This is a genomic window from Desulfocastanea catecholica, from assembly GCF_054657295.1.
In genome coordinates this window covers 1-57671 of sequence record NZ_BAAHYZ010000023.1, presented here as the reverse complement: position 1 = coordinate 57671, position 57671 = coordinate 1, and the positions used below count along the sequence as shown (strand labels likewise).

Genomic DNA, 57671 nt, shown 5'->3' with positions numbered 1-57671 from the left:
TGACAAGTCTTTCGAAAAACTCTAAATTGTCATGCTTTCAAAAGCACCAGGGAACATCTTTTTCTCTACAGGATATGCATAATGATCTGGAACAGGTCACCAGCGGGCACTATCCGGAAATAGAAAAAATAAAGAGATCACTGCTGGCTTGCGGGGCATCACAGGTCTTGATGTCCGGCAGCGGGCCGACGGTTTTTGGAGTATTCCCAGACACGGCAAGGCCGTCTGGTTCTGATTTAAAGCGTATTGTTGGTCGATTGCGTCAGGAATACGGGGAAAAAGTTTTCTTAGCAAGAGCGTGTACTGGGGCGTCGCCAAGCGGTAAGGCACCGGGTTTTGATCCCGGCATCCGTAGGTTCGAATCCTGCCGCCCCAGCCATCACTAATAGGTTTTCACGTTATTCCGAATACATCGAAAAATGATGCGAGATATAAAGATTTTTTCAGGCAACGCGCACAAAAAGATGGCCGAAGAGATTGTCGGTTATCTGGAAATGCCCCTCAGTGAAGCCGAAGTAAGAAAATTCAGTGATGGGGAAATATTTGTCGAAATAAAAGAAAATGTGCGTGGCACTGATGTCTTCGTCGTTCAGCCGACCTGTACCCCGGTGAATGATAACCTGATGGAGCTGGTCATTATGGTCGATGCTCTCAGAAGAGCATCGGCGAGAAGAATCACCGCTGTACTGCCCTATTACGGCTACGCCCGGCAGGACAGAAAAAATGCCCCCCGGGTGCCGATTACCGCGAAGGTTGTCGCGGAAATGTTAATGGCGGTGGGGGTACGAAGAGTACTCTGTATGGATCTGCACGCCGGACAAATCGGTGGATTTTTCAACATTCCCGTTGATCATCTCTATGCTGCACCGGTACTCCTTAAGTACATCCAGGAATATTTTGACGATAACGTCATTATGGTTTCCCCCGATGCCGGTGGCGTTGAGCGAACTCGGGCCTTTGCGAAAAGGCTCAACTCCGGTCTGGCCATCATTGATAAGCGCCGGGACAAGCCGAATGAATGCGAAGCAATGCATGTCATTGGTGATGTGAAGGGGAAAACGGCGATTTTGATGGATGATATGGTCGATACGGCCGGTACCTTGTGCGCGGGCGCAAAAACACTCCTGGAAAATGGCGCGAAAGAGGTGCATGCCTGCTGTTCACATCCTGTTCTCTCCGGTCCGGCTATTGAGCGGCTGAAAAATTCCGAATTGAAATCCCTGGTTGTTACCAACTCTATCCCGTTGCGAAGCGAGGCGAAAGAGTGTGGCAAGATTACCGTGCTTTCCGTCTCGGAACTGCTTGCCGACGCGATAAGCAGAATCCATAATGAAGATTCCGTCAGTTCATTGTTTGTCTAGCTGATGATAGAATATAACCAGAAGACTGTCCGAGAATTGTATCCCCGATAACCGGGAATAATTGCAGCATCTCCTCGACAGCTAGCGTCTGTCTGACGAGGTGTAAATACCTGCTTGAAATGCTTTTTTTGAAAGAAAAGAATTTCTAAGACACTTTAAGTTTAAAATTTATCATATTCTGCCCGGTCGATGTACATTTTATCGTAGCGACTGTTTGGCAAAGGAGGAAAAATGCTTCAGGTTGAAATATCCGCTTCTGTTAGAAATACTTCCGGTAAGGGGCCCATGCGTCAGCTGCGTATGCAAGGAATGACTCCTGCTGTGGTATACGGTAGGGGCGCTGAGGCGCAGAACCTCCAGCTGGATACCAAAACACTTATGGCTCAGCTGCTCGAATTTTACCGTAAGAACACCATTGTTACCCTGAAAGTAGATGGTGCCGGGGACAAGAGCGTTATGGTTGGTGAAGTGCAGACCGACCCTGTTCGCGATACGCTTATCCATGTCGATTTTTGTGAAATTGACCTCGAGAAAGAACGTGCCTTTACCGTACCGATCATTTTACAAGGCAAAGCCAAAGGCGTTGACCTTGGCGGGCATATGATCGTTGGTTGCACCACGGTCGTTCTTCAGGGAAAACCTCTTGATATTCCAGATGAATGTATAGTTAATGTGGCCTCTATGTCCATAGGGGATCAAATTCAATGTGCATCCCTCGGTGTTCCTGAGAGTGTGAAAATGGTTACCGATCCAGAAACTGTGGTTGTATCTATAATCAAGCCAGGTGGTGAAAAAGTTGAAGAAACGGTGAGCAAAGTTGGCAAAGATGTGAAAAAGCCGAAAAAATAAGCTCCCCGTAAAAAGCAGCAGTCGGCCCCGGTCGATTCTTACTCGGGTCGTGTTTCATAGCGAAGTCTCTAAGAGGTCTGGAAAATATTTTTTTCCGGACCTCTCGCTATTTCATGCCTTGGAAATTTTTCTTAATTTTTGTGAAGAATTTCATCAAGGTGCTTATCTCCCAAGGGAGAATGAAAAGAGCAGCAGCTTATTTCCCGTTTGATCAGCTTACCGATGCACGACTCATGGAAAAGAAAGATTATATCATTGTAGGGTTAGGCAATCCCGGGGAACAATATTGTTCCACCCGGCATAATGTCGGCTTTTTCATAGTTGATGAACTGGCAAGAAGGTGGACTTCGGCAATTTTTCAGGAAAAATGGCATGCCCAGTACCTTTCTCTGACCGTCGGCGAAGAAAAGGTCCATCTTGTGAAGCCGGTAACTTTTATGAACCGCAGCGGGAAAGCTGTCATGCAATTTTTTCGTTTTTACAAGATTGCTCCTGAACAGTTACTGGTAGTCCATGATGACCTGGATATGGCGCCGGGACGGGTTAAACTTGTCAAAGGTGGCGGAGCGGGAGGCCACAATGGGATAAAATCCTTGGTAGAAATGCTGGGAACGAAGGAGTTTTACCGTTTGAAAATAGGTATCGGCAGGCCGGGGAGTGGTGTTGTCCATGCGGATTTTCCCGTTGATAAATACGTTTTAAGCAGCTTCACGGCGGGTGAGTTGGAGATTTTGCAGTCACGATATGAGAGTTTTGAAAACGGCATCCGTCTCTTCCTGCAGGGGAGCCCCGCCAAAGCCATGAATCTCCTCAATGGCTTGAAGTAGAAGTATCCCCAATAGCCCTTTTCTTGCATTTCTGCGGTCTCTGAGGCGATTATCGGTCCAAAATGAAAAAGGTACGGTAATTGCGTGAGAAATGTGTTATAGTAGTATCTTGAAGTCCAAATTTGGTCTATACAGTAACATCCGCTGCAGCAAAATATCAAAATTCCGGATAAAAAATAAGATACCTTTAACAAGATACCTTTAATAATCCGAAGCTTTCCTTGTATGGCAAATAACTGCGTTGTGTCTTGTACTTCTCTTGTCTATCTTTTGCGGCCTTGTGCAAGGCGTTGTTTTTAAAGGAGATACCTGTGTTTACTGAAGGTGATATGGCAGTTTATCCGGCCCATGGTGTTGGCGTTATCAAAGCTGTCGAAACTAAAACCATCGGAGGAATTGATCAATCATTCTATATCCTGGAGATTCTGGATAACAGCATGAGGATTATGATTCCTACCGCCAGTAGTAAAAATGTTGGTTTACGGGCGATTGTCGGGAAAAGTGAAGTGCGAAATGTTCTCGATATTCTTGCCGATCGTTCCGTAGAGTTAGGTTCTCAGACATGGAATCGGCGCTATCGTGATTATATGGAAAAAATTAAAACCGGCTCCGTTCATGAAGTGGCGATAGTGCTCCGTGATCTTTTTCTGCTCAGCGTAGACAAAGATCTGAGTTATGGTGAGAGAAAGATGCTGGACACCGCAAAAAACCTTATTGTCAAAGAATTGTCTCTTGCGCAGAATACCGAAGAAGCAAGTGTCAGCAAAACCATTGATGCCATTTTCTCCTAACGATAGAGCACACGCACTGTTTTTTCCACGACAGTCGTAGTCGAATCAATTGTATGGACTCTAAAGAAGCAGCTCCGGGCAGATCCAGAAGGTCGGACGACCATTTTCAGGTGACGATTGATGCTGGACTGACGGGGATGCGTCTTGACCAGTTCCTGTCTCATTATCTTCCTGCAGTATCCAGAAATCTGATCATTTCTTCAATCCGCAACGGCTTGGTTTTAGTTGATAATGTACAAAAAAAGAGCAGCTATCGCCTCAAAGAAGATGAGACGTTGACTGGTTCTATCGAAAGCAAACCAGCGATCGAGGTTCTTCCCGAACACATTGACTTCCCGATCCTCTATGAGGACGACGCACTGTTGCTTCTCTCAAAACCTCCCGGACTTGTCGTACATCCGGGCAGCGGCAATCACCATGGAACTCTTGTCAACGGACTGGTGCATCATTGTCAATCAATTGCCGAAGCGGGAGACACACTGCGACCGGGCATCGTCCACCGGCTTGACAAGGATACCTCCGGTATAATGGTCATTGCCAAAACCGACAGTGTCCATCAATTGCTGGTGGACAGCTTTAAAAACCGTCTGTTGCAGAAGGAATATCTGGCTTTGGTTCATGGCGTGCTCAAGGAGAAGACCGGGCGAATTGTCGCCTCAATCGGGCGTCATCCGGTGCAGCGCCAGAAAATGGCAGTGCGGGTTACCGGAGGAAAACATGCCGTAAGTTCCTGGCAGGTTGTTGGGGTACTGGCGAACAGATACAGTCTGGTGAAAGTAGGGATTGAGACCGGTCGAACGCATCAGATCAGGGTCCACATGGCCCATCTCGGTTGTCCTGTCGTTGGCGATAAAGTGTATGGTGCAGGAAAAGACAACAGCCTTTTTCCACGGCAGCTTCTGCATGCATCGAGGTTGATTTTTCATCACCCGATCACAGGGGTTCTTATTAATAAAAGTGCCGGGTTATGGCCGGATTTCAGTCAGATCCTCCGTGACCTCGGGTGGTCCGATGCCGTGGGGGAACAAGAGTGAATATTGCCGTAACCGGTAGTTTGGGAACCGGGAAATCGACTGTATCAAAAATTCTTGCTGCAACACTCGAAACCGAGCTGGTTGACACAGACCAACTGTGTCACCGGCAAATGTTGCCTGGGACCGAGGGATTTGAAGAATTTCGTCGTACTTTCGGTAAAAAGTTCCTCCAGAGCGATAACACTATCGATCGTCTGGCTCTGCGGCAGGCGGTTTTTGAGGATGAAGAGATCAGGATGCAACTAGAAAGGATTCTTCATCCGCTCGTCCAGAGGGAAGTATCCACCATTTGCAGAGAGTGTAAAAGGCGTGGAAAAATCCTCGTCGTGGAGGTTCCTTTACTCTACGAGGTCGGATGGCAAGATCAATTTGATGCCTCTGTCGTTGTCTATGTGCCTGAAAAAATTTGTATAGAAAGGGTGAGGGCGCGAAACGGAATGGCTGTCGAGGAAATCAAGCAGATCCTCAGAAGTCAGATGTCCATCGATAAAAAGCGGGACTGGGCCGATTTTATAATCGACAATTCCGGTACATTTGTCAGTACGGTGCAGCAGATCGCCTGGTTATCGAAAAAGCTTTCTAGAAAGTTAAAAGTCTAGTTATTCAATGATAATCGACCTACGCCGTTGTCAAAAAATAACATGGCCAAAGGGAAACCCCGAACGGCATAAGGAGCCGTAACGAAATGGGTGAAAAGGGTTGGGTTATTTCGTAACGGCTCCTAAATAGCTTGACAGTACAGAACTGAAAACGTATAAAAGAAACGATGATTTTGAAATTCAAATGCCTTTCATTGCTACATCGTTTCGTTGGATCCCGTTAAAATCACCCTGGAACAGATTGTTCCGACGATGGTGTCATGAAGATCTGCAGATTTCTCTTGTGTGGAGTCTCCACAGATCTGGCCATTTTTCCACTCTGTTTTTAAATCTAAGCGACGAAAAAGCTCAAAATAGTTTCTTGACAACCAGCCATGATTTCACTTGCTGTTGACTGGGCTTCGGTATTTTCCCAAGGCGCAGTCACGACAGACAAAATATAACCTACACCGGCAATATTGTATAACTCGTCCGCAGGATGAGCCTTACAATTGGTAACTCCCGAATATCCTGCCAATAATCCCACAAAGGAGAAGAAGATTAATGAATCTGGCGGAACTCAAACTGATGAAAATCGGTGAATTGGTACAGCTAGCACGTTCTTTAAAGATCGAGGGGTACAGTTCATTACGTAAACAGGAACTGATCTTTGCGATATTAAAAGCCCAGTCTGTCAAAGACGGAAAAATGCGTGGCAGTGGTGTCCTGGAAATCCTACCAGATGGTTTCGGTTTTCTCCGAGCGCCGGATTACAACTATCTGCCGGGGCCTGACGATATTTATGTTTCTCCTTCACAAATACGTCGACTGAATCTTCGAACCGGGGATACCATTGAAGGACTTGTCCGAGCGCCAAAAGAAGGGGAGAGGTATTTTGCTCTCTTGAAGGTTGACAGTGTCAATTTCGATCCACCGGATGCGGCTAAGCAGAAGACATTGTTTGGCAACCTGACGCCACTCCATCCAAATGAAGCCTTCAATCTTGAGTGGCAGCCGGATAACATGTCCATGAGAATCATGGATCTGTTTGCGCCGATAGGCAAGGGACAGCGAGGACTTATCGTTGCTCCCCCTCGAACCGGTAAGACCGTGCTGATGCAGAAAATAGCCAATTCCATAGTGAGAAACCACAAGGAGGTCTATCTCATCGTTCTGCTCATTGATGAACGTCCGGAAGAGGTGACGGAAATGACCCGGAGTGTCAAAACTGCCGAGGTGGTCAGTTCAACCTTTGATGAACCTCCGCAGCGTCATATTCAGGTTGCCGAAATGGTAATTGAAAAAGCGAAAAGGCTGGTTGAACACCAAAAGGATGTGGTTATTCTCCTTGATAGTATAACCCGACTGGCCAGAGCATATAATACAGTGACACCTGCCAGCGGCAAGATTCTTTCCGGTGGAGTCGAGGCAAATGCACTGCATAGACCAAAACGCTTCTTTGGTGCGGCAAGAAACATTGAAGAGGGTGGCAGTCTGACCATTCTTGCCACCGCTCTTATCGAAACAGGAAGCCGCATGGATGAAGTAATTTTTGAGGAATTCAAGGGAACTGGCAATATGGAGCTGGTTCTTGATCGAAAAATGGCCGACAAACGTATTTTTCCGGCGATTGATCTCAAACGTTCCGGGACCAGGAAGGAAGAGCTGTTGATGAAGCCAGACACCCTCAATCGGATCTGGATACTCAGAAAGCTTCTCAATACTATGAATCCTGCCGATTGTATGGATTTCCTGGTGGATAAATTGAAACATCAGAAATCGAATGCTGATTTCCTGGACTCGATGAATGCGTGATTTTTTGACGGTGCATCAGCAATGCACTATCAATTTATGTTGAAAAAATCCGCTGTTTGAGTAATATAACGGACTTGTTTCCTGAGAACATCGTAACAACATTATAAATTGAATATCGCTCATCATGATGAGTTGGAGGAATTATAGCTATGAAAGAAGGTATACATCCGGAATATCATAAAATTACTGCAACCTGTGCCTGTGGCAATGAAGTCGAGTTGGGGACGGTAATGCAAGAGATGAAGGTTGAGATCTGTTCTGCTTGTCATCCGTTTTTTACCGGTAAGCAGAAACTTGTCGATTCCGCAGGTCGTATTGAAAAATTCAAGCAGCGTTATGCAAATCATTATGCCAAGCTAGAGAAGGGCAAGGCTTAATTTCGACGTTTTTCCTTGTCGGAGCCCATCCCCGACTACCGAATTTTCTCATCTGTCCACAACGATGCAAGCCATGGTTGTGGACTTTTTTCTTTCTTCCTTCGAATAAACGCTATGTTTGAAAAATTTGCTGATCTTGAGGACAAAATTTCTCATCTGGAAGGCCGGTTGTCTGATCCTCAGCTGGTAAGTGATCAGAAGGAATATCAAAAAGTTGTTCGGGAACATTCTAATCTGACCAGACTGAACGAAAAGTATTTGGAATATATGAAAGTTCAGGGCGAGATCGAGGAAAATAGAAAAATCATTCACGATGAGGAGGAAGATCATGAGCTGAAAGAACTCGCTAAAGCGGAGCTTGAAGAACTTGCTGCCAAGGAGAAAAAACTGGACCAGGAGATGAAAATCATTCTCTTGCCAAAAGATCCCAACGACGATAGAAATACTTTTTTGGAAATTCGGGCTGGTACAGGAGGGAACGAAGCAGCTCTTTTTGCCGGCGATCTCTTTCGCATGTATTGCCGTTTCGCCGAAGAAATGGGCTGGAAGGTTGAGGTCATGAGTTCGAGTCCGCTCGGAATAGGCGGTTTTAAAGAGATTATTGCCCTGATAAGCGGCGATCAGGTCTATTCAAAACTGAAGTACGAGAGCGGTGTCCATCGGGTGCAAAGAGTCCCTGAGACGGAAACACAGGGACGGATACATACCTCGGCGGTAACCGTGGCGATTTTGCCCGAAGCTGACGAAGTGGATCTGAAAATCGACATGCATGAGTTGAAATTTGATGTGTTCCGCTCCTCCGGTCCGGGGGGGCAGTCGGTAAATACTACCGACTCGGCTGTGCGGGTAACCCATCTGCCCAGCGGACTGGTAGTTATTTGCCAGGATGAAAAATCACAGCATAAAAACAAGGCCAAAGCCTTGACTGTCCTTCGAGCCCGTCTGCTGGATAAACTGGAACAGGAACGTCATGATAAAATTTCCGAGAACAGAAAGAGCCAGATCGGCAGTGGTGATAGAAGCCAGCGAATCCGTACCTATAACTTTCCGCAGGGCCGAATGACCGACCATCGCATAAATCTCACCCTGTATAAACTTGATGCTATAATCAGCGGCAAGCTTGAAGATGTCATCTATCCTCTCATCACCCATGATCAGGCTGAAAAACTTAAGGCTATCCAATAAGTGCCATGCAGCAATATTTCGTATTTTGTCTGGTGACTGATCTGCAACTTCATTCCGTGCATGTGCAATGCGGCTGAGAGAACTGCTTCACTTCGGTGAGATGGAGTTGCGCGCTGCGGCGGTGCCGGAAGCGTCACTTGATGCCCGACTTCTTCTGCAGCACTGTACGGGAAAAAGGAGAACGGAGATTTTCCTCGAAGGTGAATCCGAGGTCGATCAGAATATTGAGGAGAGCTATCAGCTGCTGCTTTTACGCAGGAAAAAACGAGAACCAATCGCCTATATCCTCGGTGAACAGGAATTTTGGTCTTTGCCCTTTTTTGTCAGTCCGGATGTGCTTATTCCCCGGCCGGAGACCGAATTTCTTCTCGACCGGGTTTTTGCTCTCACTGATCCGGAAAATTTTCAAAAAGGATATATTCTTGACCTCTGCTGCGGCAGTGGCGTGATTGCCACGGTGCTCGGTAAAGAAACGGGAAAGACGATAGTTGCCTCGGATATTTCCAGAGAGGCCCTGGAGATGACCAGGAAAAACGCCCAGAGACATCATCTTCATGCCGCACCGATCCTTGTTCAGGGAGATCTTCTCTCCCCCTTTGCCGGACACGGCCAATTTTCCCTGATTGTCTCCAACCCACCCTATGTGAGCAGTGTTGACCTGGCGCAAAATCTCATGCCGGAAGTCGAGGCATATGAACCGCATCTGGCCCTTGATGGCGGAATACAGGGACTTGAGCGTATAGAAGAGATCTGTGACGCATTGCCGCTGGTTCTCCGTCCGGGTGGAGAATGTTTTATCGAGATAGGGGCAGATCAGGGGGAGGCGGTCAAAACATTATTTCAGAGAAATGGAGCAGGTCGGTCGGCTTTTCAGGTTGAGATACTTATCGATTATGCTGGACGTGATCGGGTTGTCCACGCTAGGCTGGCCCAATGAAAAGAGGATATTCTAGACCATGGAAAAACTGATTATCGAAGGTGGCAGGCCGCTGTATGGCGAGGTGAAAATCAGCGGTGCGAAAAATGCAGCCCTGCCGCTCATGGCGGCAACGCTCCTCGCTCCCGGAAGGCATATTTTACGTAATATGCCTGACTTGCGGGATACCCGCACCTTTATCCGTCTTATGGCAAATCTCGGTGTGAAAAGTGAACGAACCGGGAATGTGCTGGTTTTGGATACCACGGACATTCTCCACACCGAGGCCCCCTATGAGCTGGTAAAAACAATGCGGGCGTCGGTGCTTGTTCTAGGGCCACTTCTGGCGAGGTTCGGCAAGGCCAAGGTTTCGCTGCCGGGGGGCTGCGCCATCGGTGCGAGACCAATTAATTTCCATATAATGGGGTTGGAACGCTTGGGAGTCACCTGTAACCTGGAAGGAGGTTATGTCGATGCCGCTATCGAAGGACCGATGCGCGGCGATGTCATTTACTTTGATATTCCTTCGGTTACCGGAACGGAAAATCTCCTCATGGCATCGGTTCTCGCCGAGGGAACGACGGTTTTAAAAAATGCCGCGAAAGAACCGGAGATCGGTAATCTTGTCGACATGTTGAATGGCATGGGGGCAAACATTGAAGGCAGGGACACGGACAGATTAACAGTCCATGGCGTCTCTCATCTCTCCCCGGCGGATTGTTCGATAATTCCTGATCGAATCGAAACCGGCACCTATCTTATTGCCCTCGCGGCAACCGGCGGGGCTGGAACCGTGACCAACTGCAACCCCACCCATCTGCCGTCACTTCTCGAAAAGCTTCGTGACGTCGGACTGAGGATTACCGAAACCGATTCGACCATCAGCCTCGACTGGCCAAAACGGCAAGATAAACAACAACTGCTGGGCAATGTTGATATCAAGACCATGCCTTATCCAGGCTACCCGACCGATTTGCAGGCACAGTTTATGGCTCTGATGACCCTTAGCTCCGATACCTGTGTCATTAACGAAACTATCTTTGAAAACCGTTTTATGCACGTGGCAGAATTGCACAGAATGGGTGCCAGGATAAAAATTGATGGACACTTTGCCGTGGTAACCGGTCGGGGAATGGGTGGTTTGAGCGGGGCACCGGTGATGGCCACCGATCTTCGTGCCAGCTCTTCGCTGGTCATTGCCGGCCTGGCTGCCTCCGGTCGAACGCAAATCTCGCGTATTTATCATTTAGAGCGGGGCTATGAAAATTTAGTTGATAAACTTACCGGGCTTGGGGCAAGGGTCTGGAAAGAACAGGAATAACACGGTATAGTTTTATAGTCATCCAGCAAATTTTTTTTCTTTTCAACACATTACAGGGGTGTAGGAAAATCTTATTTTCGTGATTGATTTCATAAAAAAGCATAGAGAGAGAGTGGCTCTTCTCGGAGTAGGTGTAGCCTTCCTCATTTTTATCGGTGGCGGAATCTACCTCCAGAAACATAAACGCGAGAAAGTCCCTCTGTCGGCTGCTGCGGAGCGTGTGGAACTCAAGACCGGGCCTGAGCAAACGCAGCAAAGCCAAAGTTCGACGAAACCGCCTGCGACGAATACCACCTATTTTCTCAGGCCATCTCCAGAGGAGCTTTTCGAACATTTAGCGGCCATGGAAAATCTCAATGCGGATGTCATTGACAAAAAAATTTCCCAAATGCCGGTTCTCTGGCCGGCCTACTTTTTCGCCCTTCGACAGAGAGAAAATGGGCAGATGAGTGTAGTGCTGGATGTGTCGAAAGATGGCTTTGGCGTGGTGCTGGAAAGCGCTGTGGACCCGGGGCTCTATCCGCAGCTTCTCGAACTGGCCCGTGGAGAAAAAATATGGATCGGCGGAAAGATCCTGGCAGTCGATCCGGCTGGAACCGGCACGGTTTATCTTGAAACCGATCAGCTCAGAATCGGTGCCGAGCCTCCTTTTCTGCCAACCCATCAGCAATAGAAGACATCACTCAGCGGCCGTTACAAAATGTGGCGGCCATTTTCGCCCCTTTCGTTCCGCCTGCTTGTGCTTTTTCGAGCATTCCACGGCCGTGGTGTATTTTTAACCACGATTTATAGCCTGTTTGCAATACCGACAGCAGGGATTTTCAGGGTAGAGGAAGGGTTATGGTAAACAGTCCTCCTCCTGTCGCAGCGTTTTGCGCGACAACAGTGCCATGATGCTCCTCTATGGTCTGCTTGACGATCGCTAATCCCAGCCCGGTCCCATCCGCTCTGGTTGTAAAAAATGGTTCGAATATCTTTACCATCTGGCTCTCGACAACTCCCGGTCCATTGTCGCGAAATGAAATTGAAATTGCGTCGTGGTTCTGAGTGGTTTTCGTGTCATGGGCCGTAATGGTGATACGTTCATTACCTGCCGGACAAAAAGCCAGACCATTGTGAATAAAATGATTGAACACGGTAAACATCTGTTTCTCGTCCGCCCATATATCAAGCGTCCTGTTAAAGTCAAAAATGATCTGAGCTGTTGTCGGCCAGGCTGGATCTGCTCTCTGCACCTGCACCACTTCGTCCAGACAATTGCGCAGTGAAAACCAGTTACAATGACAGTGTTCAGGTCGTGAGAATCTCAGGAAATCTGAAATAGTTGTGATCAGCCGGTTTGACTCTCTCTGGATTATGTTGGTCAATTGAAAATTGGCGTAACTTTTCGCCCCTTCCTCCGAGAATTCTTTGGCCAAAACCTGGGCAGAACCCGATATGGCTGCGAGTGGGTTACGAAAATCGTGGGCGATACTGGCACTCATCATACCGATGGCGGCAAGTTTTTCAGTTTGTCTGACCTGTTGTTCCAGTTTTTCAATTTCGCTGATATCACGCAGGGTAATGATCTTGTGCGGCTTGGCAGAGGCTTTTTGTTCATTTTCCGAGCCTTGAATGATCATGTGGGCATAGCCGATGCGTGCTTTCGTTCCGTCATCTTTGAGAAAATCGGTGGTGAGTCGGTGGTTTTCTTCCGAGAGCTCCAGGTTTGGAAAAACGGCGGCCAACTTTTGGCCGATCAGCGTCACTGCCTTGTTGTGGCCGACTATGTTATCAACGGCAGCATTGGCTGAAGTGATGATGCCTTCGCCGTCGATGGTGATTATCCCGGTGGAGATATTATCGAATATTTGCTTATAGAGGATGGCTAGGCGATCAAAATTCTTCAAGGAATCGCTCAGCGCATCTTCTGTCTTCAGCAGGCGCTTGCCGAACATGGTACTGAGGATAGCCGCAAGAAAAAAGGTCAGACCGTGGACGGAAAAATTATTGAGGTTGGCCATGGAAGAGGTCGAGGGAATAACTACATATTCCAATATATAGGCGGGATAGAGTCTATAGGTTTCGAGAAAAAGAAGTGTGCCGAATAAAAGCGTGGCGGCGGCTGCGGCAACCAGTCCCCCTTTCCTCGGCAGGATGAGCCCGCCGGCGACAATGGGAAAAAAGAATACCGAGCTGAAGATGGAACTCGACGATCCAGAGAAGAAGACCAGGAGAGCTGCAAAGCAGGTATCGATGAGGATCTGGATAAAACCGAATCTACGCAGACTCCCCTGGTAATTGAGCAGGAAAGAAGCGGAAAAAATGGTTGTCAGATACACTATCAGGAGAAGCAGGATAAATAAATTGGCTGGAACTATGATTACATCAAACTCTGAACCCTGAAAGATATAGCTGACAGCCAGCAGCAAGGTATACAAAATTGTACGCAGCAGCAGCATCCAGAGCAGCTGATTCCTCTGGAGCTGATCGGTGCTTATCGTATTTTGGGTTCGGTCGAAAAGAAGGGGAGAATTCATGGATCAGATCAAACCATATTTCTTTACTTTATAACGCAGAGATCGAAAACTGATCTGCAGAAGCTCAGCAGCCTTCATTTTCGAATTGTTGGTTTTCGTCAAGGTATGTGAGATGAGTCGTTTTTCAAGATTTTCAATTATCTTTTCAATACCGAGATCATAGAGTTCCTCTTCACTTTCAGCGGCCTGCATCAGAGGATCGGTGGAGGAGAAGGAAGTCTCGTGCGGTGATTCCTTGATGCCGCCTGCAAAGGTGAGACTTTCCGGAAGGATAATATTCGAGCTTTCCAGAGCAACGCCCCGTTCAATTATATTTTCCAGTTCTCTGACATTGCCTGGAAAATTATAGTTCATCAGTACCTGCAGGGCGTAGGAGGATATCTCCTGAATTTCCTTGCCGAGCCGTCGGGAATATTTTTTTAGAAAATGATCAACCAGAATCGGGACATCATCTTTTCGTTCGCGCAGTGATGGCACGCGCAGCGGTACAACGGCAAGTCGGTAAAAGAGGTCTTCTCTGAACCTGCCCGCCCTGATTTCATCTTCTAGTATTTTGTTGGTAGCGGCAATGATCCGGACATCGATCCTTTTGGTTCGCGTCCCGCCAACCGGTTTGATCTCCCTTTCCTGAAGAACGCGAAGGAGTTTTGTCTGGATAATCGGCGTCAATTCACCGATTTCGTCGAGAAAGGCGGTGCCGTTGTTCGCTTCATCAAACAGGCCGGCTTTATCATGTATCGCCCCGGTAAATGCCCCCTTGACATGGCCAAAGAGCTCACTTTCCATCAGGTCTTCGGGTATGGCGCTGCAGGTGATGGGGACGAAGTTGTGCGAGGCAACCTTGCTGTGATCATGAATCGCCCGGGCGACAAGTTCCTTGCCCGTGCCTGATTCACCGTAGATAAGAACATTTGCCGGAGTGGGGGCAACACGCCTGATCATGTCGAATATTTTCAACATTTCCCGACTTTTTCCGATGATTTCGGGGAAAGCCGTGGTCAGTTCCTGTGATTTGCTGCTGTAGATATTTTTGTTGGTGGCTGATTCAATAACCGATTTGATTTCATCGACGTTAAAAGGCTTGCTGATATAATCAAAAGCCCCGTTTTTCATCGCCAGAACTGCATCATCCGGCGAGGCAAAAGCGGTAATGAGTATCATTGGCAGCTCCGGGGATTTCTCCTTCACTGTTTCCAGAAGTTCGATCCCGGTCATGCCGGGCATGCGGATATCACTGACAATGACGTCGACCAGTTGCTTGGCAAGCGTATCAAGAGCGTGTGCCCCGCTGTCTGCCGTAGTTACCTCATGACCATCTTTTTCCAGAAGAATTTTCAGGAAATCCCGCATGCTCCGCTCGTCGTCGACGATTAATACCGAGGCCATGACCACCTTTCTGAAAGAGTAACAAATTTTGATAATGTGTACGATGAAGCTGCACCCTGCCAATGTGCTAAAATCAAGTTTGTTATGATGATATATTAAATAACGGCAAGAGACAAGGTGCGGATACAGAAGTAATTGAGGAAAGAATGTGTGCTTGGCAATATTTTTGAGATTGTCTTTGGGAAAGGGAGAGATCCCGTTTGACAGGAAAAACGCTAGGGCAAGTATCTTCAAGAGATTATTTTCTTAGTTTGTAAAAGAAAAATAATCTCTTTCGGCTGGAGAGGGTTCACGTCAATGGTTTGTAAACCAGAGAACCGTGGGCTTGGCTACATTTTAGGCTGGTTGAGTTACGCGGTTTTATGGCAGCAGGGCAGCGGCAAGAGTTTTCGCCGACTCGGTCAATAGCTGTTGCTCTATGAGTTGCTTTGCTGCATCAATGTCTATTCGACGCTCTTTCACAGAGTCCTGGAGCTGATTGATGGTCAACGCGTCATGAACTATTCGTGCTTCCACGGAAGCATCTGGCGCTAGGCGGGCCTGGTCATCAAGAAGTCGGCAAATATCAACAATCATTTGCTCGCCGGCACCGACTTTTTGCAGGATTGACCGGGCGGCCTCCTGTCCTGTGTCGTGGAGGTAGGCGGCACAGAGGATGACAGCAAGGTTTCCTCCCTCTGCCTTGCCGATATTTTCTGCATGTCTGGCAGCAGTAGTGGCCTGACGAATGCTTTTGAAATCGGCGTGAAAGTGGCGTTTCATTTCAACCGCGACCTTGTCTTTCAGCAGGTCTTCTCTGGTACCCATAAATTCTTCGGGCAGGGTTCCCAGACACTGCTCGGCAAACTGGCAATAGGAAGCGCAGCCGAAATCCATTTTTGGATTAACCAGTCGATGTTGACAATGACTGCATTTTCTTGTGGTATCGTCTTTATAAAACTCAATAATAAAACCACATTTTGGACAGTTCACTTCAAAGATTGCATCATCTTTCCAGTACTTCATATCCTGGCCTGGGCATTTCATAAGAATTCTCCTGAAAATAGTGTTCGCCACATTTGTAATTGATCTGCGTAATAGAGAGTGGGCCAATGTTGCGCTCATTATAACGTGAATCGTGGCAATGCCTTTGATATAGGTCAAAAACAGGTTAAATATGATGATATTTTTAGGATCAACAAAAAAGGGAAATACCCTTTAAACGGTATTTCCCCCTCAGTAACACAAGGCAGCGGTAATTATAAAACGGGGCACTGTTCTTCCATCAGTTTTTTAACGGCGAGTACAGAAAGCGAATCATCGGGTAATTCGAGGAGGGAGCGACGCTCCATGTCGAATTCAAGCAGGGCGGCGTCGTTGGGGATAATACCGGCTATGGGCAGGCCGATTTCTTCAACTTCTGCAAGAAAAGCATCGCTGAGCTTTTCCGGGCCCCGGGTGACGACAATAGCCAGGTTTTTCACATCGAGCTTTAACCCCTTGAGCATGGTATAAATGCGTCGAACAGCCCGTAAGCCACGTAAGGAGTAATCGGTGACCAGATAGAGCATATCCACCCGTCCGCTGGTACGTCGACTGAGGTGTTCCATCCCAGCCTCGTTATCAACGATCATATATTTATAGTGAGCGCTGAGTTTGTCTGTGAAATTATTCAGGATGTTATTCACCATGCAATAGCAGCCCTGGCCTTCCTGCCTGCCCATAACCAGAAGATCGAAGGTCGGCCTTTCAATCAGTGCCTGTTCGACAAGAAGTTCGAGGTAATTTATTTTATCCATCCCGGAAGGGATACCTTGCGGGTCTTTCATGTAGGTTTCACGAATGTCACCAATTGTTTTCGGAACTTCCAGACCAATGGTTTCCCCCAGATTGCTGTTTGGATCAGCATCGACCGCAAGCACGGGAGATTTTCCTGATGCACTCATGTAACGGATAACCAGTGATGCCACAGTGGTTTTACCAACCCCGCCTTTTCCAGCAAACGCTATAACTTTACTCATACTTGTCTCCAATTAAATGATACAAAGCAAATGATTAGATTCATTTGCATTCTGCCATATTTTGGCATAGTTTTCAGCTCCAGGTGAATAGTAAACATTTTTAGTGAAAAAAAAAGAAAAAACCATCTCTTCCGCCCAGGATGGAGAGATGGTTTTAATTTCGGCAAAGCACCAGTGCCGCACAGGGAACATTATAAAGCCTTCGCAAGGGAAATCAACAGAGAGTCTTGTTCGTCACGAAAGTCTTTCTTTTTCAAGCGGGTACGGTCAACGGGTCAGGCAGTTGCCGCTGATTTTCTTTTCTTCTTTTTTTTGTCTGCGACCGGAGGCCCGAGAAGGGATTGAATACGCGCTATATCTGCAGCATTAATGGTACTGTTTTGTCTGATGCCCAGTTGCTGTTCGTCGATGCCAAGGCAGAGGCCGAGCAGTTGCGGATAGAGAAGTACTGGGAGAAGCTTTGCCGAGGGATTCTCGTTGGCCATGTTTTTCTGAGCCGTATCAAGCTGCAAATGACAGTATGAACAGATAGGCGTAATAAATTCGGCCCCGGCCGTCTGGGCGCCGGTGATTTTTTCATTCAATAACTTTTCGGAAAGCTCAGGGTTAATTCCGGCTAGTGCTGCGCCGCAACATTCCAGCTTGCCTCGCCAGTCAAGACTTGTTACACCGGTGACCTGCAGAAGTTCTTCGGTAATTCTCGGAACAAAGGAGTCGTCAAAGCTGGTAATTTCTCTTGGCCGTAAAATATGGCAGCCATGGATCACCGAGATGTTCAGATCGCTAAATTGATTAACCAGTTGGCTTTTAATCTTCTCCGATCCGACCTCCTCAAAGAGGACGGTCAGGTAATGTTTTATCTGCGCGGTTCCGCTATATTGCAATCCTTCCTTGGTAAGATAGCCGTTCAGTTCATCTTTTAACTGACTGTCCCTGGCCAGAACATTTTTTGCCTTCTGCAGACTGGCAAAACAGCAGTTACAGATCACCAGGATATCCAGATTCATTTTTTCGGCAATGGCCATATTGCGAACAGATGGAAGGAGATAGGCCTTCTCGTCGACGTTGCGTGCCGGATAGCCACAGCAGTTGAAGTCTGGAACAACGTGGAGTTCTATACCAAATTTATTGAACACCGCTTCGGTCGAAGTTGCGTATTGCTGGATACGTATGGGGATATTGCACCCTTGAAAAAATGCGTATTTCATGAACTCGCTCCTGCCTCGATTCTGTTGATGGCGCTATTCTTAAGGTTATAGAAAATATCACACAGTTCCACCTGATTAGGGCAGTGTTCCTGGCAGAGGTAACAGGTGGAGCAACTCCAAATCATCTGGGAACCCATGGCCAGTTCCACATTACCGATACCTAAACTGAACATGATCTGATGGGGCAGCAGGCCGAGAGCTTCCCCCGGATTGTCATAGCTTCGCACCACCGGGCAGATATTGGTGCAGCGTTGGCAGGAGAAACAGCCTTTATAGCTGTTATTGCCGAATGGTGAGGTTTTGCCAAGAGTTATTGGGGAAGTGAGATCGGACAAATGTTGAAAATTCTTTTTAAAGAGCTCAGTAACTTTTTTGAGAGCTTTGAGATGGTCGTCGACAAAGTTTTGTGCCAGTGCCAGGGGAAAAGAGAAGTGACTGAGCATGGTGGTTTCCGGCGTGCCGGTAGTGAGCAGACTGTATCTTGCGCTGACAAACAGTTCTTTCAGATTGATGCCGGAAGGACAGACAGTGGTGCAGCGATCACAGCTGGTGCAGACATACAGCCCCTGCTGCATACGTTTTACGATCTCGGCGTCATGTTCCTTGTTTGCGGCAAATCTTTTCAGATATTGAACTTTTTCTGATGGGAGAATGAAATCATTTTTAAATGTTTCATAGAACATGTTTGAGGAGCATTCAAGTGAACAGGTCCCGCAATGGGTGCAGGCGGAAAGGCCGATCATCTGCCTGTTGAGAATATTTGCCGGCTCGTTGATCTCATCGCCGGTGACACTTTTGATGATGAGACTGACTGGTGCGGCAAGGATATGAAACATTTTACTGAAGGGCAGCCAGGCTAAAAAGGACAGGGAGGCGAGAATATGCAGGTACCATAATATGGTTACTGCCGCAGAATCACCTAAAATCGCCGAGAACGGCCGGCTGATTTTAGCTATGGTAAAACTTGCAAAAGCGGCCCTGTTTGAATCGTGACATTCAATGCAGCTGTCACCGTTTACTTCGCGACCTCGGGCAATGAGCTCCGGGGAGAAAGGTTGTACGGCATTGGGGGATACGACTCCGTTTTCCTCAACCCAGAACGCTTCAAGGGCTTTGGCCTCCTCTTCGTCTAAAGAGGCATATTCATCGACCATATCCTGGTAGATAGTGAAGGAGGATATTTTTGCGCCTTCAAGCAGCATACCTGAGAAAATAATGACCCCGACAAAGAGAAGAGCTGCCCAGTCACTCGGATCGGTCTTTAGTCGCTGTGTTTTCAGTGAAAATCTTCTATAGACGGCTAATCCCACACCGACAAGGACCATGACGCCAAAAAGATTTCGCAGGAAAAGAAAGGGGTTGAGGGTAGGTTGATAATTACTGAACAATGATTCAGACACTGTCGAGTCAAGGGCGTGCATGAAAAACAGCAGGATAAAACCAAAGAAAATAAGGGAGTGCGCTGTCCAACGGAGAAAGCTCTTGTCAAAAATGCGTTTCTGAAAGATGAGATCGACGAAAAGTGATTTTAAGAAGAGAACAATCCTGGAACTGAAGAGCACCTGCAAAGTCCCTTGCAGGGCAGCACTGATTCTGCCGCCAGCACTGAGGGTCGGCAGAGAAGGGGGTGAAGCGGGACGAATGCCCTGGGTAAACCAGATGGCTAATCGAATAACCAATCCGACCAGACAAACAATGACAGCTACCGCTGTTAGTACATTAAGTATATTGAAATTCATGGTTAAATCTCTATACCCTCAGTCTATTTTCCAATAATTGGAATTATTTATTGGTTTATCAATGTATGTTATATCAGTTGAACCGAATTAGATTCCTGATAACCATATATGATTCTTGCCGCCTCCTCTTCAACTCAACAGTATTCTTTTTAATTACTCGATATGCAATCCGTGCAAACAGGTAAGGTAGTATAATGATTTTCTAGCAGAAAAAAGCCGTTCGGCTGTGACACCGTGTTGTTTTTCCGGTCAGTCACCAGGGCGACCAGTGCGGCAAAGAGAACCATAGTAGAATATACTGTTTTTTATTTCACCAGTCGAGCGGTCATTTGCTCTGGTATAAAAAAAATTGATCATGTGTATCTTAAAAAACCTGTGAGATCAATTGCATAGAGCAGCTCAACCAATGGACATAAATTGGAACTCGTTGGCAGCCGGTTCTTCAGGAAGTTCCAGGAGAATTGTTGTGCCTTCCGGGCCGGTATATTTAATGGATATTTTACCATGGTTTTCCTCGAGAATACCATAGGCCATGCTCAATCCGAGTCCGGTGCCTTTGCCGACTTCCTTGGTGGTAAAAAACGGATCGAATACTTTTGACAGATTTTCCTGCGGAATGCCGCTTCCCGTGTCGGATACCTCAATATACGCCTTGTGCGCCTCACGATCGCGATAGGTCCTGAGGGTGAGGGTGCCACTGCCTTCCATGGCATCAATGGCATTGATGATCAGATTGATCAATACCTGACAGAGCTGGTTTTTGTCGGCATTGACGAGAATCTGGCAATCATCGAGATCTTTGATTATTTTCACATTCATGAAAAGTTTCTGGTCGCGGATCAGCCGCAAGCTTTCGCTGACCAGATTGTTGAGGTAAAAGATATCTTTCGCAGGTCGGGTCTGGCGACTGTAGGCCAGGAGGTTTTTGACAATGTCCTTGCATCGTTCAGCATCCTCGAGGATATAGTCGAGGTTGACCGCCAAGGGATTGTTTCTCTCAAGTTTTTCCCGCATGAGATTACCGTACAAGAGGATACTGGTCAGGGGGTTGTTTATTTCATGGGCGACACCAGCTGCCAGGCGGCCAAGAGATGCGAGTTTTTCGGACTGGAAAAGCTGACTTTCCGTTTCCTCAAGTTTTTTCTGGACTGCCTGTCTTTCTCGTAAATCGTTGAAAATTCCTGCGGTTGCCGCTTCCAGACCATCCTCGTAAATGATCGTAGCGGTCATTTCAACTGGGATCTGTTCCCCATTTTTGTTGATGACATTGACTTGGGTGCTGGGAAGCTTTCCTGTCTCGCCGATATCTTTATCGCGAAGTTTTTTCATAATTTCGCGGGCGACACCGGGTGGATAGAAATCTTCAATATTGACAAAGTTTGCTTCGTGAGCTGAGTAACCAAAGAGGTCCTCCGCTGCCTTATTCATCAGGATGATTTCACCCTTGCGATCCGAGGCCACGATGGCACTGACCGAACTTTGCAAAACTTTGTCAATGAACTGGCGGATGTCGCTGTACTTTTTCTCCAGGTGCTTTATCTTCGTTATGTCACGGAGGCTTTCAATGACATATTTAACCTCGCCATCGTCCCCTAAAATTGGCGAAAAAACCCGTTCTTCCCAGTTGATGTCCCCATCGGCGGTAATGTTTTTGTGTACAACGGACTGATTCTGTTTGGACTGCAATACTCGTTGCAGGGGGCAGTTTGCACCAATACAGGCCAGATGTTTGATTGACTGATCTTCAGAAAAAATATCCTTGCAGCTTCTCCCGACGATTTTTCTGTTACCGATATTATTACGTTCAAGAAATTTTTTATTCGCCGCAAGTATCGTCCGATCCGGTTTGAGAATGAGGGTCGGAAACGACAGAGCGTCAAAAACCCGAAGCCTCCATTCGGCTTCATTCGTATCAAATTCGGTTGAATCTACCATAGGGTTGTTAACTGCAAAGAGTCTGAATCTCAAAGACCGGCAAGAGGGGCAGGCGAAATTCCTGCTGTTCCGCCTTTGCCGGCTGTCTTCTGCTTATACTGAGGTCGGTATGAGAAAGGTTTCGGTAAGAAGTTTTAAAGTCGTTGTCCCTTGGTGTGCCGGGGTAACCAGATACATGCTTGTCCCGGCACAACCGGAAACCAGAATTTCAATGTCGTTTTGCTTGAGAGCATTAAAAGCTATGTCGGCTATGCCAAATCTATCCTGAAAATGAGGGCCGTGTAAATATAATATATCCACAGGCTGCCTGAGCTGATAGGTTGACTGCATATCGCTTTTGACCCAATTTTCCAACGTGTCGTTTAATGGTTCAAAAGGAATCTGGTTGAAGAGCAGGTGGAGTTCTGTCCTTTCTTTATCGGCGGCGTGATACGTAACCAGCTCGAATCGTTTTATATGCTCCTCCAGCAGCGCAACCCTCTGCCCCCATTGTTCCATCTGGTTTGCCGGGAAGGACAGTGTGATTAAGGCCAGACCATCCTTTTCGGTGATACCGTAGACCTTAACCCGCGCTTCCTTATACACTGCAATTGTTTCCACTGCTCTTCCTCCACACATGGGCAGATCACGGCTGGATCTGTGTTAACCGAAAACCCTGCCGAAAGGGAGCGTGATTCACAGGGAGTTCGAGAACATCCTGCAGTTTGTCGGCAATAGCATCGAGCAGGTTATAATCCGTGTTCAGCGCAATGGCCGAAATAGATGTACTGAGTGAGTGAACAGGGAAGTCGTGTCGAGCGAAAAAGGCCATCAGCAGCCCCAGGAGCCTGCAGCTGTTCCGGTGCGGAAAAAGAGTCAGCGTCCCGACGGAGGAGATGAAACTGACATGCTCGTTTTGAAAGGAGGAAAAATTGAGGATTTGCTGCACCCTGCCAAGTTCGGAACGATCAATACAAAAACTGCTCTCAGGGATGCAGGTGACGACAGAATGGCAGAGAAAGGGTATGTTGATACTTTTTTCAGCAAGCAGATGCAGCAACTGATAAATCGAGGAATCGTCCGATGCTTTGCAGGCAACAGTCACCTGTACCAGTTCTTCACTGAATTTGATACCACCAATGCGAACTTTTTGACCATTTTCCATTGGCACGCCGAATAAGAAAAAGCCGTTATCCCCTGCCGTGGTCAGGGTGGCAGGGGATAACGGTAGAGATGCTAGAGATTGTCCTGGACTATTTCCATAAGCTTGTCGAGATCAATAGGTTTGGGAACAAAATCATCAGCCAGGGTCGTTTTACCACCCATATGGGTATAATTCGTCGACTTTATTGCTTCAGTAACCGCGGTGAGCAGCACAATGACAATATCTTTATATTCATCAGAGGTTTTCAGTTCGTCACACAACGTGTAGCCGTCTTTTCGAGGCATCATGACATCGAGAATGATCAGGTCAGGCCGTTCTTCCTTGATGCGATCCATGGCTTCGACACCATCGTATGCCTTGGCAACGCGAAAGTTGGCACTTTCCAACTTCATGGAGACCATTTCCACGAGATCTGTATCGTCATCTACCACAAGAATAAGTTTACTATCGCTCATGTTTAATTCTCCTCCATCTGCTTATTGGTTGAAAACATATTTTATTATTTATACCTGAGGTCGAGGAAGAAGTCCTGCTCTTTCACAAATTTCTTCGACTTTTTCTTCCCACTCGATGGCCATGATATGAAAACCGGCGACCCCTTCAATTTTTTTCAGCCTTTCGATGGTCTCGACGCAGATGGTTACGCCCTCTTCGGCCTGTTTTTCTTTCGGCACTGAAGCCATCCTGTCAACGATTTCTTGAGGTACATCCATACCCGGAACCCGATTTGCCATGTATCGGGCGGCGCCCAGTGATTTACATGGGGTAACGCCGGCTAAAATGTAACATTTCTTATGCAGGCCTTTTTCACGTACTCCTTCCATCCATTTTTCAAATTTATCAACGTTGAAGATACACTGGGTCTGAATAAAATCAGCCCCGGCGGCTACCTTTTTCGCAAGGCGCATCACCCGCAGCTCAAAAGGATCAGCAAAAGGGTTGGCGGCTGCGCCGATAAACATTTTTGGCGGCCCCTTAATATCAGCACCACCCTGAAACAACCCTTTGTCACGCATATCTTTTACCATCTGGATCATCTGGATGGAATCTATGTCGTGAACGTTCATGGCCATGGCGTGATCACCAAATTTGGTATGGTCGCCGGACAGACAGAGCATGGTATCAATGCCAAAAGCATACGCCCCAAGGATATCGGCCTGCATGGCTAATCTGTTACGATCACGGCAGGTAACCTGATAAAGAGGATTCAATCCCTGCTGTTTGATGATAATGGAAGCTGCCAGGCTTGACATGCGCACCATAGCCGTCTGGTTGTCGGTCACGTTTACCGCATCGACAATACCTTCAAGAAATTTTGATTTTTTGACTACTTCATCAAAATTTGATCCACGTGGCGGCCCGCATTCAGAGGTAACTGCCAGATGTCCAGCTGCCAAAATTTTTTCTAATCTACTTTCAGTTTTCATTCTGCCAAATCCTCTCTGATAATCTTTCTCGGTCCACTGCCACCACCAGATCTCCAGTCTTTCGCCGGGATAATATCCAAATATCTATCCTGCAGGCCGAGGGCCTTCAGGCGATCCCAGATGAGTTGCCATGCGCAGTCAACATCATTACTGATCTCACATTTACCACCGGTTGAACCACCGCAGGGTCCATTCATCAGTTGTTTTGCACATCTGGCAATCGGGCAAATCCCTCCGGTAATACCAAGAAGACAGTTGCCGCAGCCCTGGCATCTTTCCGCCCAGACGCCCTGTCGCTCCGAAGCCCCCATAAAGGTGGTGTTGACGGCAGGGAAAACCGGTTTGTCCTTAAAGCGCATGGCTACTTGCTGGACACCACAGCCGCAGGCCATGGACATCACCGCATCAGCGGAATCGATCATCGGTACGAGTTCTTCGACATATTCCGGATCGCATTGTCTCTCAAGGGTATGCTGGCGTATTTCAATATTGCTGCCATTTTTCAGCATTGCCATCTGCAGGCCCGACGCGAGGAGTCCTACCTCTTTTCTACCCCCGGCGGCGCAGACGGTTACACACTCATTACAGCCAAGCAGCAAAATGCGCTTGAACGGTTTAATGTATTCAATAAGTTCTTCTAAAGGTTTTCGTTCAGCAGTGATCATGGTGGTTCACTCTCCTTGTTTTTTATACCGTCAGCTAAAAAAGCTGCCGGTTACTGCGCTATAGTAGCCTGTGTAGTAGTCCGTACAGGGCTGGGGCCGAGATTGCGTATTTTTTGCGTAATCTCTGTCGCCACCTGGGCAAATCGATGTCCCATGCCTGCTGACATGTTGACCATTTCAAGTCGTTCGCTTTCGATGCCGATCTCTTCAAGATACTTTTTGACATATTCGACGCGTCGTGCAGCTCTTACATTGCCGCTCTTGAAGTGACAATCTCCTTCCAGACATCCGGCGACAAAGACACCGTCAGCTCCTTTTTCGAAGGCGGTGACGATATGCTGTGCATCGACCTTGCCGGAACAGGGCACCCGAATGATTTTAACGTTTGACGGATACGGCAGGCGTAGGCTTCCCGCCATATCCGCAGCAGTATATGCACAGTAGTGGCAGCAGAAAGCTACTATTACCGGTTCAAATTTTTCCATTATGCATTTATCCTTTCAAAAAGTTGTTCCACCTGTGCAAGAATTCGGTCATCTTCAAATTGCATCAGTTGAATGGCCTTGGCCGGACATTCCGAGACACATACGCCACAGCCATGACATTTGGCGGGATCTATTTCGGAATACCCATCCGCATTGATGAAGGGAACGTCAAATGGGCATGCCCTGACGCAGATGAGACAGGCGGCGCATAAGTTGCCGTCGACACGGGCAGAAGCTGCTCCGAGATTGATAACATCTCTGGCAAGCATGGTCTGGGCCCTTGCCGCCACGGCATTGGCCTGGGTAACGCTTTCTCTTATCAACTTGGGCGAGTGCGCCGTGCCGGCCACAAAGAAGCCGGGTACGGACATATCCACCGGTCTCAGTTTGACGTGGTCCTCAAGGAAATAGCCATCGTTGGTGCGCGGCAGTTTGAAGATCATCGCCAGTTCCTCAGTGGAATCGATATCGGCAACCATGCCGGTGCTGAGGCTGAGATTATCGGCGGTGACGGTAATTTTCATGCCGAGTATGGCATCAAAATAGGTCACGTCAACCTGTGCACCTGCTGCCTCGACAACCGGTGGGCTATCAACATCGTAGCGAACGAAAATGACCCCTTTGCTACGTGCCTTTTGGTAGTACTCCTCCTGGAAGCCGTAGGTCCTCATGTCTCGATAGAGAACAAAGATTCGTGCTTCAGGGTTGATTTCAAGAATAGCCAGGGCGTTTTTAATGGCGTTCTGGCAACAAATACGTGAACAATTGGGATTTTCCGCCGTCCGGGAACCGACGCACTGTATCATCACCACGTTTTCCCAATTTTTCACGGCGTCTGGATTCTCATGGATATATTTCTGCGTTTCCAGTTGGGTCCGCACCGCAGCTGATTGGTCGAGCAGGTATTGTGCCGGACGATTTGACAGGGCTCCTGTCGCCAAAATTGTCACCCCATGTTCGAGTTGTCTGTAGAACATCTGCGGCCCGCTTTGCATACCGGTCTTAAACATGCCCGGCATGCCGCTGTGGTCGACGATCATTGCCCGTGTGAAAATCTGAATTTTCGGATGGCTCTGAACTTGCGCTATCAGGTCGCCGACAAAGTCCTGGACATCATCACCTTCGAGTGTTTTGATCAGTTGCTTGGCTATGCCGCCAAGTTTGTCACTTTTTTCCGCCAGATAAATCTGGAAACCCTGCTCGGCAAGTTGCAGGGCTGTCGTCATTCCGGTAACGCCGCCACCGACAACCAGGACATTTTTATTCATCGGCAGGCTCTGATCGGTGAGCGGTTGCGCTTTGACAGCGCTGCCGACCGCCATTTTAATCAGATCTTTTGCCTTTGCCGTGGCCTCGTCCGGTTTCCCGGAGTGGACCCAGGTCGCCTGGTCCCTGATATTGGCGATTTCCACCAGATATTTATTCAGACCGGCCTTGGCTAACAGATCCTGAAATTTACTCAAATGGGTACGCGGAGAACAGCCACCGATTACGACACGGTTGAGTTGCTCTTCCTCAATAGTCTGTTGGATGTTCGCCATGGACAACCGGCTGCAGCCATGTCCTTCCGCCTTGGCAATAGCCACATAGGGCAGCGTGGCGGCATGCTCAACGAGTTTTTCCACCTCGATGACTCCACCGATGTTTTCGCCACAGTCACAGATGAAAACGCCAACCTTAGGCTCTTCAAGACTTATGTCTCTTTCCCGGGCGCCTTCAGACTCTTCCGCCGGTTTTTTGGCGTATTTCGGCAGATCGGCTCCGGCCATGCAGGCCGCGGCACTCGCCTGGACCATCGTATCCGGTATATCCTTGGGACTCTCAAAAGTACCGGCGACGTAGACCCCGGGTTTGCTGGTGACAACGGGATTGAGGCCGACGGTCTTAGGAAAAAAATCACTGTTGAGTTCAACGCCCATCTTGGCGGCGAGAAGTCGGGATTCGTCAGAGGTTTTAAAACCGGTTGACAGGACCACCATATCGAATTTTTCTTCAAATTGTTTGGTGCTGTCATCCTTGGTGTAGGTCATGGTCAGGTCGGCTTCCCCGTCCTTCTGGAGGATCGAGTGGGGCCGGCTGCGCAGAAAGCGGACACCATATTCATCTTTTGCCCGGTTGAGGTAGAGTTCATAATCCTTGCCGAAGGTCCGCATATCCATATAGAAGATAGTCGTCTCTATATCTTCCTGGAAGCGCTCTTTCGTAACGATCGCCTCTTTCAGGGCAAACATACAGCAGGCGTTGGAACAGTATGCCCCGGCACCTTTCTGCAGTCCTCTGGAACCGATGCATTGAATCCAGGCCACTTTTTTAGGCTGTCTCCCGTTTGACGGGCAGACCAGCTTGCCTGAAGTCGGTCCTGATGCGGAAAGAATACGCTCATATTCGAGGCTGGTGACCACATCGGGTAAGGTGGCGTAACCAAGATAATCGAGCGGTGTGGGATCAAAAAGCGATGCCCCCGGCGACAAAACGATCGATGCGCATTTAATCTCGCGTATTATCGGCATATCGTCTGGATTGATTGCCCCGGCCGGGCAGATATCAACCAGGGCCTTGACGTCAGTGCATTTATCCAAATCGATGGAAAATGCCTGCGGCGTGGCCTGGGGATAGCGCATACAGGTTGGCGCCCGGTGGTCAAGACCGGGGCTGAAGCGGACGAATTCCGGAAATTGTTTGAAACATTCTCCGCATGCCGTGCACTTCTCAAGGTTAATAAATCTGGGTTGAGTTTTAAGAGTTACCGAAAAGTTACCTTTTTCTCCAGCCACGTTCTCGACACTCGTCATAGTCATGAGCTCGATATGTTCCTGGCGGTTACTCTCCGAAAGATGCGGAGCAATGGTGCAGAGATCGCAGTTATTGGTTGGAAAGGTCCTGTCCAGCTGGGTCATAAGACCCCCGACGGTAAAATCCTTATCAACGAGAACGACATCTTTATCTGCTTCAGCTAAATCCAGAGCCGTTCGTATCCCACCGAGACCACCGCCGACAACAAGTATTTTGTTATTTTGGGTTTCGATTGTATTTGAGTTCTGCATTGTTACCTTTTCTTGTTACAGGTTTAGCAGGGTTAAACGAATTATTCGGTCAATCCTTGGATAAACTGCTATGGTGTTTCAAATATCAAATTTTGGCAACATCGAGAATTTCCGGTAACTTGTGTTCCCATCCGAGCGTTTGTATAAGCACGCCTTGGGTCTTCTCTTTGAGTGCCTGGATAGTTTCACCGGCAATTTTGATTCCTTCCTGTTCTCTGTTGGAGGATTTCCGGATACGACGAATGAGCTCGTTGCTTATATTTGCCCCGGGCTCACTGTTGGTAATATATTGCGCAATGGCCAGGGATTTCAGTAGAAAAACCGTGGGGATGACCGGCACGCCCAGTTCGTTTACCCTGGACAGGAAATCAGCGCCTGCTGCCACATCGTAAATTGGTGGCGTGATAACATATCTCGCCCCGGCTTTGATTTTTGCCTGGGTGGCCAGCAGGGCCTCGTCTCTGCCTTTGTCGTCGGCAAAAGAACTTATTGTGCAGCCGATTGAAAAATCAGGGGCGCCATCGAGATCAAAGCCACTCATGTCCTTTCCGGATTGCAACGTCATGAGTGCCTCGATAAGTTGAACCTCATCGATGTCATTGACGGTTTTCGCGTCACTGTGATCACTGTCACTCATGTCTTCACTACCGGTGACAATGATGTTCTGAATGCCGAGAACGTGAGCTGCCAGCGCATCTCCCTGTAAGGCCATTCTGTTACGGTCGCGACAATACATGTGCATAATGGTTTCGACACCCTGCTGCTGCAGTATAACTCCCCCGGCCAGCGCACTCATGCGCATGATCCCGTTATCCATATCGGGCACAACCACCGCGTCAACCCTTCCTTTAAGACGGCGAGCATCATTGACCAGTCTGGAAATGTTGATTCCTTTAGGGGTGTGCATCTCGGCCAATACCGCGAATTCTTTTGCCGCTAATCTTTTTTGAAAACTCATAGGCTTATTTTCCTCCTCATCAGGGCAACCAGTTAATTTTTGTCCCTGGATACGTTGTGCGTTTTAGTACAAGGAACTTTCCGGGTGAAAAACGTCGACATCTTTCAGGTCGTCTCCGAGATAGGCTCGTTCATTGGGACCAAGGATTCCAAGAGACAGACAGATCAGTGTCCAGATGTGAACGGTACCGTAATGAGCGCCAAAATGATGTCCGATATCGTGGACCTGGGCATGGCAGTTGTGACAGCCGGTGATGCAGTAATCCGCGCCGGTAGCCATAATCTGATCAAATTTAACTTTCCCATAGGCGCGGCGTTCATCGGTGAAGCCTGATTGCAGGAACCCGCCACCACCACCGCAACAGTAATTATTTGACTTATTTGGCGTCATCTCGATGACATTTTCTTCGCCAACCACTGACTTGATGACATATCTCAGGTCATCAGCGATTTTATCGCCTTCGCCTTTACGGACAATCTGGCAGGGATCCTGAATCGTAAACTTGACTTTTCGGTCCTTGTTCCACGCGGAGCTGACTTTGAGTCGGCCCTCTCTGATCCACTTGGCGTAATAGGTATAAATAGAAGCAACTTCAAACTTATGATCGATATTGAATTTTTTCAGTCCAGCCCGGACTGAGAATGTGATGTGTCCTCACTCCGTATTGAGAAAGACCTTACAGCCAAGTTGGTCGGCCTGCTTGGCCGATACCCTGGTAACCCGCTCCCAGCAGTCGTTGTCCGCGAGAAACAAGCAGTAGTTTTCCGCAGCCCAGCCTTTGCTGCCGTAGGTCCAGTCAACACCGGCAAGGTGGAGGATTTTCCATAGCGGGACCATTTCGTCAGGTTCGGTCACCGGCTCTCGGGAATTCTGATTGAGAAAGAAAAAGGCGCCTTCTTTATCAATGGGTGCCTGCATATCCTTGAATTCGGGTTGCGCTTCCTGATACTCGGCGAGAACGTCTTCGACGACGAAGATAAAATCATCGGGGGCCGTACCCATGGCGCTGTTGGAATCATTCCGAAGTGCCATGTCGCACGATTTCATGATACCCGACGGCCGTTCTTCACGGGGCCATTCCGCGCGAGCGTTAAAGACAAGCTGAGGAATGTCAATTTTCATGGGACAGACATAGATACAGCGCTGACACATGGTGCACATCCACACCCATGGGTGGGTGGTCACCTCTTTGTCCATTCCCATGGCGCACATGCGCAGGAATTTTCGTGGATCCATATCCGCCAGTCCAGTCGCTGGGCAGCCTGAAGCGCAGGCGCCACAGGTGAGGCAGAGATTCAGATTTCCACCGTCCGGGAGGATCTCCTTAACCTTGTCAAGAAAGGAGCTGTGCTTTTTTCCTTTGATTTTGATGGTGCTTTCTGACATTGAGTTATTCCTTTTTTCCTATCCAATTACACATTGTCGGTGATGCAGCAAAATGCCTCGCCGACACTATTTGACTTTGGTTTGAAAATGATGTTTTGGGCCAGTGTATCTACTACGAACCTCCTCTTTGGCGTTTGTTGTCTGGCGGAGTTGGGTTGCTCTCGTCGTTTCATAGAAGTACCTCAAAAAAAATTATGAGATACTTCACGTTAAATACATATCTTTTCGGATACGCATTGGATCAATTATGTGTTTCTCACTCAGGCATACGGCAGGGACAGCTGAGGAGGTAATATTTTTATTATACATGGGGGGCGTGGCAGATTTTTGTACGTCTATTCTTCGTAAATAAGGACTTGTCGCCGGAGTTATATCGCTTTGGCGAAAAGATGTAATTCCCGGTGAAAGAAACATTGAAGTGAGGAGAGAAAAGGGGGTAAGAAAGATGGCTGGGGAAGATGTTCGCCGGCGGAAGATTGACCAATCTCTGCGCAGAGTGCATACACCTGCGGGAAAAATGGTGTTCTTTGGCGAAATCAGGTGTTGCATCTTTAGTAGGCCCTCCGATCAGTCAAGTGAAACGCGATAGCGGATGATTGGTCAAATTGACGCGGTCAGCTGTTGTAAAATCCCCGCTTGCAAATTCCAGTACCAGTTGAATCTACAAATAGGTAAATTAAATGTCAATCCCTATGGAATAGTCCGAAAACCTGCATGAGAGCGTTGTATTTAAGAAAGCAATAAAGATTCAGCAGGCGTCCGTTCTGAATCCCCTTGTCTTTAGGCATTACAGAGGTTCCAGGTGACTTTTTTTGGAGCGGATAAGAGCGGTAGTTTTCGTTTATCAATAATACTTTGCTCTATGTCTAGAATATTTGAAGAGAAAAAGGTGGTCGAAATTATTTCTTCCAGATGGTATTCCTTACACCAGTAAGCGACAAATGCGTCGAGATTTTTATGATACCCTCTGCAGGGATTGAAAATTTACTAAATTTTGAGGATAGACATGAACGATACCCCCTTTACCGGGTCGGCAAGGTATGTTTTAGACCAGGAACTGGCAAAAATTGTGAATATTTCCATGGTGCTGGAAATGCCGCTGCTGCTGAAAGGCGAGCCCGGCACTGGAAAAACCATGCTGGCCCATGCTATCGCCGAAACGTTGAGAATGGAGCTTATCATACTCAACGTAAAATCGAGCATGAAGCTCGTCGAGGCGTTATACCAGTATGATACCCTGACCCGTCTCAACGACAGTCGATTCGGTGATTCCAACAGAAATGTCAGCAACATTAAGGAATATATAAAAATGGGCAAAATTGGTCAGGCATTTACCTCGAACAGCCGCTGTGTCCTGTTGATCGATGAGATTGACAAGGCGGAGACGGAGTTTCAGGACGACATGCTTGATGTGCTCGATCAGATGCAGTTTGATATCATTGAGACGGATGAAACGATACAGGCGCAGCAGAGACCGGTGATCATCATTACCTCGAATGCGAAAAAGGACCTTTCCGATCCCTTTCTCGGTCGGTGCAATTTTCATCATATTGCTTTTCCGGAACCGAAAATGATGCGCAATATCATTGCCGTCCATTTTCCACAGATTGATAAAAAATTGGCAGAAAATGCCATCAACACCTTTTATGATCTGCGAAATATCGAAGGGATAGAGAAAAAACCCGCCACTCGGGAACTGATTAACTGGCTGCGGGCGCTGGCGGCTGATCCGGATTTTCATGATGGGGAGCGTCTAAAAAAACAGATACCCTACCTTGGTGTATTGTTTAAGAAAAGCGGCGATTATCAGCGATCATCGAGCAGCCTTCTCAAAAAACGCTTTTTTTGATCGGAAGACCACGAAATGTTTATAGAATTTTTTTACAAATTAAAAGAGGTCGGCATACCGGTCAGCCCGACCTCTTTTCTTACCCTGCACAGGGCTATTGCCGCTGGGCTGGTGAACTCCATAGATGATCTTTACACCGCCGCCAGAACAACACTGGTGAAAAGTGAGAAATATTTTGATCTGTACGATCAGGTCTTCGCCCACATCTTTGCCGGGATGGAATTGCCGAATATCGATGAGCTTGCCATAGATCTGCTGGCAAGGAGTATGCTGCACGAATGGCTCAAAGACCCAAAAGCCCTTGCTGATGCTTTAGGCATCGACAAAAAGAAACTTAATCAAATGAGTCCGGAGGAGTTGCTGGAATATTTTAAACAGCGGCTGAAGGATCAGGAAGGAAGACACGACGGAGGATCAAAATGGATCGGCACCGGAGGAACTTCTCCGGTCGGTCACTCCGGCGTTCATCCTGGCGGATTGCGGGTAGGGGGGGAATCGAGAAACAAATCTGCCGTCAAGGTCGCCAATGAACGACGCTATAAAGATTATTCGGTCCATGGCGTTCTGACGAAAAACTCCATAGGCGAAGCCTTGAAAAGATTGCGCAACCTTGTTCCCCAGGGTGTAAAAGATCAACTGAATATAGATGCCACCATTTACCAGACCTTGAAAAATGGTGGGGAAATTGAACTGGTTTTTGACCGGGGGATCGTTGACCGACTGAAGATTATCCTTGTCATCGATAATGGTGGCTGGTCCATGGAGCCTCATGTCGATCTCGTGCAGACGCTGTTCAGTTATGCAAAGTCGCAATTCAAGGATCTGAAGACATATTTTTTTCACAATACCATTTATGATCTTCTGTGGCAGGATCCGGCCAGATATAAGCTACCGGTACGGATAAAAGATTTCGATAAACTCGATCCGGATACCAGGTTGATCATCGTCGGCGACGCCAGCATGGCCCCGTACGAACTGATGTCTACCGACGGCTCAATCTATGCATTCGAGAGGAGCGGCAGGCCATCTATTGAACAGCTGAAATTTCTGAGCGGATATTTCAACCGGTCCATCTGGCTCAATCCAATTCCCGCCGAACATTGGCCGTACACCCATTCCATCAATGTGATCCAGTCCATTTTCCCGATGTTTGAATTGTCCCTCGACGGGCTCGAGAAAGGGGTGCAGCATCTGATGAGCCGATAGGCTGAATGTGCTGTTTATAGCCGGAAAAGAACAAGTGCTGCCGGTGAAAAGGGATGCCATTTCTGAAGGACTCTCTTCGGGGTGTCCGCACCAACGCTACATAACAATAAGATCTCATAAGGTACCAGCAAATGTCTCTATTTACACCACAGTGTCTGCCGCTCCTGATCGGGAGTTTGCCCCTTGTCGACCATAGGGCAGCCACGGAACTTATTTTTGCCAGCACCCCGCAAATTCCCTTGTGGCCGCAGTTACCGGTGTACGAGGAAGAAGGTATGATCCTCCAGTTTGTTCCAGGCTTTCCGGGTCTGACCAGTACGAATGGCAAGATATTTATTGATACGGACAATCCAGACTTTGAAACCGAGCTGCTGGCCTTTTATGAAGAGTACCTGCTGGTCACGGAAGGGGAGATACCTCTGGGTGAATCACGCTTTGCACTCGCGCCGGATGTCGCCAGGGGCTTTTATACCTTTCTAGCCGAGGCCGAAAAGAACAAGGACGGCCTGATCGGTCTCAAAGGACAGACCACCGGGCCGATTACCTTTTGTACCGGCCTGGTGGATCAGGCGGGAAGGGCGATTTTTTACAATGATCAGCTTCGCGATGCCGCCGTGAAACTTCTGGCCATGAAGGCCAGATGGCAGACGAAAAAAATGGCCGAGATCGGTGGGCAGCCTATTATGTTCTTTGATGAGCCTGGCCTGGCCGGACTCGGTTCCTCGGCATTTATTACCATCACCAGTGAGGATATTATCGCCTGTTTCAGCGAGGTGTTTGCCGCAGTTCGTGCGGAAGGGGGGCTTGCCGGCGTACACGTCTGTGCCAATACCGAATGGCCGGTGCTTTTCGACTCCGGTGTCGATATTGTCAGTTATGATGCCTATGGCTATTTTGATAAACTGGTTCTCTATGCCGACCATCTGGTACGGTTCTTCTCACATGGCGGGATTCTTGCCACCGGCATCGTGCCGACGACTCCCGAATTCATCGATCTTGAAACGGTGGACGCGCTGGTCGCCAAGTGGTTCGACCAATGTCGGCAACTGCAGGCGATCGGCATTGATCAGAAAACGGTTTACCAGCAGACCCTGATTACCCCCAGCTGCGGGACCGGCACCGTTACAGATGAGCAGGCGAGAAAGGTCCTGGCGCTGACAAAAGGCGTTTCTGAAAAAATCAGGGCATCATTTGCCTGATCCTTCGCTGGACAAAAAGGGATGCGTCTCCGGTTTGCCGGACACACTGCGGGATGTGCCGGGTCGATAGGTTGTAATCAACTGTTTTTTACCGGCCGGAGTTAGTTTTTTGATCTCATTTTCTCTCCGGGTTGCTACGGCTCTGGATGCAGCCTTTTCGCTGTACACCAGGGTAACAGGACGTCGGGAGCGGGTATAGCGCGCACCTTTTCTGAGTGAATTATGCTCCTCGATCCTTCGGTACGGATCTGTTGTGATACCAGTATAATAGGATTTGTCGTTACAGCTGACGATGTAGACATGCCAGGTCGGTACGGGCTCATTCGAGAGCAGTTGTTGTTCTTTGGTCATTGGCTTTTTGTCGGTTTGGGCAGACGGGGTCGGCATAATGGTGCATCGGTGAACGAGAAAAGGGTGGCGGCAGAGGACGGTCTTTTTTGTCCGTCTTGCCAAATCCATTCGCAGATGGTATGCAAGTCTCTTTGGATTGCCCCGAGTTGAATATACTTGATAGTCAATTTTCAGGATAAATGACACATGAATTCGCAAGATGGTAATGAAAACCTGCAGAGGCAGGCCCTCACCGAACACCTCAGGGAACTGCGTTCCTGCCTGATTATCTCATTTGTCGCCGTGTTTATCGGTTTTTGTCTGTCCTACACGGTCATCCGTCCGATCGGCACCTGGTTTTTTAAACCCCTTACCGATGTTCTTCCAGAAGGTACGTCACTTATTTTCACCTCGTACCAGGAAGGGTTTTTTTTTATCTAAAACTCGCCCTGGTCTGTGGTTTATTGATGGCCTGTCCGGTAATCTTTTCGCAGGTCTGGCGTTTTGTCGCGCCCGGCTTGTATAGCCATGAAAAGCGCGTCGCTGTGCCTTTTTCGGTTCTTTCTTCCTTCTGTTTCCTCGGTGGAGCAGCTTTTGGTTACTTTGTCGTTTTCCCGCCGGCATTTCGCTTTCTGGTCGGATATAACAATGAATATCTGACCTCTCTGCCGGCGGTGAGTGAGTATTTTTCGTTAGCGACAAGACTGTTGCTGGCGTTCGGCGTTATTTTTGAGATGCCGATATTCATGGTCTTTCTCGCCAAGGTTGGCCTGGTTGATGTTGCTTTTTTGCAGCGCAACAGAAAATATGCCATTTTGATCAATTTTATCATTGCCGCAATCCTTACCCCCACCCCTGATGTGGTGAATCAGATGATGATGGGCATACCGCTGATAGTCCTCTATGAAATCAGTGTCCTGGCTGTCTGGGCTTTTGGTAAAAAAGGATTTTCCGGCTTTGGTGATGCCTTGCCGCCCAACGAAAACACCCCGGGATAAAAGAATTTCCTAACTGGATTTATTGCTCGGTCTGCATTATAACTAAGAGAGATTTTTCATTTTAATTTGCCCGAATTTACGTGTATCTTCGTCAGAATGTGTTCACCGTAAAAGATCAATCAATAATAACTTATGGAGGTGTTTTATGGGTGCAAAAGCAGATTACGAAAAATTGATCCGGATTGGCAGGCCCCCGAACATAACTCAACGCTTTCCCCATTCACAAGCGCTGATCGTCAGCGGCAAGGTGATTGATCAGGCCCTGGTGGCCAAGGGGAAGGCCATGGCCATTGCCGCCAATGGCCGGAACAGTTTCATCATTCGTGGGGCGCTTATGGCCGCCCAGCGTGCTGATGCAGCATTGCTTATCGAAATTGCCCGGTCGGAATCGAACTATTGTCCGACAAATTTTTACAATATTGCCCTGCATGTTGACTGCATCTGCAATGAACTCGGCATTACCGTTCCGGTGGCCATCCATGCCGATCATTACGGCATAAAAAGTGAAAACGATATACCATTTGCAAAAATGGAAATTCCGTCGATGTTCGATGCCGGGATAACCTCCATTGCCGTCGATGCCTCCCATATGCCGGATGATAAAAATCTGCTGGCCAATCTGGAACTTAATCCATGCATTCCCAAATGGGCCGGGCTCGAGACCGAAGTGGGTGAGATTAAGGGAGAGCAAGGCCTTTCCAATGTTGAAGATGCATCGTTTTTGATAAAGGGGCTCAACGCCCACGGTATCTTTCCCGACTGGATTGCTCTCAATAACGGCTCCACCCATGGACTTGAGGCAAGCGGCCAGGGTATTCAGGTTGAGTTGACCGCCGAAATCCACAAGGCCATCGAGCCATACGGTGTCTCCGGCGCGCAGCATGGCACCTCAGGCAATAACTCTGATAAATTGCGCGCCATTGCCACGAAGACCCATACCACCAAGGCCAATGTGGCGACGGCATTGCAGATGATTTCCTGGGGCGTTGAGGTCAACGATTACGGCAATGCCATCCAGGACAGCGACGGGAATTTCATTAAAGTTGTCGGCCAGGGCGTCTCGGAGGAAATGTGGCAGAGGATGACCGCATACGCCGCTGAAAAAGGCTGGAAAGGTGGTAACTATAAGAATCTCAACCTGCCTTTTGAGAACCTGCTTCTGGCCCAGGAGAGAGCGGTACGGGAGCGAATGAGTAAAAGAGTGGAAGAGTTCGTCTATAATATGCTGACCAGGGTGTTTAATGCCGATGGCACAGCCAGTTTGGCAAAGGAACTGATTTTGCGGGCAGGTTCCTTTGATCTGGGCTCGAAAGGAAAACAGATTGAAAATCCAGAGGAATGGACCAGGGAACTGATCGTTGAACGCGCTCAATCACTGGTTGTCGAGAAGGGACCGCAGGGCGATTTTGATGATTGAGAGGAATCGATCCATTAAGACTGCGCTTGTTAACATTACTAGCCAATGGAACAGATGAAAAAAATACTTATCACCGGGAGTGCCGGGTTCATCGGGGCACATTTAACGAAAAAATTGATTGCCGGCGGGGCGGAAGTCGTCGGACTGGATAATCTCAACGACTACTACGATCCGCAATTGAAGAAAGCTCGCATGGCCGCGCTGGCCGAAGGGTCTCGCTTCAGCCATGTAAACATTGATCTCGCCGACCGAAAAGCGGTCGAGAATCTGTTCCAGGAACACAGTTTTGATGCGGTTGTCAACCTCGCCGCCCAGGCCGGGGTGCGGTACTCCTTGATTAATCCTCATTCCTATGTCGATACCAATATAGTCGGCTTTGTCAATGTGCTTGAGGGCTGCCGGCACTCCGGGGTAAAACACCTGGTCTATGCTTCCTCAAGTTCGGTCTATGGCGCAAACACGAAAATGCCCTTTTCCGTCCATGACAATGTCGATCATCCGGTGTCGCTCTATGCAGCGTCAAAAAAGGCCAATGAATTGATGGCCCACACCTACAGTCATCTCTTTCAGCTGCCGACGACGGGACTGCGGTTCTTCACCGTATATGGACCCTGGGGGCGGCCGGATATGGCCCTGTTCCTGTTTACCAAGGCGATTCTGGAAAATCGACCGATCGATGTTTTCAATAACGGCAATATGGAACGGGATTTTACCTACATTGATGACATTGTCGAAGGGGTCTGTCGGGTCATAGGGCGGATACCGGAAAGCTCTTCTGTCTGGAACGGCGATGCCCCTGATCCGGCAACATCGTATTGTCCGTACCGGGTGTATAATATAGGCAACAACAACAAGGAAAAGCTGTTACGCTACATAGAGATTCTTGAGGAGTGCCTTGGGCGAAAAGCCGTGAAAAATTTTCTGCCGATGCAACCGGGCGATGTCCCGGCTACCTTTGCCGATGTCGATGAGCTGGTCGCCGATTTTAACTATAAACCCGGCACAACGCTTGAGTACGGTATCGGCAGGTTTGTCGACTGGTATAAGGGGTATTACAAAATCAGCTAGTCGATCGCAGTGCAGAACGAGTAAACATGCCGGTTCCGTTACAGGAACCGGCATTTTTGTTGGTGGTAACTATTAGTTTTCTCTACCCATTAATTTGATTGCTGCCCGAATAATCGCCGGCGTGTCGATGAAACTATTTTTCCACAAGGTTTTTTGCGGTCCATGTTCGATAAAATGGTCCGGATGACCGAGGAGGCAGGTTTGCACGGAGGCCAATCCGCGACGGCTGAACAGCTCAAGTATTGAGCTGCCGAAACCACCTTGCCGGGCATTGTCTTCAATGGTCACGACCCGTCTGGTCTGGCTGGCCCACTGACAGATGAGCTCGGCGTCCAGTGGTTTGATGAAACGAGGATTAACAACGGCAGCTTGAATACCGACCTTTTCCAGACCTTTGGCGGCCTCCAGAGCAGGATACACCCTGTTGCCCACCGGCAGCAAAAGGATATCATCCCCTGCCTGCAGCAATTCTCCTTTGCCGAGGTCCAGCTTGTGCAGGCTGTCTGCGAGCGGCACACCGTAACCGCCTCCTCGCGGATATCTGACGACAGAAGGGCCGTCGTGGTAAATGGACGTATAGAGCATGTGCCGCAGTTCATCTTCATCTTTGGGGGCCATGATGACTATGTTGGGGATGAAGCGGAGAAACGAGATATCAAATACTCCATGGTGGGTGGGACCGTCGTCCCCAACCACTCCTGCCCGGTCGATGGCCAGGGTTATCGGCAAATTGGGGATGCAGATGTCGTGGATTATCTGATCCAGCGCCCGTTGAAAAAAGGTTGAATAGACGGCAACGACCGGTCGTAACCCCTCAATTGCCAGGCCTGCGGCAAAGGTCACCGCATGCTGCTCGGCTATGCCGACATCGAAAAAGCGATGGGGAAACTCCGCGGCAAATTTTTTCAGACCGGTCCCGGAAACCATGGCCGCGGAAATCGCGACAATTTTCTTATCCTTTGCCGCAAGTTCGGCCATTGTATCACCAAAGATCTTGGTATAGGTCGGCGCCCCGTTGGATGAATGAGGTTTGCCGCTGACAACATCAAAAGGGCCGATACCGTGAAAAATATCAGGATCTTTTTCGGCCGGCTGGTATCCTTTGCCTTTCTTGGTGAGAACATGAATGAGCATTGGACCGTGGGAGGTGTCACGAACTGTTTCCAGCGTCTCCAGCAGGTCTTCCAGATTATGGCCGTCAATGGGACCGACATAGTCAAATTTAAACGCTTCAAAGAGCATGCCGGGTGTAAAAAAGCTTTTGAAGCTTTCTTCGCTTTTGCGGAGAATATTTAAAATATTTTCTCCGACATCCGATATCTGCAGCTTCTCGACCAGATGCGCCTTGACTCGGCTCATGGTTTTACCGGTGAGTTTACGGCTTAAAAAACTGGAAAGAGCACCGACATTCGGTGAAATGGACATTTCATTATCATTGAGTATGACAATGAGGTCCTTGTCCACATGTCCGGCATGGTTCAGTGCCTCAAAGGCCAAACCGGCGGTCATCGAACCGTCACCGATGACGGCAATTGCACGATGTTTATCCTTTTTTAGATTTTTGGCCAGGGTGATCCCTAAAGCGGCGGAGATGGAGGTGGAGCTGTGTCCGGTTTCAAAGGCATCGTAGATGCTTTCCTTTAATTTTGGGAAGCCGCTCATCCCTTTGTATTGGCGGAGCGTGGCAAACTGTTCTTGCCTGCCGGTGAGGATTTTATGGGCATAGGATTGATGGCCCACGTCCCAGATAAGTTTATCGTTGGGGGTGTCGAAAACATAGTGGAGAGCGATGGTAAGTTCTACAACACCGAGGCTTGGCGCCAGGTGGCCCCCTGTTCGTGATACTGTCTGCACTATGGTGTCGCGGATATCCTGGGCCAGTTCTTCAAGTTTTTCGATTGACAGTTGGCGGATATCGGCGGGCGAATGTATGTGTTCCAGCAAGGTTGTCTGGATGGTAGGTAGCGGTGTTGACATAGCTTCTTTCATTAAGACAGTGGCCGGGGATGAAGTGAGAATAAAAATAACATCATCTCACCGGTTATGCTCGAGTAGTATTTTACTGTGGCTGGTATTGGCCGTTTTCTGGCGCCTTCATGAGCTTTGTAGCTCTCAATACGAGAAAAAGGTGGAAGAGTAATCAATGACTCCTGGTATAAATATATTCGGCGATGGCTCGCAGCGGGTCGGCATTTTCGTTAAATTCACTCAAGGCATCGATAGCTCTCTCCACCGCTTCTTGTGCTTTTATCCGTGTTTTTTCTATACCAAAAAAAGCTGGGTAGGTTGCTTTGCCCCGGTTGGCGTCTGAGCCTGCCGCCTTGCCGAGCTGTTCGGTGGTTGACGTTGCATTGAGCAGATCATCGACTATCTGGAAGCCCAGGCCTATGTTGTTGCCATAGGCGATGAGTTTTTCCGTCTGTTCCGGCGAGGCCCCGGCTCCTATTGCTCCGGCATGCACGGAACAGGTAATCAGGACACCGGTCTTGTTCTTATGGATGGTCTGCAGCCTTTCAAAAGGAAAGGAAGTGTTTTCACTAGCAATGTCAAGTGCCTGACCGCCAACCATTCCTTGCGATCCGGCAGCTCTGGCGATGATGTGAATGATCTTCAGCCGCTCGAGAGGTGTCAGTGTGCCTTCGTCTGGAGAGCTCAGCAGATCAAAGGCCCAGGTAAGCAAACCGTCGCCGGCGAGGATTGCCCCGGCCTCGCCAAAGAGGGTATGGTTCGTCGGTTTTCCCCGGCGCAGATCATCATTGTCCATTGCCGGCAGGTCGTCGTGGACCAGGGAGTAGGTGTGAATACACTCCAGAGCACAGGCAATCGGCAGCAGGTTGTTTTCCGTATCCGACGACTTGGCAACAGCCTCCCCGGCAGCGAGACAGAGTATCGGCCTGATTCGTTTGCCGCCGGCGAAAAGACTGTAGCGCATCGCCTCAATGTGCTGCTCAAAAGGAGCAACTGCCTGCAACATCAATTTTTCAAGAGCGTTCTCTACTACTCTGCGCTTTTCACTCAGGTAGATCTGTATGTCCAATTTCTTGTCCGTCAAAAGGAATGGCTTCAAGTTTGCCGTCTTTTTCAAGCAATAGTTCAACCTTTGCCCGCGCTTCGGAAAGCTGCTCCGTGCAAAAACCGGCAAGTTTGATTCCCTCGTCAAATTTTTTTAAGCTGTTTTCCAGGCTCAGTTCACCGTCTTCAAGTTCTTCGGTAATCTGTTCCAGCCGGGAAAGGGCGGATTCAAAGGTTTTTTTAGCCATAATCGGTTGCACATTTGTCAAATAAAAGAAAGTTGCCTCGTTCTCTGTTTCAGACTACAACTACAGCGGATCAAATTGAGCCGATCAAATCGCAGAATAATTGTACAAACAAAGCATAAAATAAAGAAAAAAGCATTGTATATATTCGGTGCAGGTCCGGAAGTCGAGCCGAAAAAATATACCGAGGCTCTGCTCGTTTTGCAGATCTCGAATCCCTGGTGTCAACACTCTTTGCAAATATCTACAGTCAGATGTTAAAAACTATTGAAATGTTTACAAGGTGGCTGGCAACTGAAAAAGGATATTCAGAGCATACGGTCAGTGGCTATCGAAGAGATCTGCTGGAATTTCAAAGTAATAGAAATAAAACCGGTAAAAGAGGGTCGAAAGGTCCGCAACAAGAACAAACTGCAGCGAATGTTTCTCCCGATGAAATTACTTCCACTGATGTCCGCAAATTTATCGCCAGCCTGCATGGACGCAACAGTGCGGCTACCGTCGCCAGAAAGATTTCCGCTCTCAGATCGTTTTTTCGCTTTACCCAACGTCGAAAATTGCTGAAAGGTGATCCCCTTGCCGGGATTGTCGGTCCGAAGATCGGCAGGTTTATCCCTGTTTTTCTTACTGTCGATGAGACCTTTGCCCTGTTGGAGGCGCCCGGCGAAAAAGACACCTATGCATTACGGGACCGGGCCATTCTTGAGCTCCTCTACTCCACCGGAATGCGGGTTTCCGAGCTGGTATCAAGGACCCTTGCCGATCTTGATTTTGCCGAGGAAGTGCTTACGGTACGGGGCAAAGGAAAGAAGGAGCGATTGGTGCCTGTCGGTCGCCCCGCCATTGAGGCGGTGCGAACCTGGCTGCCGCAGCGCCTGCAGTTGATAGAGCAACGGGCCAAAAGGGGACGGGCGGTTGAGAGAGAAGCCCTGTTTCTGAACGGCAGGGGAAGTCGTTTGTCCAGTCGCAGTGTCGAGCGGCTGGTCAAGGCCTACGGCGAACAGGCAGGGATAACCCAGACGGTCACCCCCCACGCCCTGCGCCACTCTTTTGCCACCCACCTCTTGGAAATGGGTGCGGATCTCAGGTCTGTTCAGGAGTTACTCGGCCATGCCAGTCTGTCAACTACCCAGCGCTATACCCATCTGACTCTGGATCACCTGGCGGATGTCTATGATAAATCCCATCCGTTATCGATAGAAGAAATAAAATAACCGGGCAGGGACAAGCCTTGTCAATCTGGAAACCATTTACTACAAAGTGTTCGAATGAAAATACGATCAACAACCATACTGGCGGTACGCCATAAAGGGCAGGTTGCCCTGGCCGGAGACGGTCAGGTCTCACTCGGCAATACCGTTATGAAACATCAGGCCCGTAAGGTACGGCGGCTCTATCACGACAAGGTCATAACCGGGTTTGCCGGTGCTACTGCCGATGCCTTTACCCTCTACGACAAGCTCGAACAGAAACTTGAACAGTACAACGGCAACCTGATGCGCGCGTCCGTCGAACTCGCCAAGGAGTGGCGGACGGATAAATTTCTCAGGAGGCTGGAAGCCATGCTCATCGCCGTCAACGAAGAACATTCACTGCTTCTCTCCGGAACCGGTGATGTCATTGAGGCGGATAAAGGGGTGTTGGCAATAGGTTCGGGTGGCCCCTATGCCCAGGCGGCAGCACTTGCCCTTGTTGCCCATAGTGACCTTGATGCCCCGTCCATCTGCAAAGAAGCAATGGAGATCGCGGCCGGTATCTGTGTCTTTACCAATAATTCAATCATCGTTGAAACAATATGATCTCTCATCAGTCCCTGACTCCGAAAGAAATCCTGCTGGAACTCGATAAATACATTGTCGGCCAGGCCGATGCGAAACGCTCCGTGGCGATTGCCCTGCGTAACCGGTGGCGGCGCCGGCAGGTCGACTCGCCACTGCGCGAAGAGATTGCCCCGAAAAATATTATCATGATTGGCCCGACCGGTGTCGGCAAAACGGAAATTGCCCGCCGACTGGCCGCCCTGGCCCAATCTCCCTTTATCAAGGTAGAGGCATCGAAGTATACCGAGGTAGGCTATGTCGGTCGCGATGTTGAGTCGATGGTCCGCGATCTCGTCGATCTTGCCGTGAACATGGTAAAAGATGAGGAAAAGAATCGCATCGAAGGAGTGGCTGAAGCAAACGCGGAAGACAAGATTCTTGATCTGCTGCTGCCCCCTCGGCCCGGCTCCGTTGTGACCTCTGGCCCGGAACACTCTCAGTCCTTCACCATTCAAAATCCTGATCTGCCCATTCGAAATGAAACGACCGAATCGAGGTCGACCAGAGAGAAATTCAGGCAGATGTTGCGCGATGGCAAGTTGGATGATCGCGAACTGGAAGTGGCTATCAGTGAATCGAAGTCGATGCCCATGGTTGAGATCATGACCACCTCCGGCATGGAAGATATGCAGTCCAATCTGCAGGATGCCTTTGGTAAACTTTTTCCAAGAAAGAAAAAGAATCGGAAAATGAAGGTACCGGAAGCGCTCGAGGCGATCAAAAAAGAAGAGATGGAAAAACTGATCGACATGGACAAGGTCATCAAAGAGGCGCTGCGGCGAACGGAGGAGTCGGGCATTGTTTTTCTTGACGAAATCGACAAGGTGGCCACCCGGGGTGGTGGCGGCCATGGTCCCGAGGTCTCCCGTGAGGGAGTGCAGCGCGACCTTCTGCCGATCGTCGAGGGGGCGACGGTCTCCACCAAGCACGGCATGGTAAAAACCGATCATATCCTGTTTATTGCCAGCGGTGCCTTCCACATGAGTAAACCCTCTGATCTCATCCCCGAGCTGCAGGGCCGTTTTCCCATTCGGGTCGAATTGCATTCCCTCGGCAAGGAAGAGTTCGTTCGTATCCTCACCGAACCGGAGAACGCCCTGATCAAGCAGTATGTGGCGCTTATGAAAACGGAAGGGGTTGAGCTGATATTTGAAGATGATGCCATCGACACCATTGCCGCAATCGCCGTCGAGGTGAACGAGAGGACCGAGGAGATTGGTGCCCGGCGGCTGCATACGGTGCTGGAGAGGGTACTTGATGTCCTGTCTTTTGACGCCTCTGAGCGAGAAAATGAGACCTTTATCGTTACCGCCGAGTACGTCAAGGAACGGCTGAACGAGATAGTCAAAGATCAGGACTTGAGTCGGTATATTCTGTAGCCGCACTGACTGCATGTGGAGAAGAAAGAATGTTCTTGAAATTTTTCGGCAAAAAGTCCGAAAAAAACAGCCGGTCTCGAGCTGACCAGGCGGCTGTCGTCGATGGCATTGATCAGGAAATGAACTACTGCCCCTTGTGCAAGGCTGAGTATCGCGCCGATATCAGGCACTGCGGCACCTGTGACGTTCCTCTTATCAACGGTAGAGAAAAACTGGCACAGGTGAGAGAAAAACAACAGGCCCTGGCCAAGAGATCCATGCAGATTCTCCCGACGGATGAACTGGTCAATATTCGCAAGGGTCCGCTCAAGGATATGAAGACCTTACAGAGAGTGCTGGCACAAGAGCGGGTACCGGCGCTTCTGGCCACAGGCGAGGAGGGCTGTGCCAAGGGATGCTGTGGCCCTGAGTTGTATCTGCAGATCAAAAAGGAAGATCTGCCCCTGGCCTTGGAGATTCTTGCCAGGGATTTTATCAAAAGCACAGCCCTCGACAGCCATGATCTGCTCAACGCGGCCGCGGTGTTTGATCAACTTGCCGCAGAGACTGTCTGTCCGGCCTGCGGCTGCCGGTTTTCTCCTACCGTTGGCGCCTGTCCGGAGTGCGGTCTCTGCTTTGAGTAGCCTGCGCTGAAAGCAGCATCAGTTCGGTCTGGCTGCCTGGTTGTCCCAACGTTTTTTTCGTGGTGTCAAGGCTATTGGTTTTTTCGAAAAGCTGATAGCCTTGTAGTTGAGGACCTCTTCAATCTGCTCGGTCAGTTGTCGGCATGGCCTGATGGTCACGTCTTTGAGCACTTCGATATCGACCTCGCCGCGGCCTTGAAAATGAAGGGTCAGCAGGATCGGACAGGAGCCATGGAATTGGTAGAGGATTTTCTTGACCTTCTCCAGTTGCAGCCTGGACAGTTTGTCCGTTTCAAGCACTATTCTGGCTGATTCGGTGTATTTTTCTCGTGCCGCCTCGAGAGAATCAATGGAATCGGCGATGATTTTTGGCCCCCGTTCATCTTTTTGTACCGTTCCTTGCACGATAATCGGGTCTGTTGACGAGAGGATTTCTTCGCAGCGGCTATACGTATCCGGGAAAACAACGACTTCCACGGACTCGTAGATGTCCTCCAGGGCCAGAAAAGCCATCGGATCCCCCCGTTTACTCTTGAGTTTCTTGCAGGTGCGGATGAGACCGCCAATCCGCACAGGCTGGTCATCGCCCCATTCGGCGAGATTCTGTATGGTACAGTCGGTTACCGTGTTGATATCATGGATGGCAATATCGAGTGGGTGGCCGGTAATATAGAAGCCAACCGTCTCTTTCTCATGGGCAAGTCTTTTTCGTTCCTCCCATTCCGGAATGTCAGGCATTGGCAGAGCGGAGATTGTTGGTTGCCCCTGTGCCTCGGAGGCTACCGAAAAAAGAGACATCTGGCCGCTTTGCAGGTCACGCTGCACCGCCTTTGCCTGTTCCATCGCCTGATCGAGGATGGCAAAATATTGCGCTCGCTTGTAACCAAGGGAGTCAAAAGATCCGGACTTGATAAGGCTTTCAATGACCCGGCTGTTGACCCGGCGGGAGTCGACCCGATTGCAGAAATCACTCAGGGAGGTATATTTGCCGTTTTTTTCCCGTTCTTCAATGACCGAATCAAGGGCCGATTCCCCGACGTTTTTAACCGCTGCCAGCCCAAAACGAATTCTGTCGTTGATGACGCTGAAGTCCTTAATGCTCTCGTTGATATCGGGAGGCAATACCTCGATAGCGTGTTCTTTGCATTCATTGATATAGAGCACGACTTTATCGGTGTTGTTCATGTCGCAGGAAAGCAGGGCGGTCATGAATTGGGGCATGTAATGCGCCTTCAGGTAGGCCGTCTGGTAGGAAACCAGGGCATAGGCGGCAGAATGGGATTTGTTGAAGCCGTAGCCGGCGAACTTGGCCATGAGGTCAAAGATATATTCCGCTTTGTCCTGGGGATGGCCGTTTTTCAAGGCGCCGGCCATGAATTTCACCTTCTCCTCATCCATGACCGAGGCAATCTTCTTGCCCATGGCCCGGCGCAGGATATCGGCGTCACCGAGAGAGTAACTGGCCAGGATATTGGCTATTTTCATAACCTGTTCCTGATAGACGATGACGCCGTAGGTTTCTTCGAGAACATGCTTGATATCCGGGAGCGGATAGTTGGCGGTTTTTCTTCTGTGTTTGGTCTCGACAAAATCGTCGACCATACCGGAGTCAAGGGGACCGGGACGATAGAGGGCGACGAGGGCGATGAGGTCACTGAACTGTTCCGGCGCCAGTTTGACCAGCAGTTCCCGCATGCCGGAACTCTCCAGCTGAAAAACCCCCTGCGCATCGCCTTTGCAGAGAAGATCAAAGGTCTTGGCGTCATCCATGGGGATGGTATCTATGTCAAGATCTATGCCGATATCTTTTTTGATATGCTTCAGTGCCTTGTCGATGACTGTCAGGGTCTTCAGTCCGAGAAAGTCAAACTTGATCAGGCCGGTCATCTCGGTATGTTTCATGTCGTACTGGGTCAGGGTCTCCTCATTACTTCCTCGGCAGGTCGGGAGATACTGGGTCATGGGACCCGGGGAAACAACGACACCGGCGGCGTGCGTCGATGTGTGCCGGGCGAGACCCTCCAGGGTCTTTGATACGGAAAGCAGTTCGGCAATGCGCGGGTCGTGATCAGCCGCTTCCTGGAGCTTTGGTTCCTCGGCCATGGCCTTTTTGATGGTCATCTTCAGCTGATCGGGAATGAGCTTGGCAACCTTGTCCACTTCCCCAAAGGGAATATCGAGAGCACGACCCACATCGCGGATAACCCCTCGAGCTTTCATCGAACCATACGTCACGATCTGGGCCACATGGGCGGCACCACCGTATTTCTGACGGACGTAATCTATGACCTCGCCGCGGCGCTCCTGACAGAAATCGATATCAAAGTCGGGCATAGATTTGCGTTCGATATTAAGGAAGCGCTCGAAGATAAGCCCGTACGGAATGGGATCGATATTGGTGATGAGCATGCAGTAGGCAGCCAGACTGCCGGCGCCCGAACCCCGACCGGGGCCCACCGGTATGGCCTGTTTTTTGGCCCAGGTGATAAAGTCGGCGACAATCAAAAAATAGGCAGGAAAGCCCATGGTAATGATGACGTCAATTTCCATCGCCAGTCGATCCGTGTAGGTTTTTTCAACCTCCGCGTTAAAGGTGCCGGCCTTGCGCATCTGGTTAAATCGGTCCTTGAGGCCATCCCAGCAGGCGTTTTTAAACATCGAATCGAGGCTTTGCCCTTCCGGAATGGGGAAATTCGGGAAATAGTAGTCGCCGAAGTCGATTTCCAGATTGCAGCGATCGGCAATCTCTTGGGTGGTGGCGATCGATTCAGGACAGTGTTTAAAGTTCTTCTTCATCGTCTCAGGAGACTTGAAGTAGAGCTCGTCGGTGGAGAATCTGAAGCGCTTTGGATCGTTTATCGTTTTGCCGGTCTGGATGCACAGCAACAGTTCATGGGCATGTGCCTCCTCGCGATTGAGATAATGACAGTCGTTGGTGGCGACCAGCTTGATACCCATTTTCGACCCTAAAGTCTTCAGGCCATTGTTGACGATCTGTTGTTCGGGGATACCGTTTTCCTGAATCTCAAAGTACAGGCGGTCGCCGAAAATATCGTAGAGTTCCCGAGCCTTTTTTTCGGCAGCCGGCATATCGTTTTTGCCGATGAGATAGGGAACTTGTCCGTGCAGGCAGGCGGTCATGGCAATGATACCTGCATTGTGTTCCTTGAGAACAGCCATGTCTATTCTTGGTTTGTAATAAAACCCTTCAAATTGAGCGATACTCGCCAATTTCATCAGGTTTTGATACCCTGTGTGATTCATGGCCAGCAGGACAATATGAAAGGCGATGGTGCCGTCGACGACTTTTTTTACCCGCATATCCCCCGGCGCGATGTACAGTTCGCAACCGACTATTGGTTTTATACCGGCTTTTTTGGCCTTGGAATAGAATTCCAGGGCGCCATACATTGCGCCGTGATCGGTAATCGCCACACTGTCCATGCCGTATTCTTTACATTTATCGAGAAGATCGGCAATGCGGATAGCTCCGTCGAGAAGGCTGTATTGGGAATGAACATGGAGATGGGTAAATCCTGCACTCATATTATTTTTTTAATCCTTGTATACTTTCGAGATGTGCACCGAAGAGGACAGAGCCATCAAGTTTTGCACCGGTTACCGTTGCGCGAATGAGATTACTGCCGGTAAGGTCTGCGTCAGTAAGATCGCAGTTGCTCAGGTCAGCGCCGGCCAGGTTGGTTCCGGCAAGGTTTGCCCCGGAGAGGTTGGCCCCGGAGAGATTGGCCCGACGCAGATTGGCCTCGCGCAGATCCGCACCCGATAGATTCGCACCGGCCAGGTTAGCGGCAATCAGCTCAGCGCCTCTGAGATCAACACCGGCAAAATTGCAATCAGGACAATTGCGGGCAAGGCTGAGCAGCGCACGCTTTTTTTCCGCTTCGGAAAGGACGACGGTCGTCCTGGAGCTGTTCGAGTCGGAGAGGACAGTGGCTGCACTGGCACTTTGACCATCACGGTTATTGTTTTCGTTTCGGGAGTGGTCTGCCGCTTCATGGTCATTTCCCGCCGACATCGTGCCGGTGTAATATCGTGCACCGTTTGTGGTAAAAAATACATATTTGTCTTCGTCATTAAAAACCTGGTAACATTTAAGATCCCCGTAATACCAGAGATCAAATTTCATGCAGAGCCGGCTATCGGCAGAGATACTCCATTTTCCCGAATCTTTGACGCCCTGGCGATTTGTTGCGGCCAGGTGACCATTTGGCAGATAGTGTACCTGTGCATCAAAATCGATTGCTTCGAGATGGAGACTCTGGTTGCTGATCAATTCCTGCAGCTGTTGCTGGGAGAGGGGTTTTTTCCCGTCGGCCAGAAAGTGATTGAGTGTCACAGGCGCACAGGCGCAAAGCAGCATAAGAATCACCAATGACCCCGGTAAACGGGAAATAAGCCGGAATAAGTACCTTGGATACAGATTATTTCTTGCAAAAAAACAAGAAAAAAATCTGTAAGGTACTAAAAAATAACAGTATTTTTGACGTTTCACTCAGCTGCTCCTTAAAGTAGATATTCTGAGAACGATTATCAGATGAAAAGGTGAATACAAAGTAATAGCACAGAAAAAACCATTTTGCACAAGAATTCATCAGGAGTAACTGGCAGTAATATATGCTTATAAAACAAATATATATCGGTTCTGACAGCGGTTTTCTCATGGATAGACGTTGATAGCTCAACAGATATACACCAGGTTTTTTTCTTAAATAACAGGAAAAAAAATTCTCAGTCATGATAAGCTTGAGTCGAAAGTTAAAATGTGTTTGCATAAAATTTTTCTGAAAAACCTCAGGTGGCCTTTGTTGGGGTTTTTCATGTTCGGTTTAAAAGAGAAGAAAGAGGAGTGAGAGGGGGTGTTGATGCAACTTGATCCACGTCGCGATATTGAAGTGTCCCTGCAGGGAAATATTGCCGCCATTGAGCTGAACAATATTTTCCAGTTTTTTGATTATGCCGCAGTTTCCGGGGAATTACGTATTGTCACCGAGCAGAACAACGCGCACTTTTTTTTTCAGCAGGGAATGCTGATATATGGCGCCTTACATGTTAATCAGAAAAAGATAGGAGATTTACTGCTCGAGTCCAAGCTTATAACTTCCGAGCAATTGTCGCGTTGTCTCGATATTCACACACAGCACCACAGACGGCGACGGCTCGGCGAAATTCTTGTGAGAGAAGGCTTTCTCCAATTCGAAAGTTTGGCAGAGATGCTGAAAATACAGGCGAAAGAAGCATTTTTTGCCACCCTTTCCTGGAAAAAAGGCATGTTTTTCTTTTATTCCGAACAATATCCAGCAAAGGAAGAGATTTTAATAAATGAGCGTATCGATCATCTTATACTGGAAGGCATTGTCCGCATAGATGAGTCATCGTAACTCTCTTAACCGCTCTTTCGAACAATTCTTCAATCATTCGAGGTGCACCGGAGCGCTCTTTTGCTCTTCCTTTTGCCGGTCCCGTTCAATGTTAAAACGTTCTTTAATCTTGGCGTAGGAAACAAGCTCCACCTCCCGATCTGAAGGCGTGAGAAAAGATTCGAGCTTGGTTTTCAGAATAACCGGATTGAGTTCGCTGTTGATAGAGATAACCCCCTCCATTATGATCTTCTGTAGGAGCAGTTCCTGATTTGTCCGTTCCTTGATGTTTGAGGCAAACGGAAGAAAGAAAAAATTTGCCAGAATCAGGCCGTACAAGGTTGAGGTGAGCGCGATGGGGATGGCCCGTAATATCACAGAAGTGTCACCAATCCCGCCCAGCATGGTAATAAGACCAACTACTGATCCAACGATGCCGAAGGCTGGTAGGTAGTCGGCGATGGCTCTCAGAACTCGTTCAGAATCTTCCCGTCGCAAACGGAAAAAGTACATCTCCGTGTTGAGGATATCACGAATCTGGTCAATTTTATATCCATCAACCAGACACCCAAGGGCCCTCCTGAGAAAAAGTATAGTTGTTTCATTTTCTTTGTCCTGCAGGGAGAGTATGCCTTCCAATCGGGAGCGAATGGATAAATCAATAAGAATGTTGATTATCTCTGTTTCCTTCATGATCGGCTTTTTGTACGAGGTACCAAGAACTTTTGTCACGATTCTCAGCTGTTCAAATTTGAAGCTGATGAGCGCGGCGGACATGGTACCGCCACAAACAATCAGGAGACCGGAGATATTAAAATAGAGGCTGACATTGCCGTGAATAATAAATCCGATAATGAAGAGCCCGCTGCTGAGAATGAGGCCGAGGATGTTTTTATTTTTCATAAAAATAGCTGTTACTGTTCCTGCAGGTTTTCTGGCGTTGCCGGTAATGGATTGGGCAGTCTTTTGGAGATAATGATCTCAACTCTGCGGTTTTTAGCACGATTTTCGGCTGTGGTGTTCGGCACGATCGGCCGATTGGAGGAATATCCGCTGACTACAAATTGATTCGGGTTCATGTTCATTTCATCAATAAGAAACTCAGCTACAGTACTGGCCCGGGCGACGGAAAGTTCCCAGTTGCTTTTGAACCGATTGGAGCGCATCGGCAGATTGTCAGTATGGCCGACAATATTTATCATATAGGGCGTATGCATCATGAATTCGACGATTTTTTGCAGTGATGCTCTTGCCTCTTCAGACAGCTCGCTCTCACCAAGTGAAAACAGAAGATCTCCGGTAAGCATAATGCGCATTGTTTTATCTGGAATGATATCGATTGCGGCGAATTTATCAAGGTTACCAGTGTGCAGAGCCTCCTTGCTCAGGGTGTAGATTTCCTGGAATTTGTCGGTCTCTGCCGGTTGGGAGTGTTCAATTCCGAGTGGTGGGGGCAGAGGGATAGTCTCCTCTGGCGCTGGAGGGGAAGAAACAGCGTCCTGAACCGGGGTGGTCTCACCGTTTGCAGCAATCAGGGCTGGTTGATCTGGGTGAGTGACGGTGGCAATCGGATCAGCTGCCTGTTGCTGCTTTTCTACAGACCCGACGGTTTCCGGTGGCGGCGTAGGTTCGGCCGGATAAACTGCATCAGATTCCAGGGACTCGGTTTTTACTTGTTCGACCTTTTTAACCATCCCACCGGTAATAAGAGGCAGACCGGGATGTATTGGCGCAAAAGGAAAAGAAGCACCGCTGGAATCGAGGGTCTGCAGGGCCTCGGTGGTATCGCCACCAATGATTTCCGGTGTCTTTTTTTGAAGGAATTCCTGGTTGGCCGTCTGATAGACATACATACTGAGGAATAGCACAAACATGGTCATCATCACATCGGACCAGGCTATCGACCAATGTGACGCACGCGGCAACGACGAAGTAAAGGTGTTGTCGTCAATATGAAAAACAGTATTGCTCGGAAATCGTCTGTCAATATTGACAAAATGCGAGGCATACCTATTTCTGGCCGATCCGGTTGGGAAATTACTGATTGTCAGGAAACCTTCCTGGGAAGAACCAGAGGATGTCCGTTTCGGATGCACGCTTAATATTGTCATTACAATTTTATGCTATGACCATTTCAGGCCTGAGGGGAAAAACAGCAATATCATTTTCCTGTTGGTCTTGTGTCTTCGGCATTGCTCTCCCTATCGTATCGTCAAAAAATGAAACATCTATAGGAGAGTTTTGAGACAACAGGTAAACGCCGGACTTCCCCTCTGGCATCTTCTGAAAATAAAAGCTTTTTTACTCGATATTTTTTTTGAATTCCTCGAGACCGATTCTTTCCATGAATCGCGATGCCCGTTCTTTTTTCTTGGCATGTTCCTTATAGAACGATACGCACTTGTTGATCAGCAGAATTGCCTCATCATCCGACAGATCGGTGGCGATAATATCGCCGACCCTGGGTTTATTTCCTGAATGACCGCCGAAGGAAATTGTCCAGCCATTTTTTTTGCCAAGTAACCCGATGTCCCGAACAAAGTTTTCGGCACAGCAAAACTGACATCCGGAAACGCCGATCTTCAGTTTGGCCGGCAGTGTTCTCTCGGCCAGGAGCTTTTCAAGGCGGATGCCGAATCCCAGGGAGTCACGGACCCCGAATTTACAGACCTCGGTTCCTGGACAGGCCTGGACATAATGCAGACAAAGTTCTGTTGCTTGACCAGGATCCATGCCAAGGTCATGATAGATGTCCTGGAGATCTGTTTCTTTTAAACCAACCAGGGCAATGCGTTGACCGGAAGTGAGTTTGACAATCGGAATGTCGTATTTTTCAACTGCATCAGCTATAGCCCGTAGATGGTTTCGATCGAGCAACCCTCCGGGAATGCGGGGAACAATCGCATAGGTTGTATTGTCTCTTTGCAAAATGGCATATTGGCTTGGGGTCTGTGACATGATATACTCCAGGTAAATAGTGAATGATTGTATAAATGTTAGTAAACAGGTTTGAAGTCGAAGAAATGACGGGTCTCAAGCCGTCTATAGGTGTGGGTTTCACCCCGGGCGACAAAGGATTGGGTAATAGCCCCATTGGCGGTAAAACGAACTCCCTCAAGAAACTCTCCATCTGTAATACCTGTTGCTGCAATAGCAACTTCTTTACTGCGTATCAGATCCTGGGCGCGGAAAATTTTGTCAAAATCAGTAATACCGTGTCGAGTTGCTTCTTTCCTGTCCCGATCGTTTTCGTAGAAAATCTTTCCCTCAAAATAGCCCCCGAGGCAACTGATGGCAGCAGCGACCAATACAGCCTCCGGAGCGTAGCCGTAGCCAATGTAAATATCGGCTTTCTCTCCGGTGATTGCGGCAAGACAGCCGGACACCTCACCCTCGTCAATCAGTTTGATCCTGGCGCCGCAGCTTCGTACTTCATGGATCAACTGTTTATGTCTGGTCTGGTTGAGGATACAGACTGTGACATTCTCGGTGTATTTTTTCAGAGCCCTGGCAACTCGCTTGACATTTAAGATGGGTGGTTGATTTATATCTATCACCTCACCAACCTGTGGGCCAACAGCAATTTTGTACATATTAAGATTAGGTACGGATTGTATTGATCCGGTTTTGGCTATGACGGCAAAGGAGGTTGAGTTGTTTTTTCCGTCAGCGGCAGACCGATAGGCTTCTAAGGCTATCGCCATCAGGTCGGTATTCTCCCCGCCCTTACCGAGAACAGGCGGTAATTGAAAAATTTCCGACCGATTCAGGAACCGGTCGTTCATCAACACTCCTTCGATAGCAAGACGGTTCAAGGTCTTGTTGATTGCCCTTCGGGTCTGATTAAGGATATCGATATGATCACCAAGGCCCTGCAGGCGGGCAGCCGTCAATGCAGCAATTTCGGTGGCCCGGACTATTTCCATTCCGTAGTTAGTATCCATAGCAGTTTTTTAGAAAAGTTTTATAAGGAGGAAGAGGGGAACCCGTTCTGTTCTCCACATTCCAACAGACGCTGCATGATTGTGTCCCTTTCCTGCATGAGTTTTTTCCCAGCTATCGTATCTTTTATTTTCATCGGCCGGCGAAACTCATCGATCAATTCAATATCAAGAGGTGCTGATTCAAGTTTTTTTTCTGCTTCCCTGATTTCATCAGGAGTGGGCAGAATGATGCCGTAAAGCTGATGGGGGGTGTGCACCAGGGAATGTCCCCGGTTATAGTATGCGGCGGCAAATCCACCGTCGACGTTAATAGCCACACCATCTTCACTGGCCATCTGGATACCTTTTTTGTAATTCACTGGAGTGTGGCCAAAGATGACCCTTTGCACGCCAAATTCCTGCTGCATCTTTTTCTTAAAAGAACTCGTCTGCATATTGTCCTTCCAAAAAAGGCTTCTCTCAAGATGGGTATCCTTGTCTATCAAAAAATATCTTTCAAAGGTCTTCATGGCATGTTTACCGAAAAAAGGTGATTTCGGGCCACACCACAAATAGAAAAAGAGGGCTTGATCTTCTTCTTTCTGTTCTTTTCCTTCGAGATAATTGTCTCCGACTCTGGCAATAGTATCCTGGATAAAATTCAGGAGATTTTTTCCTTTTCGACCAAGAAATTCTTCGAATTCACCGTCAGGAGTTGACGGAACTAATGCATGAATGTTGAGAAAATTATTTTGAATATGATAGGTTTTTCCTTTGGTAAAAAGAAACTGAAGCAGCCGCTTGAGATGCCTGTTGGTGGTAAACTGCTTGACGAGATCTTCGACAATCATCGATTCCTCTTCGGTCAATTTGCCGGGATCATTGTAGTCAAGAGTCGGAAAATGCGTGTCATTGAGACCTTTGGTCGCACCGGATCGTAACATCTCGGCCAGCCGATCGAGCCAGAGTCGAGAACTCATCTCGTACTGGGGAAAGTTGACTATGGTCTGTTCTTCGAGTTTAAATTGAATTATCGCCAGGGCCTTCTCCATGGAGCGGCCTTTATCGGTCTTTGCCTTGAAATTGCCGGTAACTTTTTCCGCAGGATAGATTCGTTCGGCAAATTCGGCGAGGAGTTTGGTATCAAAACGGAGCCGATCGAGAAACTCAAAGTGATCATAACGGCAAGTAATGCGCAGTGCTTCGGCGATGAGGGAGCGATTTCCGGAGGCAGCTCCCATCCAGAGAATATCGTGATTGCCAAAGACATAATCGACCCCGTTTCGATAGAAGTGGGAAGAGAGTATGCGGAGAATTTTATCGGGTTGCGGACCTCTGTCGAACACATCACCTAAGACTTGAATACGGTCAAGCAGGACCTGACGGATTGCATGGGATAAATGAGAAATTAACCGATCAGCAAGTATTTTTTCTTCAAAAATTGGATCAGGTACCGGTAACCCGGACAAAAGTCGATTGATGACATCCCTGAATTCAGGACGGAAGATTTCGCGTTCTTGCGAGCGAATGTTGGTCAGCTTGTATTTGAGTATTTCAACAAGGCACAGTATCACATCCTGCATATCCATCTGGATGCTTTCATCATGAAAGTAATGCTGCTTTCTGATAATTTTTGTGAGGTATTGGATTTTTTCAGAGCTGAAGGTTGTGGGTAAAGCCTCCTTGCAGGTTTGGTACAGCATACCGAATCTACCTCTGAGAATTGACTTAAACCGGTCGCCTTCTCCGTGGAGATCACTTATCCACAATGTCGTAGGAATATTCGAATTCAGCTCCAGCTCAAGATCAAGCAGTTTATGCGAAAGTTTGTCGATTTCACTGACCCTGACTCGGGCGATTCGTCTGTTGACATGGTTTTGTGTCTGGAGAGGGGACATATTTTCACCTATATGGCAGGAATGAAAAAAATGAAGAATACCAAACAAGAAACTTAACCCCGGTAAACTGCAAACAAGCCAGGGTTCTTTTCAGTACTCCCTCGTGGGGTATAAGTGCCGTGAGAAAAGTTTCTTTTGTTAAAAAAAAGAAAACAAGCTGTAAGGTACTAATGAGGTGGTCATACTGAATGTATTTGCATCACCCCAATAAAAAACACTATAGCAAAAGATTAATGAATTGGCTAGAAAATCGAAAGATTAAATCTCGGCGAAGAGGCTTGGTGGAATGGTTTTTAAATAGGAAAACGTACAGATAAAGAGATGTTGGTGGTCAAATTGCAAGGTAGTACCCCAAACGACAAAAGCCCCGGACACA

49 protein-coding genes, 1 tRNA gene and 2 pseudogenes (1 of these 52 running past the window's edge) are annotated in these 57671 nt (G+C 48.5%); 25 read left to right on the top strand and 27 right to left on the bottom strand.

What is annotated here, in order from left to right:
• From ispE to ACYQ8U_RS17985, 14 genes and pseudogenes are all read left to right on the top strand, one after another.
• Positions 1–209 (top strand): annotated as a pseudogene (gene ispE, locus ACYQ8U_RS18050) (4-(cytidine 5'-diphospho)-2-C-methyl-D-erythritol kinase) (its annotated part extends 580 nt beyond the left edge of the window); the annotation flags it as partial.
• Between the two features lie 95 nt (positions 210–304).
• Positions 305–379 (top strand) — tRNA-Gln (locus ACYQ8U_RS18045).
• A gap of 40 nt (positions 380–419) precedes the next feature.
• The gene (locus ACYQ8U_RS18040) at positions 420–1361 is read left to right on the top strand and encodes a ribose-phosphate pyrophosphokinase (protein WP_459946959.1); all 942 of its coding nucleotides are present in this window, start codon (positions 420–422) and stop codon (positions 1359–1361) included.
• A 231-nt stretch (positions 1362–1592) separates the two neighbouring features.
• Positions 1593–2210, top strand: a complete 618-nt coding sequence (locus ACYQ8U_RS18035; RefSeq protein WP_459946958.1) for a 50S ribosomal protein L25 — start codon at positions 1593–1595, stop codon at positions 2208–2210.
• A 179-nt stretch (positions 2211–2389) separates the two neighbouring features.
• Complete coding sequence (pth, locus tag ACYQ8U_RS18030; protein ID WP_459946957.1) at positions 2390–3037, top strand: aminoacyl-tRNA hydrolase; 648 nt, start codon at positions 2390–2392, stop codon at positions 3035–3037.
• A 311-nt stretch (positions 3038–3348) separates the two neighbouring features.
• Positions 3349–3828: a CarD family transcriptional regulator gene (locus ACYQ8U_RS18025; RefSeq protein WP_459946956.1), complete on the top strand. Its 480-nt coding sequence runs from the start codon at positions 3349–3351 to the stop codon at positions 3826–3828.
• Positions 3829–3881: 53 nt separating this feature from the next.
• Positions 3882–4862, top strand: coding sequence for an RluA family pseudouridine synthase (locus ACYQ8U_RS18020; protein ID WP_459946955.1), 981 nt, complete (start codon positions 3882–3884; stop codon positions 4860–4862).
• The gene (coaE, locus tag ACYQ8U_RS18015; protein WP_459946954.1) at positions 4859–5461 is read left to right on the top strand and encodes a dephospho-CoA kinase; all 603 of its coding nucleotides are present in this window, start codon (positions 4859–4861) and stop codon (positions 5459–5461) included. The genes ACYQ8U_RS18020 and coaE overlap by 4 nt, the downstream gene beginning before the upstream one ends.
• Positions 5462–6004: 543 nt before the next feature.
• On the top strand, positions 6005–7255 hold the full coding sequence (gene rho, locus ACYQ8U_RS18010; RefSeq protein ID WP_459946953.1) for a transcription termination factor Rho: 1251 nt from the start codon (positions 6005–6007) through the stop codon (positions 7253–7255).
• 149 nt (positions 7256–7404) lie between these two features.
• Entirely contained in the window at positions 7405–7632 is a 228-nt protein-coding gene (gene rpmE, locus ACYQ8U_RS18005; protein ID WP_459946952.1) for a 50S ribosomal protein L31, read from the top strand.
• A 114-nt stretch (positions 7633–7746) separates the two neighbouring features.
• A complete protein-coding gene (gene prfA, locus ACYQ8U_RS18000) occupies positions 7747–8817 on the top strand; it encodes a peptide chain release factor 1 (RefSeq protein WP_459946951.1) in 1071 nt (356 codons plus the stop codon).
• Between the two features lie 67 nt (positions 8818–8884).
• Positions 8885–9754, top strand: coding sequence for a peptide chain release factor N(5)-glutamine methyltransferase (gene prmC, locus ACYQ8U_RS17995; protein ID WP_459946950.1), 870 nt, complete (start codon positions 8885–8887; stop codon positions 9752–9754).
• A gap of 19 nt (positions 9755–9773) precedes the next feature.
• Positions 9774–11054 carry a UDP-N-acetylglucosamine 1-carboxyvinyltransferase gene (gene murA, locus ACYQ8U_RS17990; protein ID WP_459946949.1) on the top strand — a complete coding sequence of 427 codons (1281 nt, stop codon included), beginning with the start codon at positions 9774–9776 and terminating at the stop codon, positions 11052–11054.
• Between the two features lie 79 nt (positions 11055–11133).
• Entirely contained in the window at positions 11134–11727 is a 594-nt protein-coding gene (locus ACYQ8U_RS17985) for a hypothetical protein (protein ID WP_459946948.1), read from the top strand.
• A gap of 148 nt (positions 11728–11875) precedes the next feature.
• Here the strand turns inward: ACYQ8U_RS17985 and ACYQ8U_RS17980 are convergent, their stop codons facing one another.
• From ACYQ8U_RS17980 to ACYQ8U_RS17905, 16 genes are all read right to left on the bottom strand, one after another.
• The gene (locus ACYQ8U_RS17980; RefSeq protein WP_459946947.1) at positions 11876–13573 is read right to left on the bottom strand and encodes a two-component system sensor histidine kinase NtrB; all 1698 of its coding nucleotides are present in this window, start codon (positions 13571–13573) and stop codon (positions 11876–11878) included.
• 3 nt (positions 13574–13576) lie between these two features.
• The gene (locus ACYQ8U_RS17975; RefSeq protein ID WP_459946946.1) at positions 13577–14959 is read right to left on the bottom strand and encodes a sigma-54-dependent transcriptional regulator; all 1383 of its coding nucleotides are present in this window, start codon (positions 14957–14959) and stop codon (positions 13577–13579) included.
• A 360-nt stretch (positions 14960–15319) separates the two neighbouring features.
• Positions 15320–15985: an HD domain-containing protein gene (locus ACYQ8U_RS17970; protein ID WP_459946945.1), complete on the bottom strand. Its 666-nt coding sequence runs from the start codon at positions 15983–15985 to the stop codon at positions 15320–15322.
• Positions 15986–16197: 212 nt separating this feature from the next.
• Positions 16198–16959: an ATP-binding protein gene (locus tag ACYQ8U_RS17965; RefSeq protein ID WP_459946944.1), complete on the bottom strand. Its 762-nt coding sequence runs from the start codon at positions 16957–16959 to the stop codon at positions 16198–16200.
• A 275-nt stretch (positions 16960–17234) separates the two neighbouring features.
• On the bottom strand, positions 17235–18167 hold the full coding sequence (locus ACYQ8U_RS17960; protein WP_459946943.1) for a CoB--CoM heterodisulfide reductase iron-sulfur subunit B family protein: 933 nt from the start codon (positions 18165–18167) through the stop codon (positions 17235–17237).
• Positions 18164–19906 (bottom strand): 4Fe-4S dicluster domain-containing protein, encoded by a 1743-nt coding sequence (locus tag ACYQ8U_RS17955; RefSeq protein WP_459946942.1) that lies wholly within the window; start codon positions 19904–19906, stop codon positions 18164–18166. The genes ACYQ8U_RS17960 and ACYQ8U_RS17955 overlap by 4 nt, the downstream gene beginning before the upstream one ends.
• A gap of 399 nt (positions 19907–20305) precedes the next feature.
• Positions 20306–21841 (bottom strand): PAS domain-containing sensor histidine kinase, encoded by a 1536-nt coding sequence (locus ACYQ8U_RS17950; protein ID WP_459946941.1) that lies wholly within the window; start codon positions 21839–21841, stop codon positions 20306–20308.
• Between the two features lie 93 nt (positions 21842–21934).
• On the bottom strand, positions 21935–22441 hold the full coding sequence (locus ACYQ8U_RS17945; protein WP_459946940.1) for a hypothetical protein: 507 nt from the start codon (positions 22439–22441) through the stop codon (positions 21935–21937).
• Between the two features lie 25 nt (positions 22442–22466).
• Entirely contained in the window at positions 22467–22985 is a 519-nt protein-coding gene (locus ACYQ8U_RS17940) for a hypothetical protein (protein ID WP_459946939.1), read from the bottom strand.
• Between the two features lie 71 nt (positions 22986–23056).
• Positions 23057–23440, bottom strand: coding sequence for a response regulator (locus ACYQ8U_RS17935; RefSeq protein WP_459946938.1), 384 nt, complete (start codon positions 23438–23440; stop codon positions 23057–23059).
• Positions 23441–23488: 48 nt separating this feature from the next.
• Complete coding sequence (locus ACYQ8U_RS17930; protein WP_459946937.1) at positions 23489–24412, bottom strand: methylenetetrahydrofolate reductase; 924 nt, start codon at positions 24410–24412, stop codon at positions 23489–23491.
• Positions 24409–25077 (bottom strand): methylenetetrahydrofolate reductase C-terminal domain-containing protein, encoded by a 669-nt coding sequence (locus ACYQ8U_RS17925; protein ID WP_459946936.1) that lies wholly within the window; start codon positions 25075–25077, stop codon positions 24409–24411. Before ACYQ8U_RS17925 ends, ACYQ8U_RS17930 begins: the two co-directional genes overlap by 4 nt.
• 50 nt (positions 25078–25127) lie before the next feature.
• Positions 25128–25562 carry a hydrogenase iron-sulfur subunit gene (locus ACYQ8U_RS17920; RefSeq protein ID WP_459946935.1) on the bottom strand — a complete coding sequence of 145 codons (435 nt, stop codon included), beginning with the start codon at positions 25560–25562 and terminating at the stop codon, positions 25128–25130.
• Entirely contained in the window at positions 25562–28606 is a 3045-nt protein-coding gene (locus ACYQ8U_RS17915; RefSeq protein WP_459946934.1) for an FAD-dependent oxidoreductase, read from the bottom strand. Before ACYQ8U_RS17915 ends, ACYQ8U_RS17920 begins: the two co-directional genes overlap by 1 nt.
• 85 nt (positions 28607–28691) lie before the next feature.
• Positions 28692–29564, bottom strand: coding sequence for a methylenetetrahydrofolate reductase (locus ACYQ8U_RS17910; RefSeq protein WP_459946933.1), 873 nt, complete (start codon positions 29562–29564; stop codon positions 28692–28694).
• Positions 29565–29627: 63 nt separating this feature from the next.
• Positions 29628–30950: a (Fe-S)-binding protein gene (locus ACYQ8U_RS17905; protein ID WP_459946932.1), complete on the bottom strand. Its 1323-nt coding sequence runs from the start codon at positions 30948–30950 to the stop codon at positions 29628–29630.
• A gap of 1006 nt (positions 30951–31956) precedes the next feature.
• On the opposite strand from ACYQ8U_RS17905, the gene ACYQ8U_RS17900 reads away from it, so the two are divergent.
• The 3 genes from ACYQ8U_RS17900 to ACYQ8U_RS17890 all read left to right on the top strand — a co-directional run bounded on the left by ACYQ8U_RS17900 (position 31957) and on the right by ACYQ8U_RS17890 (position 35204).
• Positions 31957–32799 carry an AAA family ATPase gene (locus ACYQ8U_RS17900; RefSeq protein WP_459946931.1) on the top strand — a complete coding sequence of 281 codons (843 nt, stop codon included), beginning with the start codon at positions 31957–31959 and terminating at the stop codon, positions 32797–32799.
• A 15-nt stretch (positions 32800–32814) separates the two neighbouring features.
• Positions 32815–34005, top strand: a complete 1191-nt coding sequence (locus ACYQ8U_RS17895; protein WP_459946930.1) for a vWA domain-containing protein — start codon at positions 32815–32817, stop codon at positions 34003–34005.
• Positions 34006–34136: 131 nt separating this feature from the next.
• Entirely contained in the window at positions 34137–35204 is a 1068-nt protein-coding gene (locus tag ACYQ8U_RS17890) for a uroporphyrinogen decarboxylase/cobalamine-independent methonine synthase family protein (protein ID WP_459946929.1), read from the top strand.
• On the opposite strand, the gene ACYQ8U_RS17885 is transcribed toward ACYQ8U_RS17890, so the two are convergent.
• Positions 35193–35663 (bottom strand): GIY-YIG nuclease family protein, encoded by a 471-nt coding sequence (locus ACYQ8U_RS17885; protein ID WP_459946928.1) that lies wholly within the window; start codon positions 35661–35663, stop codon positions 35193–35195. The two genes, ACYQ8U_RS17890 and ACYQ8U_RS17885, sit on opposite strands and share 12 nt — an antisense overlap.
• A gap of 78 nt (positions 35664–35741) precedes the next feature.
• On the opposite strand from ACYQ8U_RS17885, the pseudogene tatC reads away from it, so the two are divergent.
• The 3 genes and pseudogenes from tatC to ACYQ8U_RS17870 all read left to right on the top strand — a co-directional run bounded on the left by tatC (position 35742) and on the right by ACYQ8U_RS17870 (position 39017).
• Positions 35742–36532, top strand: a pseudogene (tatC, locus tag ACYQ8U_RS17880) (twin-arginine translocase subunit TatC).
• 145 nt (positions 36533–36677) lie between these two features.
• Positions 36678–37949 (top strand): class II fructose-bisphosphate aldolase, encoded by a 1272-nt coding sequence (locus ACYQ8U_RS17875; protein ID WP_459946927.1) that lies wholly within the window; start codon positions 36678–36680, stop codon positions 37947–37949.
• A 54-nt stretch (positions 37950–38003) separates the two neighbouring features.
• Positions 38004–39017, top strand: a complete 1014-nt coding sequence (locus ACYQ8U_RS17870; RefSeq protein WP_459946926.1) for an NAD-dependent epimerase — start codon at positions 38004–38006, stop codon at positions 39015–39017.
• A gap of 72 nt (positions 39018–39089) precedes the next feature.
• Here ACYQ8U_RS17870 and dxs read toward each other — a convergent pair whose 3' ends face one another.
• From dxs to ACYQ8U_RS17855, 3 genes are all read right to left on the bottom strand, one after another.
• Complete coding sequence (gene dxs, locus ACYQ8U_RS17865; protein WP_459946925.1) at positions 39090–40994, bottom strand: 1-deoxy-D-xylulose-5-phosphate synthase; 1905 nt, start codon at positions 40992–40994, stop codon at positions 39090–39092.
• A 163-nt stretch (positions 40995–41157) separates the two neighbouring features.
• Positions 41158–42054, bottom strand: a complete 897-nt coding sequence (locus tag ACYQ8U_RS17860) for a polyprenyl synthetase family protein (protein ID WP_459946924.1) — start codon at positions 42052–42054, stop codon at positions 41158–41160.
• The gene (locus tag ACYQ8U_RS17855) at positions 42029–42277 is read right to left on the bottom strand and encodes an exodeoxyribonuclease VII small subunit (protein WP_459946923.1); all 249 of its coding nucleotides are present in this window, start codon (positions 42275–42277) and stop codon (positions 42029–42031) included. Before ACYQ8U_RS17855 ends, ACYQ8U_RS17860 begins: the two co-directional genes overlap by 26 nt.
• Before the next feature lie 218 nt (positions 42278–42495).
• Between ACYQ8U_RS17855 and ACYQ8U_RS17850 the strand changes: the two genes are divergently transcribed.
• Genes ACYQ8U_RS17850 through ACYQ8U_RS17835 form a run of 4 tightly spaced genes read left to right on the top strand, consistent with a single transcriptional unit; the run spans position 42496 to position 46096 of the window.
• Positions 42496–43488 carry a tyrosine recombinase XerC gene (locus ACYQ8U_RS17850; RefSeq protein WP_459946922.1) on the top strand — a complete coding sequence of 331 codons (993 nt, stop codon included), beginning with the start codon at positions 42496–42498 and terminating at the stop codon, positions 43486–43488.
• Between the two features lie 54 nt (positions 43489–43542).
• Positions 43543–44073 (top strand): ATP-dependent protease subunit HslV, encoded by a 531-nt coding sequence (hslV, locus tag ACYQ8U_RS17845; RefSeq protein WP_459946921.1) that lies wholly within the window; start codon positions 43543–43545, stop codon positions 44071–44073.
• Positions 44070–45473, top strand: coding sequence for an ATP-dependent protease ATPase subunit HslU (gene hslU, locus ACYQ8U_RS17840; protein WP_459946920.1), 1404 nt, complete (start codon positions 44070–44072; stop codon positions 45471–45473). The genes hslV and hslU overlap by 4 nt, the downstream gene beginning before the upstream one ends.
• Positions 45474–45502: 29 nt before the next feature.
• Positions 45503–46096: a zinc ribbon-containing (seleno)protein DG gene (locus tag ACYQ8U_RS17835; protein ID WP_459946919.1), complete on the top strand. Its 594-nt coding sequence runs from the start codon at positions 45503–45505 to the stop codon at positions 46094–46096.
• An 18-nt stretch (positions 46097–46114) separates the two neighbouring features.
• Here the strand turns inward: ACYQ8U_RS17835 and dnaE are convergent, their stop codons facing one another.
• Positions 46115–49642: a DNA polymerase III subunit alpha gene (gene dnaE / locus ACYQ8U_RS17830; protein WP_459946918.1), complete on the bottom strand. Its 3528-nt coding sequence runs from the start codon at positions 49640–49642 to the stop codon at positions 46115–46117.
• Between the two features lies 1 nt (position 49643).
• The gene (locus ACYQ8U_RS17825; protein WP_459946917.1) at positions 49644–50477 is read right to left on the bottom strand and encodes a pentapeptide repeat-containing protein; all 834 of its coding nucleotides are present in this window, start codon (positions 50475–50477) and stop codon (positions 49644–49646) included.
• A gap of 502 nt (positions 50478–50979) precedes the next feature.
• Here ACYQ8U_RS17825 and ACYQ8U_RS17820 point away from each other — a divergent pair.
• Positions 50980–51495: a DUF4388 domain-containing protein gene (locus ACYQ8U_RS17820; RefSeq protein ID WP_459946916.1), complete on the top strand. Its 516-nt coding sequence runs from the start codon at positions 50980–50982 to the stop codon at positions 51493–51495.
• A gap of 33 nt (positions 51496–51528) precedes the next feature.
• Here ACYQ8U_RS17820 and ACYQ8U_RS17815 read toward each other — a convergent pair whose 3' ends face one another.
• From ACYQ8U_RS17815 to ACYQ8U_RS17795, 5 genes are all read right to left on the bottom strand, one after another.
• Positions 51529–52377: a motility protein A gene (locus tag ACYQ8U_RS17815; protein ID WP_459946915.1), complete on the bottom strand. Its 849-nt coding sequence runs from the start codon at positions 52375–52377 to the stop codon at positions 51529–51531.
• A gap of 11 nt (positions 52378–52388) precedes the next feature.
• Positions 52389–53585, bottom strand: a complete 1197-nt coding sequence (locus tag ACYQ8U_RS17810; protein ID WP_459946914.1) for an OmpA/MotB family protein — start codon at positions 53583–53585, stop codon at positions 52389–52391.
• A gap of 190 nt (positions 53586–53775) precedes the next feature.
• A complete protein-coding gene (locus ACYQ8U_RS17805; RefSeq protein WP_459946913.1) occupies positions 53776–54432 on the bottom strand; it encodes a nitrite/sulfite reductase domain-containing protein in 657 nt (218 codons plus the stop codon).
• A 38-nt stretch (positions 54433–54470) separates the two neighbouring features.
• Positions 54471–55418 carry a fructose-bisphosphatase class II family protein gene (locus ACYQ8U_RS17800; protein ID WP_459946912.1) on the bottom strand — a complete coding sequence of 316 codons (948 nt, stop codon included), beginning with the start codon at positions 55416–55418 and terminating at the stop codon, positions 54471–54473.
• A gap of 20 nt (positions 55419–55438) precedes the next feature.
• The gene (locus ACYQ8U_RS17795; RefSeq protein ID WP_459946911.1) at positions 55439–57295 is read right to left on the bottom strand and encodes a fructose-bisphosphatase class III; all 1857 of its coding nucleotides are present in this window, start codon (positions 57293–57295) and stop codon (positions 55439–55441) included.
• Between the last annotated feature and the right edge of the window lie 376 nt (positions 57296–57671).

Coding starts and splice junctions, on each gene's coding strand:
- ACYQ8U_RS18040 (WP_459946959.1), top strand. CDS start 420: ATGATGCGAGATATAAAGATTTTTTCAGGCAACGCGCACAAAAAGATG.
- ACYQ8U_RS18035 (WP_459946958.1), top strand. CDS start 1,593: ATGCTTCAGGTTGAAATATCCGCTTCTGTTAGAAATACTTCCGGTAAG.
- pth (WP_459946957.1), top strand. CDS start 2,390: ATGAAAAGAGCAGCAGCTTATTTCCCGTTTGATCAGCTTACCGATGCA.
- ACYQ8U_RS18020 (WP_459946955.1), top strand. CDS start 3,882: ATGGACTCTAAAGAAGCAGCTCCGGGCAGATCCAGAAGGTCGGACGAC.
- rho (WP_459946953.1), top strand. CDS start 6,005: ATGAATCTGGCGGAACTCAAACTGATGAAAATCGGTGAATTGGTACAG.
- rpmE (WP_459946952.1), top strand. CDS start 7,405: ATGAAAGAAGGTATACATCCGGAATATCATAAAATTACTGCAACCTGT.
- prfA (WP_459946951.1), top strand. CDS start 7,747: ATGTTTGAAAAATTTGCTGATCTTGAGGACAAAATTTCTCATCTGGAA.
- prmC (WP_459946950.1), top strand. CDS start 8,885: ATGCGGCTGAGAGAACTGCTTCACTTCGGTGAGATGGAGTTGCGCGCT.
- murA (WP_459946949.1), top strand. CDS start 9,774: ATGGAAAAACTGATTATCGAAGGTGGCAGGCCGCTGTATGGCGAGGTG.
- ACYQ8U_RS17980 (WP_459946947.1), bottom strand. CDS start 13,573: ATGAATTCTCCCCTTCTTTTCGACCGAACCCAAAATACGATAAGCACC.
- ACYQ8U_RS17975 (WP_459946946.1), bottom strand. CDS start 14,959: ATGGCCTCGGTATTAATCGTCGACGACGAGCGGAGCATGCGGGATTTC.
- ACYQ8U_RS17970 (WP_459946945.1), bottom strand. CDS start 15,985: ATGAAATGCCCAGGCCAGGATATGAAGTACTGGAAAGATGATGCAATC.
- ACYQ8U_RS17965 (WP_459946944.1), bottom strand. CDS start 16,959: ATGAGTAAAGTTATAGCGTTTGCTGGAAAAGGCGGGGTTGGTAAAACC.
- ACYQ8U_RS17960 (WP_459946943.1), bottom strand. CDS start 18,167: ATGAAATACGCATTTTTTCAAGGGTGCAATATCCCCATACGTATCCAG.
- ACYQ8U_RS17955 (WP_459946942.1), bottom strand. CDS start 19,906: ATGAATTTCAATATACTTAATGTACTAACAGCGGTAGCTGTCATTGTT.
- ACYQ8U_RS17950 (WP_459946941.1), bottom strand. CDS start 21,841: ATGGTAGATTCAACCGAATTTGATACGAATGAAGCCGAATGGAGGCTT.
- ACYQ8U_RS17940 (WP_459946939.1), bottom strand. CDS start 22,985: ATGGAAAATGGTCAAAAAGTTCGCATTGGTGGTATCAAATTCAGTGAA.
- ACYQ8U_RS17935 (WP_459946938.1), bottom strand. CDS start 23,440: ATGAGCGATAGTAAACTTATTCTTGTGGTAGATGACGATACAGATCTC.
- ACYQ8U_RS17930 (WP_459946937.1), bottom strand. CDS start 24,412: ATGAAAACTGAAAGTAGATTAGAAAAAATTTTGGCAGCTGGACATCTG.
- ACYQ8U_RS17925 (WP_459946936.1), bottom strand. CDS start 25,077: ATGATCACTGCTGAACGAAAACCTTTAGAAGAACTTATTGAATACATT.
- ACYQ8U_RS17920 (WP_459946935.1), bottom strand. CDS start 25,562: ATGGAAAAATTTGAACCGGTAATAGTAGCTTTCTGCTGCCACTACTGT.
- ACYQ8U_RS17915 (WP_459946934.1), bottom strand. CDS start 28,606: ATGCAGAACTCAAATACAATCGAAACCCAAAATAACAAAATACTTGTT.
- ACYQ8U_RS17910 (WP_459946933.1), bottom strand. CDS start 29,564: ATGAGTTTTCAAAAAAGATTAGCGGCAAAAGAATTCGCGGTATTGGCC.
- ACYQ8U_RS17900 (WP_459946931.1), top strand. CDS start 31,957: ATGAACGATACCCCCTTTACCGGGTCGGCAAGGTATGTTTTAGACCAG.
- ACYQ8U_RS17895 (WP_459946930.1), top strand. CDS start 32,815: ATGTTTATAGAATTTTTTTACAAATTAAAAGAGGTCGGCATACCGGTC.
- ACYQ8U_RS17890 (WP_459946929.1), top strand. CDS start 34,137: ATGTCTCTATTTACACCACAGTGTCTGCCGCTCCTGATCGGGAGTTTG.
- ACYQ8U_RS17885 (WP_459946928.1), bottom strand. CDS start 35,663: ATGGATTTGGCAAGACGGACAAAAAAGACCGTCCTCTGCCGCCACCCT.
- ACYQ8U_RS17875 (WP_459946927.1), top strand. CDS start 36,678: ATGGGTGCAAAAGCAGATTACGAAAAATTGATCCGGATTGGCAGGCCC.
- ACYQ8U_RS17870 (WP_459946926.1), top strand. CDS start 38,004: ATGAAAAAAATACTTATCACCGGGAGTGCCGGGTTCATCGGGGCACAT.
- dxs (WP_459946925.1), bottom strand. CDS start 40,994: ATGTCAACACCGCTACCTACCATCCAGACAACCTTGCTGGAACACATA.
- ACYQ8U_RS17855 (WP_459946923.1), bottom strand. CDS start 42,277: ATGGCTAAAAAAACCTTTGAATCCGCCCTTTCCCGGCTGGAACAGATT.
- hslV (WP_459946921.1), top strand. CDS start 43,543: ATGAAAATACGATCAACAACCATACTGGCGGTACGCCATAAAGGGCAG.
- hslU (WP_459946920.1), top strand. CDS start 44,070: ATGATCTCTCATCAGTCCCTGACTCCGAAAGAAATCCTGCTGGAACTC.
- ACYQ8U_RS17835 (WP_459946919.1), top strand. CDS start 45,503: ATGTTCTTGAAATTTTTCGGCAAAAAGTCCGAAAAAAACAGCCGGTCT.
- dnaE (WP_459946918.1), bottom strand. CDS start 49,642: ATGAGTGCAGGATTTACCCATCTCCATGTTCATTCCCAATACAGCCTT.
- ACYQ8U_RS17825 (WP_459946917.1), bottom strand. CDS start 50,477: ATGCTGCTTTGCGCCTGTGCGCCTGTGACACTCAATCACTTTCTGGCC.
- ACYQ8U_RS17820 (WP_459946916.1), top strand. CDS start 50,980: ATGCAACTTGATCCACGTCGCGATATTGAAGTGTCCCTGCAGGGAAAT.
- ACYQ8U_RS17815 (WP_459946915.1), bottom strand. CDS start 52,377: ATGAAAAATAAAAACATCCTCGGCCTCATTCTCAGCAGCGGGCTCTTC.
- ACYQ8U_RS17810 (WP_459946914.1), bottom strand. CDS start 53,585: ATGACAATATTAAGCGTGCATCCGAAACGGACATCCTCTGGTTCTTCC.
- ACYQ8U_RS17805 (WP_459946913.1), bottom strand. CDS start 54,432: ATGTCACAGACCCCAAGCCAATATGCCATTTTGCAAAGAGACAATACA.
- ACYQ8U_RS17800 (WP_459946912.1), bottom strand. CDS start 55,418: ATGGATACTAACTACGGAATGGAAATAGTCCGGGCCACCGAAATTGCT.
- ACYQ8U_RS17795 (WP_459946911.1), bottom strand. CDS start 57,295: ATGTCCCCTCTCCAGACACAAAACCATGTCAACAGACGAATCGCCCGA.